Raw genomic sequence first — 57671 nt, forward strand, 5'->3', positions numbered from 1 at the left:
CAGTTTCCCTTGGTAATTAGCGCTTACGACAGAATCGCTTGGTAATTAAGATACGACAAAGTCGCTTGGTGTTAACAGGTGAAATTGAACTTGAGTTCATTCGCACCGACTCAGATGACCAAGAAGTACTTATTGATACTTACACTGTTAACCTTAAAAATGGTGACAAGCGTCTTATCGTAATGAGTGGTGATTTTGATTCACCCATTATTAGCGATTACAGCTATACCCGTGAAACGCTAGAAGATCACTTCAGGTTATTCGCATTGTCTGTAACCATCGATGAAGGTTCTTACGACTTCTATTTAGCCGAGTCTGGCGACCCGTTTGAAGCGGCAAACTTCTTAGGTACGGTAACGGCCTCTGAAATGATTGAGTTTGACTACTGGGATCCAGATGATGACAGCGACTACTTTGATGAAGATGAGTACACCATTTATCTAACAGAGCCAGGAAGTACTGAAGTTCTATTTGAATCACAGACAATAGACTTTGCATACGAAACTGAATACCTACTCACCATGCGTGATGTAAGTGGCGCAATTCAATCAGGTTTGGTTGTAGACACTATTTTGAATTCATCATCAGTGACGGCGTTAACCGATGTTGAAGCAGACTCACAGTACCGTATTTATAACTCGACAAATATTACCACTGCACTTGATGTGACTTTTGGTGGCAACACCGACGAAGAGGATGTTGCATTTTCACTGGATGCCGGGGAATTATCTGAATTCACTGAAATTGGGTATGGCGATTACCGCGTAACAGTAACGGATACCTCTGGTGAAGCCACAACGCTAAGTAATAAGCTTATCACCTTGAACCAAGGTGAAAGTAAAGCAATTCTAATCTACGAAAAAGCGGGCGCACTTGGCGCGGTAACTTTCGTAGAAAGTGGACTGCCTCAAGCGTACGATAAAACAGTGAACTTCATTAACCTTGTTGAAGACTTTGATGATGTGGATTTCTACCTAGTACGTAACGATGAAACTATTGATACTGCAGAATACGACCTACAAAATTTAGAGTTTGGCGAGACTGATAGTGAAGTATTACCGTCTGATTACTACGAAATCATTGCCGTTTACGAAGATGATAACGAAGAACAAATTCTGCTAGACCGTACAGCCTTATTCGGATTTAACGAAGAAGAGAACTATATTGTTACGGTAGAACCCGCAGATACCGCAACTGGCTATGAAATTAACATTTTGTATTAATCACTTATGTGAAAATTATACTAATTGCTAATGCTGGTATGCTTTAAATACCGAGAGTTTCAGTTACCTTTAGAAAAGACTATTACTTCCCTGTAATAGTCTTTTTTTGTTTTAAGGGCTTTTTAAAGGTGGGCGTAAATCCTCATGAGTGTAATTAAAGATCTTCACAAAATTACTACCGATGGCGGGTTATCCTTCAGCGAAAAAGTGGCCCGTTTGCTAGAAATTGGCACTGAGGTATTAGGGCTTGAAACCGGCATTGTAAGCTTTGTGCAAAATGGCACCTACACGGTGGTGCAGGCCATTTCACCGTTGAATGAAATTGTAAGCGGCGCTAAGTTTCCATTATCTGATACGTATTGCGCTGATACCGTGAATGCAAATGGTATCGTGGCCTATAACGACATTGACGTAATGCCAGGCAACAGCCACCCGTGTTATGCGCTCTACACATTAAAAAGCTACTTAGCTACTCCTATACATGTGAATGCGGCGCTATATGGCACACTCAACTTCTCTTCTACTACGTCGAAGAGCGACAGTTTCACAGCCTTAGATTATGACTATTTACTGCTGCTTGCCGACTGGATAGGGGCAGAGGTGGCACGTGAACAAGCGTTGAGTGAAATCATTTCTCAGAAAAATGCCTTAGAAGAACAAAACGCGCTTTTAAACCAGATTACTGAATTGGCGGGTGTTGGCACGTGGGAGCTTGATTTAGAGTCAGGCGGCCTTAAGTGGTCAGCGTCTTTGAAGCGCATGTTACAAATGAACGAAAAGCAAGACATCACCCCATCCCATGCACTTAACTTTATAGCGAATAAAAAAGTACGGAATGTTTACGAATCTAAAATGGAAGAAATTGCCATAAACGGCAATGATTGGGCTTACGAGTTCGAAGTTATTACCGATGGTGGTGAAAAACGGTGGTTGGAGAGTCGTGCACACCCCATTATGAAAAATGGAACCTGCCTTAAAATTATCGGTGCAACTCGAGATATAACTGAGCGATTTAACACCACCCAATCTTTGAAACAAAAAACCGCGATCGCAGAGCAAGCCCTTAAAGCGCGAAGTGAGTTTCTAGCAAACATGAGCCATGAAATACGAACCCCAATTCATGGTGTGCAAGGCATGCTCGAGACCCTTTGCAGTACATCGCTTAATGAAAAGCAAAAAGAGTATACCCATGTAGCTATGCGCAGCGCAGAATCCTTGCTCAATATTGTGAATGATATTTTAGATTTTTCAAAAATTGATTCAGGGCATATGACCTATGATGTTGAGCCTGTAAATTTAAAAGAGCTAATTGAGCAACAAATACCTATGTTTAGGCGTTTAGCCGATAAAAAAGGGATTGAATTTATCACCGAAACGGCGGCGGTTTCAGATACGTTATTTCTCGCTGATTCGTTAAGATTAAGTCAGATACTGATGAACCTTATGAACAACGCGGTGAAGTTCACTGACAAAGGTTCAATTAAAATTAGTACGCGATGTACCAAGTATGGTGCAGGGCGCTTTAGGGTTAAGCTAATTGTTACCGATACGGGTATTGGTATTAGTGATGAGCAGCAAAAAGTCATCTTTTCGCCATTCCTTCAGGCCGAAGAGTCGACACAGCGACGCTTTGGCGGTACAGGTTTAGGCTTAGCCATTGTGAATAATATTGTTGAGCATTATGACGGCAACGTAGAAGTGTCTAGCGCGATAGGGGAAGGGGCTCGATTTATCGTTACCATGACCCTAGATTGTGCAAATGCCGGTGTAATGAAAGAAAAAGCTATCGCAGCAAACAAGGTCACACCGCTTTGCAAAAGAGTGCTGTCAGAATCGCGCGTGTTAGTGGTTGAAGATAACGAAATAAATCAGATAGTCATTAAAGAGCAATTAAAAGAAATTGGTGTGTCGGTAGAGCTCGCCAATAATGGTGCGTTAGGCCTCGCTAAGGTAACAAGTGCTATTGCGCGGAAAAAGCCATACGACCTTATCTTTATGGATTGCCACATGCCAGTGATGGACGGATTAGCTGCCACAAAAGAAATTAGAGCGCTAGGTGAAACCGTTCCTATCATTGCACTTACTGCCAACGCGCTGAGTGGCGAAAAGGAAAAGTGTTTACGAGCGGGAATGAATGACTTCATATCAAAACCTGTAGGCGTTTCGCGGTTAGGGGACTGTATTAACTTCCACTTGTCTTATAAACAGGAGAAGTTTAAAGATCCTGCTTGATAGCCAACTTTTGGCTATCTGCCCCGGCAATGCTGGGGCTTTTTTATGGATGTATTACGGGGGATATAAAATCACAAGACAAAATATAAAATCATGCGTATAATGTGCACCTGCTTCTGGCGCTATTCATGTCATGCGTCATGCGACCCCCTCGCATTTCAGAAACAATGTACTCAATTTCCCCATCGATTAAAAATAATCCAATTTAACGCTATCTCTAGCTCAAAATTTCTGTTATAGTTTCGCGCCCTTTTTATGGGGGTATGTATATAAATTCAACAATGTTTGTTGGGTTTAGCAGCAATAACGACTCGGCAGAGTCTCATAATAGAGCGGAGCACTAACATGATCCAAATGCAAACTAACCTGGACGTTGCAGACAACAGCGGCGCTCGCAGGGTTCAGTGTATTAAGGTTCTTGGTGGCTCGCATCGCCGTTATGCAGGTATCGGTGACATCATCAAAGTTACTGTGAAGGAAGCAATTCCTCGCGGTAAAGTTAAAAAAGGTGACGTACTGAATGCAGTGGTGGTGCGTACTAGAAAAGGCGTTCGTCGTGCAGATGGTTCATCCATTCGTTTTGACGGCAACGCAGCTGTTTTGCTTAACGCAAACAAGCAACCAATTGGTACGCGTATCTTTGGACCGGTAACCCGTGAGTTGAGAAGTGAAAACTTCATGAAAATCATCTCATTGGCCCCAGAGGTACTATAAGGAGTCACGATAATGGCTAATAAAATTCGTCGTGATGATGAAGTAGTCGTATTAGCGGGTAAAGACAAAGGCAAACAAGGCAAAGTCCTTAAAGTGCTTATTGCTGATAACCGTGTAATTATAGAAGGTGTTAATCTTATCAAGAAGCACACTAAGCCAAACCCACAATTGGGTGTAGCTGGTGGAATTGTTGAGAAAGAAGCTTCTATTCACGTTTCTAATGTTGCGATTGTTAACCCGGCAACGGGCAAAGCAGATCGCGTTGGTTTCCGTTTCGAAGATGAGAAGAAAGTTCGTTTCTTCAAATCTAACGGCGAACTTGTTTAATTATATTGGAGAGTACGATGGCGAAACTGCATGATTTCTATAAAGAAACAGTAGTAGCTGAACTTGCTAAGCAGTTCGGGTACAAAAGCGTCATGCAAGTCCCTCGGATTGAAAAAATCACTCTAAACATGGGTTTAGGTGAAGCAATTGCTGACAAGAAGGTGCTTGAAAATGCTCAAGCTGACATGGCGGCTATCGCCGGTCAGAAGCCGATTGTTACAGTTGCTAGAAGATCAGTAGCGGGCTTTAAAATCCGTGAAGGTTATCCGATTGGCTGTAAAGTAACCTTACGCGGCGAGCGTATGTGGGAATTCCTTGAGCGTTTGATTTCAATCGCTATCCCACGTGTTCGCGACTTCCGTGGTTTGAACCCTAAGTCATTCGACGGTCGTGGTAACTACAGCATGGGCGTGCGTGAGCAAATCATTTTCCCTGAAATCGATTTCGATAAAGTGGATAAAGTTCGTGGTATGGATATTACTATCACTACCAGTGCGGACTCAAATGAAGAAGCACGTGCTCTGCTGGACGCGTTCAACTTCCCATTTAAAAAGTAGGGTGTAGGGTTATGGCAAAAGAATCAATGAAGGCCCGTGAAGTAAAGCGCGCTAAGCTAGTAGCTAAGTACGCAGAAAAACGTGCCGCACTTAAAGCGACTATCAGCGATGTTAACGTATCTGAAGAAGAGCGTTGGGACGCTGTTCTTAAGCTACAACAACTGCCACGTGACTCAAGTTCTTCACGTCAGCGTAATCGCTGCCGCGTAACTGGTCGTCCACATGGTTACCTTCGCAAATTCGGTCTTAGCCGTATCAAACTGCGTGAAGCAGCGATGCGCGGCGAAGTCCCTGGCCTTAAAAAAGCCAGCTGGTAAGGAGTAGCTGATAATGAGCATGCAAGATCCTATCGCGGATATGTTTACCCGCATCCGTAACGGCCAAATGGCAGAGAAAGTTTCTGTAGTTATGCCTTCTTCTAAACTTCGCGTAGCAATTTGTGAAGTATTAAAGTCTGAAGGTTATATTACTGACTTCGCTGCATCTGGTGACGTTAAGCCTGTTTTAGAAGTTACGCTTAAGTACTTCGAAGGCAAGCAAGTAATTGACACTATTGAGCGTGTAAGCCGCCCAGGTCTGCGAATCTATAAGAAAAAAGATGAGCTTCCTAAAGTAATGGGTGGATTGGGTGTCGCGATCGTGTCGACTTCTAAAGGTGTGATGACTGACCGTGCAGCGCGTAACGCTGGCATGGGCGGTGAGATCATCGGTTATGTAGCATAACGGAGGAGTTGAAATGTCACGAGTAGCAAAAGCCCCAGTAGACTTGGTTTCAGGTGTAGATATTTCTATCGCTGGCCAAGAAATTACCGCAAAAGGTAGTAAAGGCACTTTGACCCGCGTTTTTAACGACGCTGTAGAAGTTGTACAAGAAGAGAACCAATTGAAAGCACTTCCTCGCGAAGGTTTTTCTGACGCTTGGGCACAGGCTGGTACTGTACGCTCTCTTCTTAACGCAATGGTTCAAGGTGTTTCACAAGGTTTTGAGAAAAAGCTTCAGTTAAATGGTGTTGGTTACCGTGCGCAAGCACAAGGTAGCAAACTAAACCTGACGCTTGGTTTCTCTCACCCAGTAGTATACGAGATGCCTGAAGGCATTACCGTTGAAACGCCTACGCAAACTGAAATCGTCGTGAAAGGCGCCGATAAGCAGGTTGTAGGACAGGTTGCGGCGAACATTCGCGCTTACCGTCCACCAGAGCCTTACAAAGGTAAAGGTGTACGTTACGCTGACGAACATGTACGTCGTAAAGAAGCTAAGAAAAAGTAGGTGGGTGATACGATGGATAAGAAAACAGCTCGCATTCGTCGCGCTACACGCGCACGAGCAAAAATTCGTGAACTGGCCGCGCATCGCTTGGTAATTAACCGTACACCTCGCCACATCTATGCTCAGTTAATCGCTCCTAGCGGTTCTGAAGTATTAGCAGCGGCTTCTACTGTAGATAAAGAACTTGCAAAAGATCTTAAGTCAACAGGTAACGCTGAAGCAGCGGCGATAGTCGGTAAAGCAATTGCAGAACGCGCTAAAGAGAAAGGCATTGAAAAAGTGGCTTTCGATCGTAGTGGTTTTAAATACCACGGTCGCGTTAAGGCATTAGCTGATGCAGCTCGCGAAGCTGGCCTTCAGTTCTAGGAGTTTATAATGGCTAAACAAGAAGTTCAGAACGGTGAACTATTAGAGAAATTGATTGCTGTTAACCGCGTATCTAAAGTGGTTAAAGGTGGTCGTATCTTTAGTTTTACTGCATTGACAGTAGTGGGTGACGGTAATGGTCGCGTAGGTTTCGGTTATGGTAAAGCACGTGAAGTGCCTGCTGCAATCCAGAAAGCTATGGAAAAGGCACGTCGCAACATGGTTGACGTTGACCTTAACGGCCATACGTTACAGCACCCAATTAAAGGTCGTCACTCTGGCTCTAAAGTCTACATGCAACCAGCATCAGAAGGTACCGGTATCATCGCCGGCGGTGCAATGCGTGCAGTACTTGAAGTAGCTGGTGTACAGAACGTACTTTCAAAATGTTACGGTTCTACGAACCCAATCAACGTTGTTCGTGCAACAATCAACGCGCTGACAGAGATGAATTCTCCAGCGAAAGTTGCTGCGAAACGTGGATTGTCTGTATCAGAAATTTTGGGGTAATCAGACATGGCAACGATTAAAGTAAAGCAAACTAAAAGTGCGATTGGCCGTTTGCCAAAGCACAGAGCTACGCTTAAAGGTTTAGGCCTTCGTAAAATCAACCATGTTCGTGAACTGGAAGATACGCCAAGTGTACGCGGCATGATTCACCGTGTTAATTACATGGTCGAAATAGTCGAGGAGTAAGTTATGCGTTTAAATACTATTGCTCCTGCTCCAGGAGCTAAACATTCTGGTAAGCGTACTGGTCGTGGTATCGGTTCAGGTCTAGGTAAAACAGGTGGCGCAGGTCACAAAGGTCAAAAAAGCCGTTCAGGTGGCCGTGTTAAGCCAGGATTTGAAGGTGGTCAGATGCCACTTCAGCGTCGTCTTCCTAAATTCGGTTTCACATCACGTAAGAGCTTCGTTACTGACGAAGTAACTCTTGCAGAAATCGCAAAGGTTGATGGTGATACAGCATCTCTAGAAACTTTAAAAGCAGCTGGTCTTGTGAAAAAAGAGATTCAGTTCGTTAAAGTTATCAAGAGCGGTGAAGTATCACGCGCTGTTACAGTAAGCGGTTTAAAGGTTACTAAAGGCGCTAAAGAAGCGATTGAAGCTGCTGGCGGTAAAGTAGAGGAATAAGCTAGATGGCTAAACCAGGATTGGATTCAGGCGCGAAAAGCGGCTTGAGTGAGCTTAAAGCAAGATTGTTGTTCGTACTCGGTGCGATTGTTGTATTCAGATTAGGTTCTTATGTTCCTATTCCGGGCATCGATCCAGCTGTACTTGCTGACTTGTTCGAGCAACAGAAAGGTACCATTGTAGAAATGTTTAACATGTTCTCCGGTGGTGCGCTTGAGCGTGCATCCGTTCTGGCTTTGGGCATCATGCCATACATTACTGCATCAATTATTATGCAGTTGCTCTCGGTGGTTCATCCACCGATGATAGAGCTTAAAAAAGAAGGCGAAGCAGGTCGTCGTAAAATTAGTCAGTACACACGTTATCTAACGTTGGTATTGGCTATATTCCAATCAATTGGAATATCGACGGGTCTGCCTAACCTAATTAATGGACTGGTATTGAACCCTGGCTTCGGATTCTACTTTACGGCAGTAGTGAGCTTGGTCACAGGAACTATGTTCCTAATGTGGTTAGGTGAGCAAATTACTGAACGAGGTATCGGTAACGGTATTTCTATATTGATATTTGCTGGTATTGTTGCCGGTCTACCAACAGCGATAGGTCAGACGGCAGAACAAGCAAGACAAGGCGACATTAACCTGTTGTTCTTGTTGTTGATGGCTGTGATTGTTATTGCGCTTACATACCTTGTGGTATTTGTAGAGCGCGGACAGCGCAGAATTGTGGTAAACTATGCAAAGCGTCAGCAAGGCCGTCAGGTTTTTGCCGCGCAAAGCACGCATTTACCACTGAAAGTCAACATGGCTGGTGTAATTCCACCCATCTTTGCTTCCAGCATCATTTTGTTTCCGGGTACTATCGCAGGATGGTTCGGACAGAATGAATCTACGGCGTGGTTGCAGGACGTAGCACTTATGCTATCTCCAGGTCAGCCCCTGTATGTGATGTTATACGCAACAGCGATAATCTTCTTCTGCTTCTTCTACACGGCGTTGGTTTTCAACCCGCGTGAAACAGCGGATAACTTGAAGAAGTCTGGTGCGTTTGTACCAGGTATCCGTCCTGGTGAACAAACATCGCGTTATATCGATAAGGTAATGACTCGTCTGACTCTGGCAGGCGCGCTGTACATAACCTTTATTTGTTTGGTGCCTGAATTCATGCTAATTGCCTGGAATGTTCCGTTCTACTTCGGTGGTACGTCGCTTCTAATTATTGTGGTGGTTATCATGGACTTTATGGCACAGGTGCAGACACATTTGATGAGTAGTCAATATGAGTCTGTTCTGAAGAAAGCTAATCTTAAAGGCTACGGCCGTTAAGTTAGCCCCTTAATTTATAAGATAGGGGAGTGATGTAATGAAAGTTCGTGCATCAGTTAAAAAGATTTGCCGTAACTGTAAAGTTATCAAACGCAACGGTGTTGTGCGCGTAATTTGTACAGAGCCGAAGCATAAGCAAAGGCAAGGTTAATCTACGCGGTACTGAATACTCGCAAAGCTAATAAGCAGGGCCTGACTTATACTTATCAGGTTCTGCTGGTTTTGTTTAAAGTGTTCAGAACCTAAATATTTGCAATTTAGTTGACGGGTAAGTATCCTATCGGGCTTTTTAGGTCGTCAACAATAAATTAGAGGAGTGCTGTTAATGGCCCGTATCGCTGGCATTAACATTCCTGAGCACAAGCATGCTGTAATCGCTATCCAAGCGATCTATGGCGTTGGTCCTACACGTGCTAAAAGCATTTGTGTAGGTGCTGGTGTTGCAGAAGATACAAAGATCAAAGAGCTAGACGAAGCGACTATTGATAAGCTTCGTGACGAAGTGGCTAAATTTACCGTTGAAGGTGATTTACGCCGTGAAGTCTCTATGAGCATCAAACGTTTGATGGACCTGGGTTGCTTCCGTGGTATTCGCCACCGTCGTAGCTTGCCTCTACGTGGTCAGCGCACTAAAACAAATGCGCGTACCCGTAAAGGTCCTCGTAAGCCAATTAAGAAGTAAACGGGGAATAAGTTATGGCTAAAGCACCAGCTCGTAGTACGCGTAAGCGCGCTAAACGTCAGGTTGCAGACGGTATGGCTCATATCCATGCGTCTTTCAACAACACAATTGTGACTATTACAGACCGTCAAGGCAATGCATTAGCATGGGCGACATCTGGTGGTTCAGGTTTCCGTGGTTCACGTAAATCTACCCCATTTGCTGCACAGGTTGCTGCAGAGCGTGCAGGTGTTGCTGCACAAGAATACGGTCTTAAAAACCTAGAAGTGTTTGTAAAAGGTCCAGGTCCAGGCCGTGAGTCTGCGATCCGTGCTCTTAACGCTACTGGTTATAAGATCACAAATATTACCGATGTGACACCAATTCCTCACAACGGTTGTCGTCCACCGAAAAAACGTCGCGTTTAATCGACGGACAGTTGGAGAAAGATCATGGCAAGATATTTGGGTCCAAAACTCAAACTTAGCCGTCGCGAAGGAACTGATTTGTTCCTTAAGAGCGGCGTTCGCGCAATCGATTCTAAATGTAAAATCGATACAGCGCCTGGTCAGCATGGAGCCCGTCGTGGCCGTTTGTCTGACTACGGTGTTCAGCTGCGTGAAAAACAAAAAGTTCGTCGTATGTATGGCGTTCTTGAAAAGCAATTCCGTAACTACTATAAAGAAGCTGCACGTCTAAAAGGGAACACAGGTGAAAACTTGTTACAACTTTTAGAAAAGCGTCTTGATAACGTAGTTTATCGTATGGGATTTGCTAGCACACGTGCAGAAGCACGTCAGCTAGTTAGCCACAAGGCGATCATGGTAAATGGTCAAGTTGTGAACATTCCATCATTCAACGTTTCTGCCGAAGACGTGGTTTCTGTTCGTGAAAAAGCTAAGAAGCAAGCTCGTATCGTAGCTGCTTTGGAACTGGCTGACCAACGCGAGAAGCCAACTTGGATTGAAGTAGACAGCACTAAAATGGAAGGTACTTTTAAGCGCCTACCAGAAAGAACTGATTTGTCTGCGGAAATTAACGAACAGTTGATCGTTGAACTTTACTCTAAGTAAAGCTAACTAAAGAGGAAGCATTGTGGGTTCTGTGACTGAATTCCTTAAACCGAGATTAGTTGAGATCGAAAACGTTTCTCCTACTCGTGCCAAAGTAACTTTGGAACCACTAGAGCGCGGCTTTGGCCACACTCTAGGTAACGCCCTACGTCGTATCTTGTTGTCATCCATGCCAGGATGCGCAGTTACTGAAGTAGAAATTGATGGCGTTCTTCACGAGTACAGCACCAAAGAAGGTGTGCAAGAAGACGTAATTGAAATCTTGCTAAATCTTAAAGGTTTAGCGGTTCGCCTTGAAGGTAAAACTGAGGCAACCCTAACTCTAGTGAAATCTGGCGCTGGCCCTGTTGTTGCTGGTGACATTCAGCATGATGGCGACGTAGAAATTGTTAACCCTGACCACTTAGTTTGTACTTTAACTGGCGAAGCTGAAATCAGCATGCGTATTAAAGTAGAAATGGGTCGCGGTTATGTACCAGCTTCTACCCGTCGCTCCTCTGAAGAAGATGATCGTCCAATTGGTCGTTTGTTAGTTGATGCTTCATACAGCCCAGTAGAGCGTATAGCTTATAGTGTAGAGTCTGCCCGTGTTGAACAACGCACAGACCTAGACAAATTGATTATCGATATGGAAACGAACGGTACTTTAGATCCTGAAGAAGCGATCCGCCGTTCTGCGACTATCCTAGCTGAACAGCTTGATGCATTCGTAGATTTACGTGATGTGTCTGAGCCAGAAGCGAAAGAAGAGAAGCCGGAATTTGATCCGATTCTACTTCGCCCAGTTGATGACCTAGAGCTAACTGTACGTTCTGCTAACTGTTTAAAAGCAGAAGCTATCCAGTACATTGGTGACCTGGTTCAGCGTACTGAGGTTGAGCTACTTAAAACGCCAAACCTTGGTAAAAAATCGCTAACTGAAATCAAAGATGTTCTAGCATCTCGTGGACTTTCTCTAGGTATGCGCCTAGAAAACTGGCCGCCTGAGAGCATCGCTGAAAAAGATTAATCAGGTTTTTAATAAACTGATTTGTAGAGAAGGATAAAACTATGCGCCATCGTAAGAGTGGTCGTCAGTTGAATCGCAACAGCAGCCATCGTCAAGCTATGTTCAAGAACATGGCCGGCTCTTTGGTCAAGCACGAAGTGATCAAAACGACGTTACCAAAAGCGAAAGAATTACGTCGCGTTATTGAGCCTCTTATCACTATGGCTAAGCAAGACAGCGTTGCAAACCGCCGTTTAGCTTTCGCCCGCACTGGTGATAAAGAAGTTGTTGGTAAACTATTCAACGAGCTTGGTCCTCGTTACGAAGCTCGCCCAGGCGGATACACTCGCATTCTTAAATGCGGACTCCGTGCTGGCGACAATGCCCCTATGGCATACGTTGAACTAGTAGACCGTCCAGTTGTTGAAGCTGAAGAAGAAGCAGTAGAAGCAACTGAAGAGTAATAAATACTCTTAATTCTGAGTTATCAGAATTATTAAAAAACCCGGCTTAGGCCGGGTTTTTTGTTTTTAGTACATTTCTTTTATTAAATAGAGACGAATAAGAGACGAGTAAGAGTTGAAAATGTTATTATGAAACAGCTCTTTTTAATATAAATAGGGCGAAAGGAAGCGATTAAGACAAAGAGATGAATCTGCAGCATGCTTAAAAATACTTCACTGAAAGAGTTTGGATATAATTTTCTGGGCCCTATTTTATCTGTTTATACCTCAAAATTAGTTGATAAACTGAAACCCATACCAGGTAAAACTAAAGTGTTTCACCTAGCTAGGGAAGGTTATGCATTAAAACAGGCGTTTAATATCGTTGATGAAAACAACACTTCTTCAGACTATCTCTACGTTTCTCGAACCTTTCTGTTTAGGATTACGTTGGATATAGAAAGTAGTTGGTCAATAAGTGTTAAGCATAGTTTCGATGGTTTGCTCGGAGAGTTTTTTAAATCTCGATATGCGTTCACATCAGAGCAAACTGAAGCGATATTATTAGGTTATGATAAAAGCTCAAAGATTAAACTGCCGCGAGACTATACGAAAGTCGTAGAAATCCTCAATGAAAAAAAGAGTGTTATCAGTGACATTGTTTCTACAACTCGTAGCATTTATCAAAACTATTTGTCATCAATAGGTTTCACTGACATAGAAATTACGCCGGTTGTTACCGATGTTGGCTATTCGGGTACGATTCAAAAGCTTCTTGCCATGATAACCAAGCGTGAAATATACGGTGTCTATATGATCACTACTGCTTCCGGTGAAATAGATATCGATGGTTATACAGTTTCCATAGATCATGTATACAAGACAAATGTGAACATGGGGGGAGGGTATATGATGCTAGACCGCTCTATGTTTCTTGAGTCTCTTCTAACGGCCCCAAATGGTCAATTTGTAGATATCCTCTTAGATAAAAATAGTAATAAATATCACTTTTGTTTTGGTAAAAGAACATATACACAAGAGAATTTTACAGATCTTGAGATGTTGCTATCAGGTGCACTAGAGTGCGTTTTTGATTGTCACGTCAATAACATTCAATATTCAATAGAAGAAGTTGAAACTATATTTAACGCCCATGTCACACAACGTAACCTTTTACCTCGTGCCTCATGGCCGTTGTTTGAATTAGATGATGCAATCTCTGGGCAAGGTAATTTGAATCCATTAGATTTCTTTGGGTTATAGAATGCGAAATAAACTAAGAAAAATTGTACGACGTGCTCAACAATCATTTGAAATGACAACTCGTCCAAAGGTTGCAAAGGCTTTTAAAAGAGCCGTCGCTGAGGGGTTATTCGATGTGGAGTGGTATCAAGAACACTATGGTACTTTTCCGCATCCGTTAGCAGCATTTAATGACTATAACGAAAAATCTAAATCTTCTAACATAAATCCGTCTGCACATTTCGATACCGAATTTTACTTACGCAGTAATGTAGATATTTACCTAGGTGGAGTTGAGCCTTTAACACACTATATGTACCACGGTAGATATGAACACAGAGCCTCTTCAGGTGTGATTAATCGGTGGTTACCATCTACCCAGTTGCTTGCTAAAGAAACGGGTAGCTGGAAGCAACAGAAAATAGCTATTGTTTTACACATTTTTTACCCTGACTTTGTTGAGAAGTTTGCAGCTTCTCTTAAGCGTTTCCCAACTGAAGTAGATGTGTTTGTTACAGCCGCTACTGAATCAATAAAAACTAGCTCTTTAAAAACGTTCAATGAGCTTCAAAATGTAAAAAAAGTAAAAGCAGTTTTATGTGAAAACCGTGGACGAAATTTTGGCCCTTTTCTAGTTAACTTCAGTAATGAACTACTAGATTACGATTTAATGTGCCACTTGCATTCGAAAAAATCCTTGTACAGTGGACGAGAACAAACCCAATGGTTCGATTATCAGAATAATTACTTATTGAACGATAAGCATGTTGTGAAATCAGTTTTGCGCTTATTTGACGAACAAAAAGAGCTAGGAATCTATTACCCAACATCGTTTTGGATGATGCCAGCATGGGTAAACCATTGGACATGCAATAAAGGTTATGCTGAAGGCTTTGTTAACAAATGGGGCATAGATATAAGTGATAATTTCTTAAATTACCCAGTTGGGGGAATGTTTTGGGCTAGACCTCAAGCCTTGGCGCCATTGTTGAACGAAAATTATACCTACAGTGATTTTCCAGAAGAGCCTCTTCCCAATGACGGTAGTTGGCTACATGCCCTAGAGCGAACATTAGGCTTGTTAGCTGAAAAGCAAGGCTACCAACAGTTTTTTTACTATCCACCTCAAGGCAAATTTACCACTGATAAATCATATATATCGTCAAGTTACTACAAGTCGCCTGAAGGTTTGCAGTCGGATATACAAAATTTTGAGATCGTTTCGTTTGATATTTTTGACACGGTATTGAGAAGAGAATTTTCTGAACCCGATTACGCGAAATTTAAATTAGGTAAGGAGCTAGTAGTAGCAGGCTACTTTGTGTCTGAGTTGGATTTCATAACACAGAGAAATAACGCTGAGCTAGCGTGCAGAAAACAACGAAACTTCGAAGGTGATGTAAATATCTATGAAGCTTATGAAAAATTATCTGAGATATTAGACTTGGACAAAACGCTGACAGAAGATTGGGCTAATAGAGAATTTCATTTTGATTTATCAATGGCGTTACCAAAAGAAGAAATGGTCAAGATAGTCCAAGAGCTTTATGCAATGGGCAGAGAAATCTGGTTTGTTACCGACATCTACTACACCAAAGAGCAAATTGCCACCATGTTACGAAAGATAGGTATTGCGGTACCGTATAAATTATTCGTAAGTTCTGATTTACGAAAGAGAAAAGATGCAGGCACTATGTGGACCTTCATTAAGGGGTTAGTAGATGAATCTAAGAAAAGTTACATCCACGTTGGTGACAATGTTCGCTCTGATGCACAAATTTGCGGAGACTTTGGTCTGCAAAATGTACACATACTAAACCCCATGGATAAATGGGCAATCGCCGGATTTGAAACGCCCCTTCTTAACAATGAGAAGAGTATTCTCAAGTGGGGAAAACAAATTTCAAACTTTGGACGGTATCCGTTTTTCGGGGAATAGCACAAAAATATCTGGATATAGAATGATTAACGCAAGTTTTCTCAGTAAAGTTGGAAAGAGCAGTGTGCGCTCGGCCGATGATATACGCGTAAAACTAGTAGCTATAGCAAAAGACGAAGGCGCTTATTTTACTCAATGGGTACATCATCACTTATTTTTTGGCTTTGATGATATCGAAATATTTATCAATCGTACAACAGACAACTCTTCTGAAGTATTAGATGATATTTCGCGCTCATATCCAAGTGTGACTTGGGATAGCGCTGACTGGGTAGATATGTGCCCAGAAGAAGCAAAGAAGCAAATCCAGTTTGTTGTTTATAATAAAGTTTGGCATGAAGCTAAAAAAGACAATGAATTTACTCATATTATTTTTCTAGATATTGACGAATATTGGATCCCAAGACACTTTAATATATCGATAAAACAATTTTTGGCAGATTTTTCCGATGATGATGTCATATCGTTCGAGTGGTTGAATGACATGGGGACTTTGCCAAAACTATCACATGTACCCAGAACAATATCTGGGAATTTGTCTCCATTAGTCAAAACGATTTATCCGCTGCATGCACCTGTTAAGGAATTACGCCACCACGTGCCGCTTTTTTCAAAAAAAGTAGCTCATTTATTGGCTAATAAAGTAGATTTTCGACCAAGACCATCTCTTATTCAGGCCGTCTCTCCAGAGCTGCAAAGCTTGAAGGATGCCTTTATCTATCATCGAGCACACCGTTCAGCTGAAGAATATGTATCTCTATTACTGAGAGGCAGGCCTGGAGATGCTTTTCCTTATAAGACGAACAGATATGGTTTGCCTGTAAAAGATGATATGCATAGAGAGATAGAGTTGCCGCTAGATGCATTTTTAAAGTACGAACAAAGTTATGTGAATTTTGAAAGGAAAACTAATTACTTCAATCATAAACTATCAGCAGAATCATTTGTCGAAGAGCGCTACAAGGCTTCTTTAGCTAATTTAGCGAAGCATTCATTGGCGAACTATCCATTAATGATGCAGATGTTTAGGGGAGTAAAGCTACCAGAAGTTACAAAAACCTTTAAAGATGTCCGCAAAAATTTAATTAGTTTCAGGCCAGACGATTTCCGTTTTATCCGAGATTTAGCAATTGATGCTGCTTCTCAAAATATTGATGAAGCTATCGAATTGATGGAACAAGCTAGAGAGTTAAATCCTACTGGCTCCATTATTCTAAAAAAGCTTGATGAGTTTAGAGCATTAAAAGGCCAGTAATATTAAGCTGAATTGAAGGTTGTTAGGTGAGTAATAAACCCAAATTAATTATACATGTCGGGCCTGGAAAGACAGGCTCTTCTGTAATACAGGAGTGGTTGTCCAGCAATAGGAAATTGTTACTTGACGAAGGGTATCTATATCCTAAGCACAAAGTGGACAAAAATGGCATAAGCTCTGGTAATTTTAGAAGTATCTTTTCCGAGGATAAAAATGGTCGTTTTATTTTCGATGTTGATAAAGCCAGCTCACTTATTGAGCACGCTGAAAGGGACGGAGTCGAATATATTCTTCTGTCATCAGAAGCCTTTATAAATTTAGTAAAGCCTTTGGCTGAATATTTTGAAGATGTCCATTTCATTTTTTATCTGCGAAATCCAATTGAATCTAGTGAGTCATTATATAATCAATCTGTTAAACGTCATTTTAATACCTTATTAATCACTACACCTAAAGTCGTAAGTTTCAACAAGTTACTCAAGTTGCATGAATTAACGAAGAGTTTTGCTCATAGATTGAGTTTGCGTTTCTATGGAGATAACTTTTTTTCAGGTGGTAATATCGTTCAAGATTTCTTAGAGACCATTGGCCTTAGAAGAATAACTGTTACCAATGCAAAAGTTATCAACGGTTCATATTCGTTTGAAGCTCTAGAATTTAAACGTTTACTTAATCAGTTTCCCTTAATTGAGTTACATCAAGAACTAGATATTTTTCTGCAACAATATCAGGGGGATATATCATCATTTTCAGTATATTCAGAAGAGCAGTTTGAAGAGTATAAGGGCAAGGCTACAGTAGCACTAGAGAATATGTTCTCGTTATTAGGTTTAGAAAATTCTTCATTTCAGAAGGTAGTTGAGGAACAGACTCAGCGAGAGAGATTCTCTCAAGTATTGTCAGAGCCAGCAGCGTCGAAAATACTGCAATCAATGTATGAATATTCTCCATCACTATTTTCACAAGTACGAAATATTGTTTCTAGTAAATACCTTTCATTTTTAGATTTCAGCCCTTTAAATGATCAAATGTTTGATTATATTGCAAGACCAATCAGCCCTATGAAGCGTAGCCTTTCAACGCTAATGAGAAAATTAGTAAAGCCAGAGGTCTCCTACAGTCTTACTGGTAGTCCGACTCGTGAAAATATAGCTTCATTAATGCAGGCATTGAGAGTTAAGCGACATATGGATGAGGGGAAGTTTTTGAGAGAACTAGCGCTATACTTCGAAGCCGAAGGTGATATTCTTCAAGCGTTCAAATATATGAATAGAGCAAAATTCTTTAGACCCCAAGGTGAGCTGATAAATCGAAAACTCTGCGAATATGCAGATGTCATTAATACAATAAATATTAAGCAATTTGAATAATGTCTTTAAATAATATGAACTTAATCGTTTCACTAACCACTTACGCGAAAAGAGCTAACACTGTTCACAAGACTATTATTTCACTGTTAAATCAAACAGCAGAAATTGATAAAATCGTCTTGTGGCTAGATAAAGACGAATTTACGGATAATACTATTCCGGCTATGTTGGCTGACCTCCGTTCAGAAAGGTTTGAGATAGACTACTGTGAGAATATAAGAAGTTTCAAAAAGCTGGTACCAGCTATCAAAAAGTACCCAAATGCGACTATCGTGACAGTAGATGATGATTTTGAATATCCCCCGACACTCATAGAAAGTCTTTTAACGTACCATTCTTTGTATCCAAATTGTGTTATTGGCGCAAGAGGAAGGGTTATTCGAGTTGAAGATAAAGAAATAAAACCTTATCCCGACTGGCAATTTATACAACTAGAGCATGAATTAAAAAGTAAGCTAGCAATAATACCGATTGGTTATGCAGGCATCTTATATCCCCCTGGTGCCTTACATAAAGATGTAATTAAAGATTCGTTGTTTCAGTCATTGTGCCCAACAGCTGATGATTTATGGTTCAAGGCTATGGCCATGTTGAACGGGACGCCAACAGTAATTATCCCAATTTCTAGAACGGCTTCAATGCACCCTATAGATGGTACGCAAGAGGATGCATTGTATTTATCGCATAATGCGGGTGATGCTAATACGAAGCAAATGAAGGCAATAGTATCGCACTACGCGAAGCTCCAAAAACTTTTTGTGTCGGATTCATTTTCTGCTTGTGTCACTAACGGCTACGAATATGTTAAATTAATTAATTCTATTGCCAATGAACCGAAAGACATGAATTTGGGTTTACTGAGTAAGTTTGTAAACGAGTTAAGGGACGCAGCTATTCTATTAGAAGATAAGAATATTTTCCTTTCTAAAAAACTGATGGAGTTGGCTAAGAAAGGAAGGCCTACTGGTTCGCTTATCAATAAGAAACTTGCCGAATATGAACAGAAGATCAAGAAGTAATATCATGGACTCTCAAGACCGAAAAAATGTTGCGATGATGGGATGCTTTCGTAGCGGGACCAACTTTGCTAAAGCTCTATTAGAGCAAAACTATTATTGTAATGTTAAGAATAACGTTTTTGGTTGGAAACATGGTTTTCTTCCAATCATATCCTCTGACTCTAATGCCAGTTACTCTTTCGATTACGACAAGGCATTTTTTATTACAAAAAACCCCTTTTCGTTTTTATTTTCCTTATTCAAATACCATCAAGAAGTTAAAAGAAACTTAAAAGCACCGTTGATCTTCAAAAACTTTATAAGGTCAAAGATTATAGTGTTTGATCAGGCTAATCCTCGCTCGCCCGAATTGAGGTTTTCCAGTCCCGTAGATTTTTGGAATGCTATGAATTGGAATTACGCTTCTCACAAAGACTTTGTTCATATTCGATATGAAATGTTGATTGAAAAGCCTGAATTTATCATCAATAAAGCGGCTGAAAAAATGTCTTTGGAACGGACTTCCGGCAATTTCTTTGTTCCAGAGAAAAAAGTTAAGCGCATAAATGATGGTGAAGTTTTATCTAAAGCTGATGATTATCAAACTAAAGAAGCCTTTGATAAATCGAGTTACCTATCTCACGACTATATGGCGTCTTTTGATAGTGATGATATTCGGTGTGTTATGAAAGAGCTAGATAGCGATCTTATATCAAGGTTAGGCTATAGCGAACTTATCGCATCCCTCAAGTCATAACCCTTCTTACTACCGTAAAGGCGCTATCTTTAATAGCGCCTTTAAAGCTTTACCCTGTGACTAGAAAAATAAAACCTCTTCTTTTCAGTGCTATAACCAGCAACGGTATACAAACCCTCAACGTTGGAATCAACAAACTAAGGAATATTCACCTTAAATAATTTAAAGTTTCATTTGCTATTGTCTATATTCTGTTCTATAAAAACTGTTCTTAAATCTTGTTAAGGACAATAGGATGAACAGGTACCTCACGTTATTCCTTTTCTGCTTATTTTTTTTATTACCGTCTTACGCCCAAGAAGTCGACGAGCGCTTTAAAGCGAGTCTAGAAAAATCGCAATTACCCGCATCAGAGAAGTTTTTGCTACAGCAGAAGCAAGCATTTGAAATCAAAAGGCTCAAGCTAGAAGAAAGAGCACGCAACGGAAATCCCGAAGCTTATAGAGAACTTGGTGATTTATTAAGCCGCCCGAGTCGGTTTTCGGACAAATCGAGAGCGCTAAAATATTATCAAAAAGCTGAGTCTTTAAACGTTTCCGATATAGATAGAAGAATTAAAAAGTTAACTAAACTTCCTAATTAATACAAAAAATTTCACTTTAAAAGGAATTCGGCAATGAAAAGTCGATTAATCAAAGGAACGTTCGCTCTTACCGCCTTCGGTATTGCAACCTCTTTTTGCGCATCAGCTGCGGAATTAAAGGGACAAGTTCATTACGACTATGAAACTTATCCAGATGCAACGGTAATCTTAATTAAAAACGGTGTACAGGTTGCCTCAGCTCAAACAGATCATGATGGTGTATATAGTATTTCTGGCGTCGATTTAGGCGAATATAGGGTACGTTTAGAGTCTTCTGATTTTTCATTTTCGCAATCTTTCACTGATATTTCTGGCCCTCAAAATATTCATAACGTTTGGTTACTAAGCGAAGTCGAAGTCGACACTTCCACTTACTTCGAAGTTAGTGGAAGTGTCCAAGATCTAAATGGGCGGATATATCCAAATGCTGAAGTTAGGTTCGTAAACAATTCAACATCTAATTCAGTCACCCTGTATACAAATGAAGATGGAACCTACTTGACGTCTCTAGAAGAAGGGACTTATACCGTTAATTATAGCTTCTATGATGATATAGATATTGACGACAATGGCGAAGTTGATCAATACGTAAATTTAAGTGTCAATGGCCAAGAAGTTATTGTAGAGAGTCAAACTGAAGAAGACTTAGTGTTCCCAGCGAAAAGGATACGTCTGAATGCCCTATATAATGGCGAATTAATTGATGCTAGTTCGCGTATAGATCAGAATACTGGGGAGTATGATGAAGTAACTGGGATTTATAAAAACGTTAGCCTATATTCTTATGGTTATAGTGTGAACGACACTGATATTCTTGCCTTAGCAGGAGAAAACATATTTGGCTCCCTTACCCCGCATGATAATAGCGATACAAACGTATTTATTACCAGTATAGAATCATTAGAAACAACCGATGACAGCGCTAGGAACGTTTTTGAGCAAGAGTTATTAGATGAAGGTTTCATCGTTGAAGCTAGCGTCTACGATGTCGATAATATTGCTTTAAACGGTTCATGCCTTTCATTGGCTAACGAGAGTTACTCAATCAATGTTTACGAGTGTGCCAGTGGTGAAACACAACAAGTTACCCTTAAGGTACCAGAAGGTAATTATACCCTTAACTCATACAACTGGTCACCAGAATGGTCCGGTTCTAATAATGTAAGCAACTTTTATTATTTTTCTAACCTGGCAGAATTAGATTTAACGTTGGGTAGTGAGCGTGTGGAGGACTACCTCCTAGATGTCACGTTACCAGTTTATAAACAACGGGGGAGGGTGATAGACGAAGAGGGTAATAGAATTGAAGGGGCGGTAGTTTCCTTCAATGAGTACTTCCAAATCAGTACAGATGAGTTTGATACTTATACTAACGTTAACCACTATGGTGTAACCACCAACCATAATGGTATATTTGAAGTGTACATACCCATCAACCTACCACAATTCTATGTAGAGGCTCCGAATGATTCGGGATTAGCTAATATATACGCCGAGTATTTTTCATCTAAAAAAGGTCAGGTATTTACAATTACGTTACCCAATGAAGACGGTGGGGTAGTAGATCCCGAACCAGTAGATGGCGTTTTGATAACTGGTAAGTTAACTAACTTAGTCGATAATCCGCTCCTTCTAAAAGTGTCGCTTTATGATAAAGATGGAAACTTCATTGACGACACCCTAGTTGATTCTAACGGAAGATATTCGATAGAAGCTCCATACGACGGTCAGTATAGATTGGAAGCCCAATATAATGACTATTGGACTGCTGGCACATCATACAGTAGTAACTACCTAGTTAATCGGTCTGAGAGTTTCTCTGTTATTGGCGATAGTGAATTTAACCTTGTAGTCCCTGTAGTAAGCGCATCTTATAAAGTTGTTGATAGTGACGGTGACCCAATATCAGGATTGGTTATAAAGCTCTCAGGAAATTCAAGTCCAGCTGGGTTACACGATATTGATTATATGTACGCAAGCCATAGCGGAGTATCCAATTCAGAAGGAATAGTCACGCTCACGTCTCCAGTTGGTGATACATCGCTTCAACTTCAAGGAGACGTGCTACCTCTTGATTTATCGTTTTACAGTGAGGAAGCAGTAGTTACTAACACACATACTGATATTGTCTATCTAGCTCAATTTACAGTATCGGATAATGATGAAGATGGTGTACCAGACTTTTATGAGAATAGATTTGGTGATAACGAGGCCGGCAGTGATCTGGACCAGGATGGCTTAACGTTCTTAGAAGAGTTCCAAAACATGTCTTCGCCAAACTCTTCAGATACTGATGGTGACGGAATCCTTGACGGGGATGATGTAAATTCTCAAATGTTTGACGGTTTGGGTGGTTTTAATACCGATGACGACTCTGACTCTGACGGATGGGCGGATATTACTGAAATATTATTTGGGTTAGATGAAACAAGTGCGACAAGTTATCCAGTTTTAATAGACGAAGCAGTATTTGAAAATACAGGCTTAGAGACTTGTCTATCCTACAGCATTTATGAATGGGAAAATTGGGGTGCTGAATACCTTCACGAAGTAAAAAACCTAAATTGTTATGAGGGGGCGATGGACGATTTAGACGGGATCAGTAAGTTTGTAAACTTACAGAGTCTAACGTTGTCTCAAACTAATATAACTGACCTAACACCGGTAGCTAAACTCACTCACTTGACGGCCCTTGATATATGGCCACTGAGGCCAACTAGCTTGGATTTCATAAGTGAATTAACAAAGCTAACAAAGGTTACAATCGACCTCACAGAATACCAAGGTAATCTTACAGAGCTTTCGAAGTTAACTAATCTAACTTCACTATGGCTAGCAAGCGGGGAAACTGTCTCTAACTTAGATTTTATAGAAGACTTAATCCTGTTGGAAACCTTAAGTCTACAAAGCTTCCCACTAATCACTAACGATTTACCTAAGTTAGCTAATTTGACTAAGTTAAGGTCCCTCACATTGGGCTCTACTCCATTAGGCGAATTGGATTGGATAACGGCATTAGTGGAATTAACTGACTTTAGCGTACGTAATCAAAACGATGTTGATTTTACTCCGTTGGCCCAACTGCCAAATTTAACTTGGTTAGATATTGAGAGTTCAAACCTGACTGATATTAGCTTTTTAGCAGGAATGAATCTTTATACTCTCCGCTTGGAGGGAAACAATATATCGGATATAAGCGTGTTAGAGAACATGACCTCATTGGTATATATATATCTAACTGGCAATTCGGCGTTAACGTGTTTAGAAAATACTGCATATTACATTTCGTATGACGAATTAGAGTATTTATGTTCTTTTAATCCGTTAGATACCGATGGCGATGGGTTAGCTGACGCTATCGATGAAGATGATGATAACGACGGAATTTTAGATATTGACGATACAAGCCCTCTTAGTTATGACGCGAACCTGCTTTCGGCTATGGCTATTCCTTACGTTTGGTCTCAAGACGATGGCTTAATCGCTTATGTTCGCGATATGTCAGGAGAGAATGAAATCAGTGTTGACGTTTACAGTCGAGCTAGCAGCGAGTTAATCACAAGTATTGAATGGCAACGAACGTATGCCGAACCTCAGGTATTTGTTTTAGATGATCTAAATACTAACGGTTATGCAGATATTGGCCTATTCGGTATTGTTGAAACAATACTGACAGACGGAAGCGTTGAACGTAAAGCTCAACTTTTTGTTAAAGATGCTTATACGGGGGAAACTATTAGAGCATTCAACTGGCCGGCAAATTGGACGGAAATGTCATTTGTGAAGCTTAATGATGTCAATAGTGATGGTATAGATGATTTTGGTTTGCAAGGCCGTTTCTATATCGAAAATCGCCCTCAACTTATTATTAAGGATGCAGCATCAGGCAGTACGCTAAAGACAGTTAGTTATCCTGATCTACTTAATACACCGGTCTACCATCAATTGTCAGACATGAATGGTGATGGACTGGGTGAAATTGGTTTGTTTGGTAGAATAAAATCTAACAACAAAATTCAGATAAAGATTGCCGATGGCGATGATACAGATGTCCGTTTACCAGCTTATAATTTTGCGGATAAATGGGAGGATGTATCGTGGCACGAGCTATTTGATATTAACTTCGACGGCGAGACTGATTTTGGTATGTTCGGTATCAGTAAGGATGATGGGCGTGTTCAACTGTTCACTAAAGATGGAACTGATCGCGTAGGAACATTAGGAATATTTAGTTGGCCAGAAGATCTAACAAGCCCTGAGTTAACGGTTATTCCTGACATGACGCTCGATGGCGTGCCAGAATTAGCGGTATTCGGTTACCGCTCTTCAGTCGACCGCTACCAATTGATTATCAAGGATGGCTCTGACAGAGGTATAACCCTAGTGAGTCATGGGTGGAGAAATAATCTAAGTGATGTATCGATACACGTAATTAATGACCTTAACTTTGATGGGAAAGTAGAAGTAGCTATTTTAGGTCAGCGAAGTTCAGGGGCGTGGGAACTGAATATTAATGATGGCGCTACCGGTGATACATATCGTGTAGATGTTTTAGGATTAGACTGGGCCGCTAAGCCAAGCCTATTGCCAGCTTCAAACAGCCACTTAAGTATTGCTGATGAGGTAATTATTTATGGAAATACATTGAGCGGCAATGAAGTTAAGTATTACTTAGAGCGCTAATAGGTAATATTGCTTATATATTTAGCCCCATTTCACACTGTGATTGGGGCTTTTTGCTAGGGATAGGAAGCAATAATAAATGGTAAACATAAAAAAAATGAAGGTTGCGGCAGGATTAATGCTAGCAATGGTGACAAGCTTTACTAATGCAAGTTCTCTTAGTGAAGTATTCACTAACAACGAGCGTATAATGATTGATGCGAGTCCAGACTTGCCAGAGTTTGGAAGAACTCCAAATATTATTATTCAGAAAAGTGGAGATAGTTCAGCTTTATTATCTTTAGGCAATGGGTATGACTTAAAGGAAAATACCCTTGCTAGTTTGGCTGTTTCTGATAGTGAAGTTAGCATACTCACCAACGATCCGGGTACGTATTCGATATCATATTTTTATTTCTATGGAGATGAAGATCTAGCTAGGTGGGGCGATGAAGTTGTAGCTTTTTTAGAAGAAGCTTATTCGGTAGCACAGACGGATAACCCAGCAATAATGGAAATTTATTCTGGTACGGAATCTATAACACTTTCAGAGCTCTCAGTAGTTGAAGGGGAGTTTCAAGTAAATGTTGTTGAAAGACGGTTTGAAACGCTGTTAATTCCTCAAACCATGATAGATAACGTGCCGGGTAATTGGAATATTAGCACTGAAAATACAATTTATTCATCAGTGTCTTATTTGGCCCGTTTAGTAAGTGCAGATGTAAGCCTGCTAGCCGATGTAGAAGAGTTTACGAGCGGGCAATGGGCGCTTCCCTTCGTTACTGATTATGAATCCATAAATTATGCTTCAGGGCCCAATATTGTAGCAGATCTTACTGGCAATATTTCTTCTGGATTAGGAATGACAGTCGCTAATCAGATAGAATTTGCGGCTTCTGAAGTTGACGAAAAAATTGTTCTTTCCACAGATGAATATAGGCATGAATATTTACCTTATGGAAGAGATGGTAAAGAATGGGAAGTACTTGTAAATGTTTATGATGGCAACGAACTTCGATATTCGTTTGCAGGGGTGATGATCAAAAAAGATGACAGTACGGAAAATTTTACTAAACACTTAACGACGCAGTTTCCTTTCATTCAGAATGGATTTCTCAATGGCAGAGCAGCCGAAGATGACGCCCTTTTAGATTGTATAGGTGTTTTTGGTTATGTATTCAATAACGACAATAGCCTAGACCGCGGTTTGACGTGTAGGTCTTATTCACCATATATATACACAGGTACTCGCGATTGGGAGTGGCATGTAGATAGTTCTGATACAGTAACTTTACAACTAACCAACACTAGCGGTTACTACAAAAGTAGAGTTCGCTACTGGTACCCTATTGCCACTGATTCAACTGGATTAACGCGTGTACTAGAGCATAGTTACGCGAGCATCGATAATGATGGAGATGGGTTTGCGGATACAGAAGGTAATTTTATAAAATCTAGAATAAATTCAATTGGTGTTCTAGATCTTAGTCGGTACGAAGATGAATATACAAGTGCTGGCTTTCAAGGCGATCACGATGGTGATGGAATCAATGATAGTCAAGACGAAGACGATGATAACGATGGAATGCCTGATTTATTCGAAAACTCATTTAGCCTGAATCACCTTGAAGCATCAGATGCTTCAGATGATATAGATGGTGATGGTTTAACAAATTATGAAGAATACTTATTAGGAACAGATCCCTCTAGTTTGGATAGCGATTCGGATGGCGCTTCTGATGGTGATGATCCATACCCATTGGATGCCAATATTAGTGCATCGAATCAAATTTTAGATGCTAAGAACTTATCTGATATAGATGGTGACGGAATAAATGACTGGTTTGTTGCACATCAGGGAATTGGCGAACTCATTGTAAAAGTATATTCGGGCGCTGATGGAACTCAGATCAGTAATTTGGTTTGGACTCAAAGCTTCACAAATATATCGTTTGAGATTATCGATGATACAAATGGTAATGGCGCACAGGAAATTGCGGTATTCGGTTATATAGAAGAAACCAATGGATTACCTAAATCTAGATTATTTGCGTTAGACGGCTTAACGGGAGATAGAACCATAGTCCACACTTGGCCAGCGAATTGGTCAGCCCCATCATTCTTACTTGTGGATGACGTAAGTGGTGATGGCATTAGAGACATTGCAGTGCAAGGAATTTTTAAAGAGGATAACAGGCCTCAACTTTTTGTTAAAGATAGCATCACAGGTGATAAGTTGGTGGTTCATTCATACCCATCGATACAATCGGATACTGTCTATTTTCAGCACAGCGATTTTACTGGTGACAACTTTGGTGATATCGGACTTTATGGACGTCTTAAATCTAACAATAAAGTACAAATTAAACTATCTGATGGTGTAGATGGTGAAAAGTATACTTCGTACACCTTTCCTGATAATTGGTCTAATACGTCATGGCACAGACTTTCTGATATGAATAATGATGGAAGTGACGATTGGGGTTTATTTGGTACGCGCAGAGATGATGGTCGAAGTCAGGTCTTTACAAAAAGCGGGAAGGACAAAGCGGGAACATTAGGCATTTACAGTTGGCCGGAGACATCTAACTCCTCGTTTCATATTGTTGATGATATGAATAATGATAGTGTAAATGAACTCGCTGTAGCGGGCTACCGAAGTGATATTGACAAATATCAGATGGTAATTAAAGACGGAAAAGATAATAACATCACTCTTTCAAGTATAGGGTGGCCGGATAATTGGACCAATGAGACCGTAGAGTATTTAGGTGACCTAAATGGTGATAACGTTGCTGAAGTTGCTATTTTTGGGCAAAGAGAGGTCAATAATCGTTGGCAGCTAAATATCAAGTCGCTGGATGGCTCGTCATACGATCAATTTGAATTGGGTGCCGAGTGGGATGAGAAACCTGACTACATAGTAATTAATAGTGCTGTTGGTATGAGTGTTTTTGTATACGGCATGTCGGGCGGAACAAGCTTGTCTAAAATGTTCTAATAGTTTGAGATAGGGTAGCGCTAGAAGGTATAGCGCTACCATACCAAATGTCACATCTTCTTTTGGATAAGTATGTCGTCTGCAGGTACAGTTAGTTGCTTAAAGTTGTAGTCTCCACTAACCGAAATATCAGATGGCAAGATGTTCACCGGCTTATTAAATGGGTTTGTGAAAACAATTCCATTTTCATACTCTCGATAACTTATTAAAACACTATTATTTATACTCAGCGCATTCAGTGACAACGCTTTGCCATCTGAACTAGCAAAACAGATTTCCTCCGATGTCATGTCATCCCAGTAGAACCAACTGGTAAACGCTTCACTACTAACTAAACTAAAGCGCGCATCCTCTTTATCAGGCTTAGCTATCAAAGTTGCAGTAGCTTCTTTTCCCCCCTGTTTTGTTGCATCGACACTAACAGTTACTGGTCCACCTTTAGGTGAAACACCAAAGCAATGCTCGCTAGAAACTTTATTATTTCTAAAGTTAAGTGTGGGAAACTCTAGATGCGCTTTTGATGGCTTACCTACTTTGGTCTTTACCGAGATGGAAGCGTCCGCGGCATAGTGCTTTAACTTGCCAATAGGCTTTCCCAAGTCTCGAAGTGACTTAAACTCTGGCCATTTTTGATAATGAATACCTCTAGGACGATGGCCGGGAACAATGACTGTATCAGTCATCATGGCTGCCACTACGGTTAATCTACGGATATTGTCTGGTGGAATTTTTCGCTTTCTATCTTCGGTCCAATATTCCGCTAATCTTACGTAATTTAAAGATGGTTTTTGAGAAAATTTAGACCAAAAAGTATAACGGTTTAGGCCACTTGACCAATGCTCTAACGTCCCATCTTCGTTATTTGGCCACCCTTCACTTTCCATACCGTTTAGTATGTGAACAGCCTTTTGATGAATATAACCACCATCCGCTAAAATAAGCTTGGTATCTTTAACCTTATTGCGTAAAGCGCTAAGAAATTGGTAAACGCCTTCTTTATGCCATAGGTCGTAACTAATTTCATCTTTGTCAGGAAGGCCATCTTGGTTGGCGTCAATGGAGCCAGGGTAGCCACCAATCTTAGGTTGGTGGTATTCAGTTAATACGTCTAAAGTGATACCGTTGAAAAAGCTCATATCTTCCAATAAATATGTGCCTAGCTCATTACCCAAGCGATTGGAAAGTCCATACTCAGAGCTTTTTGTAATTCCTCCATAAAACCAATTATATTCCCATAATCGTTGTTTTACCGTTTTATCAAATGGGCCTTTGGCAGCGTGAAGTGCTATGTAAGCTTGGCCTTTATCAAAGGCTTGTTTTCCTTGCTTTAATAAATCACGTTTTATCGTAATTGTCTGTGTAGCTGGATCGACTTTGATAAGTTTCGCATGTTCATACTTATCCCAATTTAGGGTGCCATCGGTATTTTTATGAACAAGTACCACATCATCATATACACCATCCTGGATGGCACGATTACGTTTAAAAGCTTTGACATCACTTACACTAACCAAACTCGTAGAATCTTTATCGGATATAGAGGTAGTGTTAGTAGTACCGAGAAGATACAAGAAGTCGGAAGCTTTCATATTCTCGGGCGCAAACGTCGGTAGTCTAGAGCGCCCATTGAAATGTAACAACATCAACTGGTCGGGATATTGCTCTCTAAATAAAGATAGAGTAGTTTTAGTATTCTCTTCGAAAGGACGTACTTCTTCATTCAAAGCTTTAAGGACAATACCGCTAACGGAACCCCACCGTTTGATCCAAGCAGCGGATTTCTGTGTTCGTAAACTGCCTTCCGCATACCTGAAATTTACAGTCGTAAGTTCACGCTCATCTTCAAGAACAAACGAAGGTAGCTCCGCTAGCGCACTAAAAGAGAGTGAAAAAAGAATTATCGCCGAGCAGGAAATTTTCATAAAGACTCCATTCTTTAATACAGGCCTAAATAGAGCTTACTTAATAAGCTCTTCAATCAAATTGATACGTTCAGTCGAAAACATTTGTCCACTTATTTTACCTTTTAAGTTTGCAAAAGCGGCCTTCGATTCAGGGATGGATTTAATGATAGATGTTACTATCTGCGTAAAGTCGACATTGGTTAATGTCTGTTCGTAATAGTTTTGTTGCTTCTTATTAGTTATATCTTCAATAAGTGAATCAAAGGATTCGATAGGGTAATCATCATTAAACGCCGTTAGGGCATCAATTGAACTTTGTTTGTGAGCCGCAAATTCGTCAACTGGAATTAAAGAATAACTTCGGGTTCCAGTAGAGATTGATTGCAGGTGCTTATCTATTTGTCGGCCAATGTTGGGCTCAATATCAAATTGATTTAACCACCTTCTTATCTCTAGAGCTTCTAGCGTATAAGAGGGGTTAACGCCTTTGACCGCGTCAATCTCAGCTAAATCGGATAGGGCGGGGTTGAGAGTATGTAAAAAGTCTTTTACCAAGGATTGACCAACGTAAGCCGAAGGAGAGTAAGCTCTTAGCGTAAATCGTTCCACCCCAATATCATTAATTAACGGGCGCAACATATCTAATTGCCACATGGCTGAACGACTGTTTTCACTAAATAATTTTGTTTCACCGTGTCGTTTGACGACTTGGTTATAATCGGATTCTAGTAATTCAAATGGAGGGCGAATATACCCAATAAACTGAGCGTTAGGGAAAAGAGTGGCAAGCTCGGGAAGCTTCCTCATAAACATTTCCGATGAAAGCAGTAGCGTATTACAGTTGTTTTCTCTACATTGCTCTTTTAGTTTAAGTTTATTCGGTCTGGCTTGTTTCAGCTTGTCGTCTTTCGGATTCTTAAAAATTGACATTGCATTACCTGAACTTATGCCATTTTTATCAGTACCATGTTCAGGGTAATATATACGTTTTGTTTTCAAAACATCTCTATTTTCCAGCAACCACTTCTGAATTGCAGATGTGCCAGTTTTAGGTGGCCCAAAGTGGATGAATACCTTCGCCATTTTATTCCTCTGTTTAACTATTAAGGTAAGCCGTTAAGCTACCATAAATTTTCGCTCTTGATGGAGCCTTAATGTCAAATTTATCCATGTTAGTCATCTTGGTAAGACACAAGTAGTCACAACAATAGACTTGGTTGAAAGGTGTGCTATCTTTAAGCATAACTAAGGAAAGTTATTCGAGATACTAAAGGTGAAGTTTTCAATGACTGTCCTAGTTTTCCATAATTAACTAAACGGTATAACAATGAAAACTAATAAAAAGTTCGCAGTATCAGCGCTTGGCCTATTATTTATGACTCACTCAGCCATATCTCAAGAAGTTATCCCTCATATATTTACCCCTTCTACACCAGCGAAGGCCTCTGAAGTAAATGAAAACTTTGATGTGCTGAATCAACGCTTAACCTCACTTGAACAGCATTCTTTAGGGTTAAAACTTAAAGATGGTTATGAAACAATCGAGTTAGATTGTACTGCAAACCCGGCAGCCCTTAATGAAACGTACTTAGCGAATTGGCAGCAAAAACAACTAATCTTTGAGATTGCAGGATCCTGCTACGGTGATATCGCACAGCCGCGTACAGAAGATGATCCTGAGGTCCAAGTCCGCGGTCAAGATGTGATAATCATCGGTAAAGACGAGACAGCTAAGATAATAGACAACGATATCTCCGGTAAAGTTGGTTTATTGGGTGGTTTTGGTGGTGGCTTATATCTTAGTGATTTAACGATAGAAACAGAATCTGATTTTCCCGTCCTTTATTCAAGAAACGGCCAGGGCTCTTTGACTAATATCACGATTAAAAAGATAAACGGTACACCGTATTCAGGCCTTTGGGTCCAAGAAGGCGCTCAGGTGTATGTGTCCGACCTCAGTATTGAAGGGTTCAATACTGGTATCTATGCTACAAATGGTGCTTTAGTAAGAATAGTCGGCGATGTTGCGATCACTGATGTAGAAAATGGAATTTCGTTGCAAAACGCATTCGTGCGAGCACAAGGAGATTTCAATATTAACGCTTCGCAAAGTGCAGTATCCATGGATATCGCATCAGGTTGGATCGGTTGGGATACATCAATAACTGCGGAATCTGGAAGAATTGATATTTCTCGAGGAAGTAGCATGGTGGCGGGCCTAATCGATATCCCTAGCTCTTCAGTTAACCTGTACAGCTCTACTTTTGAAGCATATTCATTAAATGCATCAACCTTTCTATCCGTATCCAGCGATAGCACATTGTCTAACGCCAATGTCTCTGTTTTCATGGATTTGCAGAGTGGTTCTAACATGAATATGAGTAACTCTGTTACTTCAAACATCATGGTTCAACATGCATCCACTCTAGGCGCATGGGGATCGACCATCAACGAGTTAGAGGCTAATAAGGGCGCATTTGTAGAATTTGGCAATGTTACTGTTCAAGGTAATGTTCGTATGTATGAAAATGCTTCATCTTATATTAATGAAACGATATTCGAAGAAGGCTCTTTCCTGAATATAACGGCAAATGCTCAAGTGAACATTTTTGGTAATAGCACTATCTCTGAAGGTCAGATCTCGTGTTTCGGTGGTTACGTCAATATTGAAAATGTAGACGTGAGTGATTTTAACAATGGCTGCCTCGATGCATTGGGTGTCCAAGAAATGATCAACGCTTTTAAGCAAAGTAGAGCGAACTAAGTAGGGGGAGCGGTCATGGAAAAAAGATATTGCTCAGTCATGGTGGCGTTGTGCTTTAGCAGTGCTATTGCAAGTGCGCAAGACTTACTATGGGACGGTGGAAGCTGGGATAGTGCAAATTGGCAGACAGGCGGAAATAACGACTACCTTGATACTGACGGAGACTTGGTTTTAAACATCAGGGATGAAGATGATGACAATGACGGTGTTGCCGATACTAATGATGTATTTCCTCTCGATCCACTAGATTTTCAAGATTCAGATAATGATGGGCTAGGTGACAATGCAGAGTTAGCACTAGGTCTAGATCCATTTAACGCTGATAGTGACGGGGATGGAATTACAGACGGAGAAGACCCATTCCCCTCCATAAATCAGCCCGTTAAAAGAGTACAGTATGCAACAAATATTAATGATGTAGATAATGACGGTGTTGCGGATCTCGCATTAGTTTATATCGATTCTATAGGTAAAATTTCAGCAGTAGTCATGAATGAGGTAACAGGTAGTCAGATTCATGAAATTGGCTATCCTGGGCGATACAACTCAGTAACAGTGCACAAGATTGATGATAAAAATGGTAATAACGCACAAGAGTTGGGCGTATTTGGAATTTACGAGGATGAAAATAGTCCAGCCGGCATGAAAGCACGGTACGTAGTTAAGGATTCACTAACGGGTGACACCTTAAATACTTACACTTGGCCAGGTAATTGGACAGGGATGGCGCTAGTCGAACTTAGCGATCTTACCGGGGATGGAGTACCAGAACTAGGCTTGCAAGGCCATTTTGTTGAAGAAAATCGCCCTCAGCTGGTGGTAAAAGACGGCGCTACTTCAGAATCGCTACAAACTTACAGCTTCCCAGATTTACTCCATGACCCCTTGTATACACAATTGAGTGATATGACTGGCGACGGTATAGACGAAATTGGGCTTTATGGCCGTCTTAAATCAAATAATAAGATACAAATTAAAGTGGTAGATGGTACCGACTCAACCAACCGTTTGCCAGCTTATAACTTTGCAGACCTTTGGGACGATGTTCAATGGTTAAAACTCTTTGACATAGATTATGACTCCCAAGTTGACTTCGGGATGTTTGGCCGTCGCAAAGATGATGGTAGGGTTCAAATTTTTACTAAAAGTGGAATAAGTCGTGTGGGCACGTTAGGTATATTTAGCTGGCCTACTGAAATGACGTCACCACAGGTTTTAGTTATTGAAGATTTAAATTTTGATGGTGTTGAAGAGCTAGCTGTTGGAGGATATCGAAATGATACGGAGCGTTACCAACTAGTCATTAAAAATGGCACCAATAGAAATGAACTTATGTATAACCTTAGCTGGTCTGGAAGCTTATCTGAGGTTGCTTTTTATGAATTGGGAGACATCAATAGTGATGGGGTTCATGACGTTGCAATAGACGGATTAAGAGCATCGGGTGCGTATGAGATTAACATTAAAGATTTGGATGGTAATAGCATTGATGTAAAAGTATTTGGAACAGACTGGCAAACAAAACCAACGATGTTTATATCACCAGATATTACAGGTGACGGCTACACTGACATAGTCATTTATGGTGAAAATCAGCAAGGTGAAAGCAAGTTAGTAGTCCATCCCCTTGTTTATTAAATAATATGATCAAACTTGGTAAATCTTGTATAGCTATTTTTAGCTTGTCTAAGGTTTTAAGTTAGATTACACGCACAAGAAGGGCGGTTTATCCGCCCTTTTCTCGTCTAAATCCCGCTATATTTTTCTTAGTGAAGATGAGTTGCTACAATTTTTCCGGTTGAACCACTGTATAGCGTAACAACCGCTTTCCCATCAATAGACAAACCAGTTAGAAGCAAATCTGAAATCATATCGCCATTAACATTCTTTACCTGTTTCAATTCAGGTGCTTCAAGCCAGTTACTACCGAAGCGGATAGTGCGAAGGCTAGAGGTGGAACTACCATCAACAATAAGTAGTTCGTTATTGCTAGTGGCTCTGTTGGTTCCTTGCAGTGCAAACTCAGGATAGCCGTCATTATTCATATCATCGAATGAATGAAAAACCACATCATCCCATTTGTCAGCCCAGGTGTAGGTCGCTATTAGCGCGTTTCTATCTTGACCATCTTTAACTTGAATTTGATTACGCATGGTATCTGGGCGCCAGCCTGCGACAGCCAGTTCTGCAACATTGTCTGCAGTTAAATCTGGTGTAATAAGTAGTTGTGGATTATCCATTTCAGGCCATGCATAAGAAGCAAGTAAACCTTTAATTTCTCTCGCGTCTTTGACCATTAGCATAATACGACTGTCTTCGTTGCTTTTACCGAACAGCCCCCAATCCGCTAGCCCATCACTGTTCATGTCGAAAAGTTTGTTCCAGCTGATATTGTTCCATCGGTCAGGATAGTTGTAAGCGGTAAACTTATTATCTGCGTCACGACCACTAATTAACTTTATCTGTATTTTGTTATTATGTTTTATACGACCAAAAATAGAGATTTCATCTACACCATCGCCATCAAAATCACCATGTTGAAAATATTGAGGTGAATTATAAATGTCTGGGAAGCTATAGGTTGCGTAGTCATCTCTAGTGTCGCCATTTAGAACCTTTAACTGTGGCCGAGAATCCTCTTTAAATTTACCTTCTAGTGCCACTTCCGGAATGCCATCTCCATTGAGGTCGGAGAGCACTTTAGCCGAACTGTATTTCCAGTTTGCTTGCCAATTAAAGGCTTTAATAGCATTACCGGTTACAGCATTCTTTACGAATAATTGAGCTTTACCAGCGTGTTCTTCATTTTGACGTATACCAAACAGAGCAATATCAATAGTGCCGTCTCCATCCATATCCGGCAGTATGTGCAGTCGAATAGTAGATTGAACGTAGGAATTAGCGGGCCAAATCACGGTATTTAATTCGTTGCCGTTAAGCGTATCGACAATTTTCAAGAATGGCGCATTATTTTCAATTGAAAATATGCCAACTTCATCTCTGCCGTCATTGTTAATATCGAATAGTTTATAAACAGAAACGATAATATCAGTATCAATGGTATCAGGCGCTAAGGGAGTATTATCTAGTTTATCATTTATCCCATCGCCATCAGAGTCTGCTACAAGTGGGTTTGTACCAAACTGAAACTCGTCAAAATTGGTTAAGCCGTCGTTATCCGAATCAATGGCTGCATCGTTAATAAGCGGGTTTAAACCTGCTGAAATTTCGTAGGTATCGGGCATGCCGTCGTTATCGTCGTCAAGGTCGCACGCATCACCTAAAGTGTCATCATCAGTATTGATCTGCTGTTCATTTGCAATAGAGGGGCAGTTGTCGAAAGCATCATCTATGCCGTCGTTATCTTGATCAGTTTCTGGCGATGAATCTCTGTAGCCTGAGAACATAATATTATCGACGTAAAGGCCATCCCCTGGCATTGCGCTGTGTAAGCGAAGCACGAGTTTGGCCGCCCCAAAAGTAATAGTAGGAATAGTGATAATAGAGCAGGTGTTTGCACTTACATTATATGAATATTCAACCACTTCTTGCTGAGTTAACATGGCTAGAAGCGATGCTTGCTTATTGACTGAGGCATTGCAGACTTCAACAGAGATTTCAGATACTTGTTTTGGAATATAAAACGGGTTTATTACTACTGGCTTCGCACTATTTTCAAGATAAAGCTGTGTATCTCCACTAGCACTGACAACCCGCGTTGCTTTTGTTTCTCCAGTATCAACTAATTCAAACCCTGGCTTATGCTCTGTATTTTCAGTTAGCCCATATGTAGTTCTATTTAAGTTGCCATTAACTATCCCATGCCCCAAATTAAACCAATCAAAGGTGTTGGTAGATTGTCCCTCGGCCGAAAACTGATTATCAAACAAGTAATTATCAGAATTTCGTAAATTTTTAAGGCCACCGATATCTGAAAGGTTATAGCCATGCTCTCTTCTTTCGATTGCGTTAAAGTGGTACCAAGTAGACTCTACGGTATCGGAAAATAAATCTATGGTGCCATAGTACATTTCATGTACATCTGAATGCCCCATTTCATAAAGCTTTTTTGATGAGCTTCCGGAAATGTGCCGCCCCGTAAGCAGGAGATCAGAAGTTTGCCAGTAGTTATCTAGCCATGTTATTCCCTGCCAGTTAACCACACCATTGTCATTAAGTTCGGGGTTTACATCAAAATCTGAATATATCCTATCGATAAGCCCCCAATCGTGTGGGTCCAAGGTTGTCATTTGAGTTACAGGCATATCGGCACTTAACAATCGTTGCGCTAGTTCGCTGTTAACAACGGTTCCACGGCTGTGACCAATTAAATGAATAAAGTCAAAACTATCGATACTTACGTTTAATTGCAATTGCGCTATAGCGCCCATTAGTGACTGACTAGATGCCTCAGAGTATCCTGCGGATAAATTGTTCGATAGCTCTGCCCAGTTATGGACAACAATATGATGCTTTGCGCCTTCTAGTAATTCACCGGTTTCTGTAAGTGAACCCGAACTAGGGTTAAAGGTCCAAATTTGTGTATTGCCCACAAGATTCATTGACCTATTTTGAATAGCTTCAGCCATATCGCTAGGCCAATCTTCCAAAGTACCCGAGAAGGTATAGCCGTGGCTTATTACCGTTAAATAAGAGGTCGTGGAACCTAGTAAATTTACATCTACTGATGATTCAAACACATTATTTGAAGCCAGTTCATTTTCTACGTTAGGTGCAGATATACTCACTTTTAGGCGATGATTCCCTTTAGTAACAAAGCAATAGTTAGGGCAATGGCTAGCACTATAAGCTTCTTCAGGAACAGTAAGAGTTAAGGTTTCTTTTGCTGTAAGTGAAGAAACATTCCAAGTATATATTTCTACATTCTCAGTTGTATCAGTTAGCGTAACGCTAAAGGCACTGTGAATGGGTACTGTACTGTTATTTTTGATGCCAACTTTAACATTGGTGTTTTCCCCGACTATCGGCAACGGAGTAAACTGTAATATGGCCCCTTGCTCTATGGCAGTAAAATCAATATCTGGAACGTCAGATTTCAGCACCGTTAGTAAGTTAGAATCCCCCGTTCCCGATGAGCTCGAAATACCTGAAATATGGGCTTCGAAATAATACTCTGGGTTGCCATACCCATCATCGGTATACACGGCATCCCACGTCGCTTGAGCATATAAACTACCGCTAGAAGCATCGGCTTTTATCGTAGTCACTATAGATTGAATAGGGTCGTCAGCTATTATGTCATCTTCATAAATTCGAAACGTAATAGTAGTGCCTTCGTCAAACCCAATAACTTCGGCAAACATACCGACACTATCACCGGCAAGCCTCTGCAAAGGTGCTTCCCAATATACATTGGTTATTTCTTGCTTGGCTGTAACTACTACTTCAACTAAGTCGGTGTTGTTGTTTTCAACAGACTCGTCAATTTTAAGGTTATAGTCGGCATACACTCCAAGGTAGTAGGTGCCAGCTTTTGCGGAATTAGGGATAGAAACATAAGTAGTTTCTGAATTAGTACTGCCAGCACCAATAGAAAACTGACTGTCTTCATCTAAACAGCTATCGCCTTGCGTAATAACCGAATCGCTAGACCAGTAAACACAACGCTGAGGGCCGCTACCCGTAGATACCTGACCTTGATTTTTAATGGTGTAATACACAGTTGCTGCATCGCCCGCTTCAAGGGTTAGGTTGCTTAGCGATAATGAAGAAACCACTAAATCTGGCTTTTTCTTCTTTACAGTGAAATGCCATGAATGTACTTCTTTTATCGTTCCATCTTCTATATAAGCGTGAAGCTCGTACTCTCCATCTGCAGTAATCGAGTAGTCGCAATCTGGAGTCCAATCGCCCCAAAAAGAAGTTTCACCCTTATTATTTTTAGACTCACATCCGGCAATAGCATTGCCGTTTTTATCTTCGAAATAATAGTGAGTACCATAGTCTGTATCTTCAACGCTAAAGTTGTGTTCCCCGTGATCAACATCGTAAGTTAGCGTAACGGCGCAAGAGGTCCATCCGTTTTCCTGAGGCCCACAATGCGTACCATTAATTGGAAGAGAGAAGTCTTGTGAAAACGCATGCAAAGGGAACAGAAGCACTAATAGCAATAAATAGCGCCTCATTTGCCAACTCCCTTTGCATCAAAAATGCCTATGTACATTTCCCACTGAGAATTTATATCGGTGCTGCCGTTACCGCCTTGCGTATTTGATTTCTCTTTCGCAATGGCCTCCCTTATTACATTTATTGAAACAGCATCACCGGAATTTACAGAAATTAACTGGTTGGCATTAGAGATAGCTTTTGCTATGCCGGTAGATATAGCCGAGCCTTTATCTTGAACTTCATCTGTAACTAAGGGAGCAAAATAGAGCTCTTTAGGTGAAACCATAACTACATTGTACTCGGCCTTATTAGCAGAGGAGGAAGTAGATTTTAAATACAGCTTTTCTTTATACACATGATGAGGAATACCAAAAAAACGGTCGAGCACCGGCTTTGTGCCGAGTGATGCAGAAACAATAATAGTGACTAAATCATCACGAAACCTTAAATTCCTTTCCAGCGCTTTTAGTTCTGCAACTGCTTCTTCCTGTATCTGTGCTTCAGTTTGAGTTTGAGCACTTTGATGTAGGGCTACTTCAACTTTTTGTTGTTTAAAACTATCAATTTGTTCGGTTGTTATTAAAAGTGTTTTTTTTGTTCCACCTAAGGCGTAGGCGAAGACATAAGCTACGGGGGCGCCATCCAAATCATAATAAACGTCTTTCACCATAAGCGTTTTGGTGTTGTGGTAATTCCACGCGGTTGTATCTGCTACGAATCTGGCAAGGCTACTTATGCTACTTTGCGAGTGCTCTTCCTTTAACGCATCTTCCACTTGGGCGTATGCGTTAATATTCACCAAACCATTAATAGCGATATAAAAAAGAACGGAAGAAAGAAACTGTAAAATATTAGCGCTTTTAACGGTGCTGAATAGATGGAGGAGAATATTTTTCATATAAATGTACAGCGCTTTTTTGTCTATAAGATGGATTCGATCCATTGTTAGCAATGACGTTGCGCAAACATGAGAACATTCGTTGGATGACACGTCTAAACGCTAAAGGCGAATAGGAAAGGTAACAGCTCGTCCATGAATATACTGATGAAAGTGCGAAGAACAATCCTTGTCTTACAGGTGTTTTTTATTATTGAGAATTTAGATAGATTATTAATTGAAATAAATTTGGGGTCAATTGTTCGGGGGGAGTTTATAGGAGTAGAAATACATACTTAAGGTTCTGGATTTATATTTATTCTCTTAGGCTTCATACTTCCTTAAGAAAGATTTGGATAAAAATGGATAAGCTAGAGTGTGTTGATTTTTGACGAAACAATTATAACCGAACCATTGACTGGTCGCTTTTTATATCATAGAGGTCAGCTTACTTTAGATTAGTTAAAGATTATGGCTTATTGCTTTTACCGTAAGGTCTATTCTTTGTTATATTGGCTAAAAGTATTTTAAAATCGTGATTGTTTAAAAAGGAAACACGTATGCTCGGACAAGCTAGTATAGATGTCGCAAGTCGAGGGGTGGTAAGCGGGTGGTTAGTAGCAGAAAGTGGGACTGATACGTTCCTTTGCGTTAATGGCGAAGAAAAGGCAAAAATTGATACCTTCCATCGAAGACAAGATGTGGTCGATGCTGGGATAACAGATACTGACTGTGGTTTTAGTATTGATGTAAGGAGCATATTGCTTGAGTACCAAGGCGAAGTAGTTCTTTCAATAAAAAATCAAGGCGATGTTTTAGTTGAACAGCCTTTGGTTCTATCCTCCATCAAAAATTTGATTGCTAACCCAACGTTTTCTATATCGTCTTTAAATCAAATAAAGCATTGGAAACTCGATTGTTACCATAGAATTGGCGCAACGTTCAATAGCTTTATTTCGCCTAAAAGTTTGGAATTTTCAGATGGTTATTATACGCGGCTTTCATTTTCTGATGCTCATAATACTCGTTCTCTGGTTGAAATCTCGCCCGAAGTTGCATTCTTAGATGTTTTAAATCCGCTACAGCTTGCATTGGTTGCGAAAGCCTCTCAAGAAACAAACCTTCACATAAGAATTGTCTCGAAAGATTCCCGTTCGATTATTTACGATGATGTTTTTACCCTTACTAGTGAGTGGCGTCATCACATTTCAAGTATTCCTTCAGAGTTCATTAACGATTTACGCGAGGGTTCAGCCGAACTAAAAATATGTACAAAACATTACGGTAGGCGGTTTATTGATTTTGCATTCGCACACTTAGCTGAGGATGCCGTCAATATTCAGTTGCCAGAACGCGCTGATGCTACTGATGATAATTATAATGAAGAAGTTGAATCTGGTAAAAACTTAATTGCCAATGGCGACTTATCGTCTTGGGGAAAAGGAATTCGATTCGAAAAACTAAACAGAGTACAAGAGCTTGCAGATAACTGGTTTCTGGAGTTCAGCAAAACAAACAAAGAAAAAATTGCTGTAGCGGCTGTTTCAGATAGCTCGCAATGCGATCCGCTCCAAGAAACTCTTTCTAGCGCTTTTGGGTTGCGAGTAAGGGCTAACCAAAACTTAGACGGCTACGCTCGTATTCTTTTACCCTTCGATAGAATTGCGTTAAACACTGTACAGCACGTTCTTTCAATTGATGTTGAACCAACAAACTTATCAAAGAGGTTGGTGCTTCCAAGAGTTTATTTAATTGCAAGAGATGCAGTAAATGAAACTGCGGTTGCTGACTTTGTGAGAAAGCAAACGGTTACCGATAGAACAACTTTGCAGTTCGAATTGTCGGCAAGTCAGGTTGAAAAAATTCAAACAAAAGCGCGGTCGCTACCTGTTTTTAATATCGTTGTTGATATACCGAGCGGCGCAGATTTCACACTCTATAGCGTGCTCTTGCAAGAGCAATCCTCCTCTCCTGTTGTTGAGTCTAAAAATGATGAGGCTGTTTCAGCGCTAAATATTCCCTTCGCGTTTGAAGATGACTGCATTAATCAGCAACTGAATGTGCTTAAAGGGCTAGAAGAATGGGCGACGGGTAAACCATTTGAGCAAGCTGCCTCCAATGTAGCATCAAGCGCTAAAAATGATTTTAAAGGTACGACATCGCTGGCAGAGTTTGACGAAAAGGTATTCTCATTGGTACCGCACAAGCTGGCTAGACCTACAAGACACTTCCCACTTGTTGATATAATTGTCCCCGTTTATAACGCATGCGATGATGTGCTGCTTTGTTTGTCAGCGCTTATCGAAAAAACAGACCTTTTACATCGCGTAATTGTAGTGAATGACGGTGATGATGAAAGAACTGCAACCATGCTTGCTGCATTCAATAACGCTTTTAATCACCTAGAAGTAGTAACAAACCCACAAAACATGGGTTACACAAAATCTGTCAATATTGGTGTTAAGCACTCAAATGCCGATTGGGTTGTTGTACTTAACAGCGATACAATAGTAAGCGAAGGCTGGCTTGGTAAGCTAATGAACTGTGCTCTGAGCGATGATAGCGTAGGTATGGTGGGCGCATTAAGTAATGCTGCAAGCTGGCAATCGGTCCCTCTCATACATGATAAAAATGGCGATTGGAATTTGAATCCGCTGCCTACAGGTACGTCAGTAGATGAAATGGCTAACTTGGTGGCGGAGTATTCAACGCGCGCTTACCCAGATGTTGGCGTAATAAACGGGTTTTGCCAGCTTATTAATATGAACTTATTAGATAAAATTGGTTTGTTAGACGAACAAGCATTCCCTGTTGGTTACGGTGAAGAAAATGATATGTGCGCTCGAGCGGTAAAAGCTGGTTTTAAATTACTTATTGCCGACGACACCTACGTATTCCATGCTAAGTCAAAAAGCTTTGGCCACGAAAAAAGAAAAGTACTTGCGAAACAAGGCAGTGCAGCATTGAAGAAAAAGCACCCTGATGTTGATTGGGGGGCAGTAACTAAAAAGATTTTTGAGCACCCAGCACTGGTAGAGTTAAGAGAAGATTTGGCTAAAGCACTGAGTAAGTAGTAAAGGATTAATGACGATGAAAGTATTATATGTATTACCCGTAAAGGGCGGCGGCGGCGGTGCTCACTCAGTAGCGCAAGAAGTTAATGAACTGGTGAAAATGGGAATAAGTGCACAAATTGCCGTGAACCAGAAAAATTTTGCTAGCTTTGTTACCTGCTACAGCGACATGCCAAATGTCAGCCGTAATGTTGTTGAATTTACTGACGAGAAGTCTCTGGCTGCGCTTTTAAGTAATGTTGACAGCGTGGTTTGTACCATTTTTACCTCTGTAAAGTTGGTGAAAGACGCATTAGCTATTACAAAATCTAAACCTAAGGTAAGTTATTACGCGCAAGATTATGAACCATTGTTCGTTCAACCGGCAGACCCTATGTGGCAAGAGGCCTTCGACAGCTACACGCTAATTCCAAATATGACCGTTTTTGCCAAAACAGACTGGATTAGAAACGTTATTACAGCAAACCACGGTATTGAAGTAAGCAAAGTAAGCCCGAGTATAGACCACGATGTTTATTATCCCGGTTTGAACAAATCACAAACGCAAGTGTGGATTTCGGCGATGATAAGGCCAAGCACGCCAAGAAGAGCGCCACAACGTACTATGCGCGTATTGAAGAATATTGCTGAAGAGTTTGGTAACAAGGTGAACATTAATGTGTTTGGTTGTAGCGATGAAGATATTTTTGCTGAGAACCTTCCGAGTGACTTTGACTTCACAAACCATGGTGTACTATCTCGTAACCAAGTTTCTGCACTACTAAGAAAAAGTCATTTGTTTATAGACCTTTCTGACTATCAGGCTTTCGGAAGAACAGGCCTAGAGGCGATGGCCTGTGGATGTGTTTCGCTCGTGCCTTCAACCGGTGGAACGGATGAATATATCAAGCATAATGAAAACGGTTTTGCTATTGATCCTAGGGACGAAAAATCGGTTGTCCAAACTGTTGATGGATTTGTTCGACGAGACTCCTCAAGTCTTGAAGCAATGGTGAGTGATTGTATTGAGTCCAGTCTATCATTCTCAGTAAGAAAGGCGGCGCTTTCTGTCCTAGGCGTAATTTCGGAGTAGCGCAGTCATGCAAGAAGTAAACGGTTTGAATGTTGAAGTCAAAGGCGAAAGTAACACTATCGAGTTTGACGAAGAAACTAAATTCCTTCGCTCACGAATAATGGTAAACGGTGAAAACAACACTATCATTCTCGGAAGTGCGCTGAGCTACACCAACTTTGTTATAAATATTAAAGGCAATAGTAAAAAAATAGTAATTGCAAATTCTGGAAAAAATATCAACGGATTAAAAATAGTTTCCATTCGTGGCGAAGGGCAAATCGTCTCAATAGGAGACAACTTTAGTTGCGGTGGTATGGAAATCCAAATGAATGATGAAAATGAGACCTTGACCATCGGAGATAATTGCCTTTTCTCCTGGGGAATTAAAGCTCGGACTTCAGATGGTCATTCGATAGTAGACTTAAGTACTAACCGCGCCGTAAATTTACCAAAAGATATCTCGATTGCTGATAGAGTTTGGGTTGGAGAGGACGTTTCTTTTTTGAAAGGAAGTATGATTTCCTCAGACTCTGTTGTTGGTAGTCGTTCTGTAGTGACAAAGGCGTTCGAATCACCTAACGTCGTCATCGCAGGTTTCCCCGCAATTGTTGTCAAAGAAAACATAAAGTGGGATCGTCGTCGACCCAGTGAGTATAATGATGGCCAAAGTGAGTAGAAAAGTAATTTTACATATCGGCTCTGGCAAAACGGGTTCGACCTCAATTCAGGCTAGTTTATCTAAGCACTCAGTGTTTGGCTCAATCCGTTTTATGAAGTTTGGAGTATTCCAACAAGGAGAAGATAGTGTTACAACCACATAAGGTGAGCACTTAGCCAGACTTTCGCTCTATTACAATCTAGAACAAGAAGATGTAGATAAAGTAATTGAAGGGACTCTTATTTTTTTTAATGAAAAAACCTGACTTCTAGGGAACTTGTATGCACGCATCATCGATGGAAAATATGGCTCGTTGTTTTCGGCGCTATGTTGGACCTAAACAACTCTCACAAGAGAATAGCCTTAAAGTACTAGATATTGGTGGTGCGAACGTAAATGGTTCATATCGAGATATCATTGAGGGGTATAACCTAAGCTACCTTGCTGCCGATATTGCTGATGGTGAAGGGGTAGACGTACATATGGTCGACCCCTACAAAATCCCTCTAGATGATGACAGCATTGACATTGTTATTTCTGGTCAAGCCTTTGAGCATGTAGAGTTTTTTTGGTTGTTGTTTGAAGACATAGTACGTGTGGTGAGAGACAATGGGTTCATTTTTTTAATCGCGCCATCAAGCGGCGTAATTCATCGGCATCCTGTGGACTGCTATCGCTTTTATCCTGATTCTTATTATGCATTAGCAAAGTACACCAACATTCATACGCTTGAGGTTTTACATGATGAAAGGGGCCCGTGGTGCGACCTTGTGGGCGTGTTTTCAAAAAAAGAGCATCGCGTACTTCCAATTGACGAGCGTGTATTTGGCAACTCTAATAGTCAGGTAGGAGCCGGGCTCGTCGAAGTAGAGTATCCTACATCGGGCCCAGATGCAGAGGTAAGTGGCACAATGCCTTATTTGGAATTTGTCGCTAAGGTGCATGAGTTGTTAGAGCCAGACTCCTATTTTGAAATTGGTGTTAGAGAGGGCCACAGTGCCGCGCTTGCGAACTGCAAGTCAATTGGAGTTGACCCAGCACCGGCAATAACGCAAGATTTGTCTAGTACGTTCAGGCTTTTTCCCCTGTTAAGTGACGAGTTTTTTGAAGAGCTTCCTGAGGGTTTTGAACCGCCTGATTTAGCGTTTATCGATGGAATGCATCTTTTCGAGTACGTACTGAGAGATTTTATTAATGTAGAAAAAAATGCCCGTCATCACTCTGTCATAATTATTGACGATATTTTCCCGTGTACAGAGGCACAAGCCTCGCGAGAACGCATAACAAAAGCGTGGATGGGGGATGTTTGGAAAATCAAAGAATGCTTATCCATCTACAGGCCCGATTTAATCTGCATAGCGGTCGATACCTACCCATCTGGCTTATTGGTCGTATTCGGTGCAGATAGCGCCAATACCGTATTAACAGATAAGTACAATGAAATAGTAAAACGTTTTGCAAGAATGGCAGTGCCACCTTTTGATATTCTCAGTAGAAAAGGTGCATTTAATCCCAAAGATCCTTTTGTTCATCAGTCTATTCAAATGGCGAAAGTAACCAGGCAACAAAATAAACCTGTCTCGTATTTAACGACTAAGATTAAACAAGCTTTTCTTAAATATAACGCTTTGGCAAAACAATTAGACGGAATTTGAAAATAAAAAATTGATTTAGGTATGCAATTGAAAATAGAAATAGATTTTGCCTTTGCAGTAGGTTCTAAACTGCTACTAGGAGGGTGGGCAGTTGTAGACAGTAATATGTCCACGCACCCACTTCAGTTCGACGGTGAACCCGCCTCACAGCTTTTGCTCTATAAAAGAGAAGACGTAAGTCAGGTTATGCAGTGTTCTAGTGAGCACTGTTCCGGTTTTTTGGTTGTGCTTTCTGATGCAACGAACAAAAGCAGTGTAGACCTATCATGGGGGGATGATTACTGTAGTATAGAAATAACACCTTCTTTATACACAACTTTGCTTGCTGAAATTTCCCCGCTACCGCAAAACCTCATAACAGATGCCACAGCACTGCTTGAGAGGAACGGCTTTTACTGGGGGCAAAAGGCATTAAAATTCGACGAAAATACGCCCAATAATCTTTCTCTATTTCATAAAGACAGTAAAATCCAAGTGGATTATACCTATACCTTAGATGCAAATACCATTTTGTTAATAGGATGGGTACTTGATGAGGCGCGTTTATTTAAGCGTATAAATCTGCGCATTAATAATATTATTACCAACTGTATTTTAAAAGATGCGTTTTTTCACCCAAGATACGATGTTGCAGAGACGCTGAAATTACCGCTTAGCCAAGGTGAGAAAATTGGTTTTGCTTTTACCGTGTCGTTGCCTGAGCAGGTAAACCCCGATGTTGAGCTTATGTACAGTGTTGATGGGGTGTTTTTTCAAGGTCAAGCGCTAAAGGCCGAGCAATTTAACCGCGAAGAAACGTGGTTAACTGAAATACTACTGACTAACGTAGATATTACCAATACCGCTAAATTTCCAAAGCTTGCCAAGCATGTTAACTCGGCAATAGAGAAGTGCTGGCGTGGTAGGCTTGAAGCCCCTAATTCAGCCTTGGTTAAACAGTTTGGTGCTTCGGTTGCTACCCCTCGCTTGTCTCTTATTATTCCTATTTACGGCCGCTATGACTTTGTGCAAATTCAAATGTCGCAATTTAGCTTAGACCCTGATTTCGACAATATTGAAATAGTATATGTACTAGATGACCCAAGAATAAAGCACGCATTTATGGTTACCTGCCAAGGGGTATTCGAAACCTTTGGCGTACCGTTTAAAATTGTACTTAGCGAGCGTAATTTAGGTTATGCCGGGGCGAATAATTTAGGCGTTGCCCACGCTTCTGCCGAGTACATTGTGCTGCTTAATTCAGATGTAATCCCAAAGCAAATAGGTCAGTTTTCAGCATTGCTGAGTCAGTTTGTCGAAAATGATAATATGGGCATACTCAGTGGTACTTTGCTGTATGAAGACAATACCATTCAGCATCAAGGAATGGAGTACATGCAAGACCCTTCACATCCTGGTATGTGGATGAACTACCACCCACAAAAAGGGTTTCCACTATCGCTTACTGATGAGTTCGATATACGTGATGCCCATGCGGTAACTGGTGCGCTTATGCTCATGACTAAGCAGCAATACATAGACGTTGGCGGTTTTGATATTGGTTACATACTTGGTGATTTTGAAGATTCAGATTTGTGCATGAAAGTACGAAACCAAAACAAGCGTATTGCAGTGTCAGGTGTGGTGCAAATGTATCATCTAGAACGCCTATCGCAGTCATTGGTATCGGGCAACACGTGGAAACATACTCTGTCTATGTTGAATGGCCTAAGGCACACCAATAAATGGAACGATAGAATAGTAGAAGTGATGGCTGAAAATGGATAATAAAAAAATACTCATCATTGCCCACGGTCACCCAGATGTACACAAAGGTGGTGCAGAGCTGGCAGCTTATCAGCTATTTCAAGAGTATGAAGCGCAGGGCCTAAATGTTATGTTTTTGGCTAGAAGCGAAGAGCCGCCTCATGGCGGTGCGGCTTTTTCAATTCGTAATAAGCCCAACGAATTACTCTTTCATACTCGTCAAGACGACGACTTTATGTTTTCGAATATTCGTACAAGATATATTTGGTCAGAATTACGTGATTTACTAGCTCGTTTTAAACCAGATGTAGTGCATTTTCATCATTTCTTTTTGATGGGTATTGAAACCCTGTTAGAGGTAAGAAAAACACTGCCCGATGCAAAAATTGTTTTTACGTTACACGAATATTTAGCCATATGTCATCGTAACGGTTTAATGGTAAAAAATAAAACAAACGCCCTTTGCAGTAAGGCATCCCCTCGAGATTGCCACGGATGCTTTCCAGAAAAGTCACCCGCCGACTTTTTTATGCGTGAAATGTATATTAAACGTGCTTTTTCTGTTGTTGATACATTTATATCCCCTTCACATTTTCTTAAGCAGCGCTACAAAGCGTGGGGGCTAGAAGAAAGTTCTATTCATGTTATCGAAAATGGTATCGCCAAAATAGATGAAAAAGGTGTGAAAGCAAAACAACATGAAGAGCTTATTCACTTAGCCTATTTTGGGCAAATTAATAGTTATAAAGGCTTAGATGTTTTACTTGATAGCCTGCTCTTATTAGACAGAAAAGATCGCAAAAGATTCGTATTAGATATTCACGGTGCTAACCTAGAGCATCAGCCGAAACGCTTTCAAAATGAAATTTTTGAAAATTTGGAAAAGTTGAAGGGCACGGTGTTTTTGCACGGAGCATATCAAAATGCTGACTTACCTAGTTTGCTCGATAGCGCACATTGGGCGGTAGTTCCTTCAATTTGGTGGGAAAATTCTCCCATTGTCATTCAAGAGGCTTTTCGTTCCGGTGTACCGGTTATTGCCAGTAATATAGGTGGTATGGCTGAAAAAGTAGTCCACGAAGTTAATGGGTTACATTTTTCGGTGGGTAAAGTTATGTCGCTTAAAAATTCCTTGTTAAGGCTTATTCATGAGCCAGATTTATATCACAAATGTTGCGAGGGAATTACAGCACCATTAACTATCGCAGACTCAGCCAAGCAAAATCTTGCATTATATTAGGAGCCATAAAATGAAGTGGTCGTATTTTATTGAGGCAGACAACACAGCTTCAATTATCCCCTTCGAAGGGCCCGCTGTAGGTTTAACAACCTCGTCACTTTCGTTACAGCTATCCATAGAGCTAGGCGATATAAATAATGTTGAAGTATCTATTGCTTCGCACTCTGCCTTGTTACATGGCGAGCAAAATCTATCGAACATCGAATTCGACAAATCAATCAATAAGATTACCTTAGGGTTAGAAGACCTTCCATCTAAAGTAGTAGTGTTAAAAGTTTTGGTTCACACTACATCATCGGTTGCGGTTTTTCATGTTGCGTTACTTCCCTCTTTTAATCTCCCTCAAGCAGTGTTTGTACTAGGTTCACCTAGAAGCGGAACTACCGTAGTGGGTAATATGTTACAACGGGGAATGGGCATTAAAAGTCATGGCGAATCCCATATGGCAGAGTTGCTAGCAACACTAGTAACCACAGCTACCGACTACGTAAAAAAATCTCCGGCATCGGGAAATAAAGGTACGCTTACTTGGGAAGTAGAGTCCATTTATGTGAAAGCGTTGCAAGTACAGCAATTTAGAGAGCTGTATAGCAGCTATTATCCGGGTAAAGTTTTTATCGATAAAACTCCTGGCATACCCATGCTGAATTCGTTACCAATTTTAATGTTAGCGTATCCGAATGCTAAAGTTATTTATTGCCAAAGGCGTGGTATTGAAAATATCGAATCGAGACTTCGAAAGTTTCCTCAAGTTCCTTTCGAGGGGCACTGCAGACAATGGCGCCAAGCAATGCTTTTATGGCGTAGAAATAAACAAGTGCTTTCCAGCCAATACTTTAAAGCGCAAAACTGGTTCATGGATGTAGAGCAGTTCCGTCTAGCAAAAAATCCTTCAGAAGTGATCAAATCATTAGCACAATTTTTAAATTTAGATAATTCGGCATATGAACGTATGTTGCATTATCAAGCTACCGAAACGCCTCAAAAAACAGGTAGTAGTGATTTTAGTGCTTCGTCTTTAGAATCTGTTAAGTGGAGCGAAGAGCAAAAAGCGGTGTTCAAAGATATCTGTAACGATGAAATGCAAAGGTCAGGATATTCCTTAGATAATACCTATTTTGTGTAATTCATTTTAGGCTGCCACGTGAATGCATTGGGTAGCTTAGTGACTGGAAAGGCTTGATCAAATATTAAACAGATGTAAAGTGGTAAATAAGCACATTTAGTAATCTCTCTACAGGGAGTTTGAGAAGACTATGAGCGTCCACCGAAAAAGAGGAGTGGTTGCTTCTCGTAAACGTTTAGAAAAAGCTATGGTAGAAGCTGGTTTTAAAACGCAGATTGCGCTTGCTAAAGCTATCGCTAAACAAGAAGAATCGACCACTGTTCCAAAAGATCTCGTAAGTAAAGTTTTTAGAGGTGTTCCTGTTTCACCCTATAATCTACAACGTGTAGCTTCCGTATTAGGTGTAGAAGCCTATACGTTGTATCAAACATCTCAAGAGTCAGATAATAAAAAAGAAAATGCAGGCGACTCTTCTTCTGGTGATCCGATAGAAGAAAGTAAATTGGTAACTGGCGTTCTCGAAAAAGCGCATTTGGATACCGAATATTCTACTCGCGAAACCGAATCCGATAACGGCTACAGCCAAACGGTTTCCTCTAGTGAATTTCACAGCACAGAATATTTACCTCAGAAAAATTTTTTCTGGATTTTCATAGTAAGCAGTTTCGGGTTAGGGCTGTTTTTCTCGGTTACATACTTATTACCTGAATTCATCAAGTCAAACGAGCCACTAAACTTACTAGACGACCCCTCATTCGAACATTACTCCGCTATATTAACCGTTAATGATTCTATGCTTTCTTTTGCTGACGCTACAGCTAAGGCTATTGATAGCGATTTAGTTGCGCTAACTATTTTAGGTGAAAAAGCCTCTACAACCGCACCTCTTCAACTTCTACAGCGCTATCGAGCCGATGCAGTTCTAGAAATAGTTACGCAAAGTGAGGGGCGATTTTGGAGCATCGCTTTAGTTGCTTGGACCAATAAAGGGAGCACCACACTTTGGAATACAAGCTTATCTAGCGGGCAATTCAATTTATATATGACCGATATTGCGAACGAAGTGGCAAAGGTTGTTTCATTATTTTTTAAGCAAGAGGCTATAACAATTAACCCCAAGTTTGGCTTCAACGTTTCTAATGAAGCATTAGCCTTCTATTTAGAGGGAAGGGCAAAGTTAGATACGACTTATCAAGATGAGCAGGCTATACATGCACAAAGCAGATTTAGTGCTGCAATAAGGCGCGATAAAAATTTTGCTCAAGCGTATGCCGGCTTATGTGAAGCTCTCATTTTGGAAAGCTGGGCTGGAAACGAAAAAATTGTGCTAGAGGATGCCAGTAAAGCATGTGCACACGCACTGGAGTTAGCACCTTCATCTCCTTATGTGCTTGCAGCTAACCTGGCGCTATTTAGGAGTACTGCCTCATTAAAAAGCGCTTTATCTATGATGAAAAAAGCACTACAAAACGCAAAGTACAATTCGGCGCAAATGCTATATGAAATCGCTTTTTTAAAATTCGAATATTCGAAAGAAAGCAGTGAAAAAGCGCTATTGTTAAATGAAATCGAATTATTGAGTAGTAAAATTATTTCGACTTACCCTGCATTCTGGCGAATTCACCATCTCCTAAGTTTAGTTGATTTTCACAATGGAGATATTAGCTCAGCAATGAATCACATAGATGCGGCCACCCATATTAATAAAAACGTGCTGCTGTTAACAAACCTAGGTACGCTGCTATTTTGTCAGGGTGATATACCCGAAGCGAAAAGTAGATATCAAGAGGCAATACAATTTTTCCCATCATCGCCTCTTGGACATGAAATGTTGGGTAGAGTTTATTTTTTTGAAAATGAGCTTCATGCAGCAGAGAAGTCTATCAAGTGGTCGATATCGTTATCAGATGAAAATAACATTCACCAGACGTGGGGAAACTTAGCGGACGTGTATCGTCACATGGAACAGCTTGCTACAGCCAAAACCTATTACCAAAAAGCTTTGGATATTATTCATCAAGATGAGCTTTTAGGGCTTAGGTCGATAGAAATGGATATATATAGACTGTATTACGAAATAAGCATGCTCACAAGTACAGAACGCCTAAGTAAAATTGAATCTCACAACAAAAATTTAGAAGAATTGTATGCCGCTACTCAGTCTCACTTATCTCCCGCAACAGCGATCAGAATCGCGGTAATTGGTTTCTTACTTCGTAACGATGCCGTGGCTAAATCTAGCCTAAATACTGCGGTGTCGAGTTGCCCAGTATTTTGGAAATCGCCTGATATAGTCAAGCTTTCAAATGAACTAAAAATTACTATGCAGTAATTTATAACTTCTACGTACACCAGTTTTCAGCACAAAGGCAAATAAACTTCTGTTAAGTAAATTTATTTAAACAAAGTGAATATAATTCAGCATGCTATCTACGGCTATATTCTCTTAAGTGGCGTTAAATGACTACCTTAGTGTTGAAAAAAAAACCTACTTAATAGATTTTAGTTTTAGTAGGGAAACTATTGTGTCTGTCGCTTTTTTCGCGTTGATTACCGACTACCTGTTCTATTCGATAATATGAAAATAAGTTGTTCAAAAGCCTCCCATCCAAATAAAAACAGACGTATTTTTTAGACGGAGTTCATTATGCGTATTTCAGGATGTTTGTGGATAGAGCAGTCTCGAATCCAAGCAAGCGGTTATGTAATGTTATTACTGAGGAGTATAGCGTTTCTAACTGCACTAATTATTTCTATGTCAGTATCTGCAATTGAAGTGAAAAGCAGCTTGGAGAATTACCAAAAAGACAGCAACGGTAGGTTGGTTTACAAGGTCTTAATTTCTAATACCGATAATGTAACTCGAACAAATGTACGTTTAGACTTGAGTATTCCTTCTGGCTGGCGATTTTCCAGAGCGGAAGCGTCCATTCAAGCCTCAGGGTGTAATACATGCTCTTCTGGTAGCTCAACTTACTGGATATTTGACTCATTAGCTGCCGGAAAAAGTGTTGAATTAGTTATCCCTTTTTATTCAAGTAATTTAGCAGATCAAACAGGGAATTCTCTAAGTTTCATTGCTTCAGTTACTCATTCAGGAACTGCCAACGCAATAATAGATGAGATATCAACGCTAGCTGTGGCTGCACAAACTATACATATGTCGGTTTCCGCTAGTAAAAAAGTAGTTAAGGCAAATGATGTTGTTGACTACGAAATAACGTTTGGAAATGTAGGAACTTCAGGGTTTGTAGGACAATATATTTCAGCTGACATTCCTAGTGGTGCGACTTTCGTTTCCGCATCGGGTAACGGCGTGTTGTCTAATGGTAAAGTCGTTTGGGACAGTTCTAGTGTGCTAAACATAGGCGAAAGTGAAAGAAGATACTTTTCTGTTCAGTTACCTGCAGGTTCTGCGGGGTCAATTTATACCACTGAAGTATCTTGGGCACAGACGAGTTCGAGCGCAGTGCAACAAACTACGTCAGAAAATGTAGTTATAGGTGATGATAGTGGAGTAGAGCTTTCCGTTGCCGTATCCGGTGGGTTGCAAACCGATGCTACCAGCACTGACTATCGATATGTAATATCTAATAATGGTACAACAACACAATCAGCTATGACACTCTCGGTATTAATGGGCACCGGCAGCTATTTAGCATCCTATGAATCTATGCCTACATTTTACGGCAATAAGTATAATAGCAATTGGTTTTATTTTACGGTGGATGCGTTAGCACCCGGCGAATCAGAGGTTATCTACGTTCCGGTTAGGCCATATAATGAAACAGATGGTAAGCCTTTCATTTCTCAAGCTATTCTAACAATTGATGAGTTAGATTCTTGGCAAGCAATTAAACCTACAGTTAGATACGATACAACCGACTCCTTGGCACTAACAATATCTTCAAGTAAGCAATCAGTTGCTGCAGATGAAGAGTTTAGATATGACGTTTCCTTAGGAAATTTACGAACAACGGCATTTCAAAATATAGATATAATTGCAGAGTTGCCAGAGAATGTAACAGTAGTATCTGCTGAAGGCGACGCCACCATTGTTGGTAATACCGTCACTTGGACTTACAGTACCCTAAACTCTGGTGTAAATAACAAGAGAAGCATCAATGTAGTTAGTGATGAGGGGCTTGAAAACGGAACGCAATTAAAAGCAAATATTACTGCGCAACTAGGCAATGAGATATTAAGTGATGGAAGCGAGATAGTATTCATCAACGATGATCAATCCCTTGGTTTAGACATTGCGTTAAGTACAGACGTTAATAGCGACAATCAAGCCACATGGGTTCGATACATAATTTCTAACAATAGCGAACTAGCTAAAACAGATGTCACTTTATATTTAAAACTGGCAAAAAATTCGATTGTAACGAGTTACGACGACTTACCAAGTAACTACGGAAACCGATACTATGGAAATTGGTTTAGTTACAGTTTAGGGCAGATTAATGCTGGAGAGACGAAAGCCGTTACCTTACCTATCCAAAGAAGTAACGCTATCGATGGTCAAATCTGGGAAACCACAGCTTTTCTTTCTGATGCCACGTCATTCTTCGTGCAGGGAACAAAACCTACCATCATAAATAAAATCGAAGATACGCTTATCGCCACATTGGTTGCGAGTAAAGAGGTTGTAGGCGCTGGTGATGTCTTTGAGTATGAAGTTTCTGTAGGTAATCCATCGTCTACAGCTACACAAAATGTAACAGTAGAACTAGATGTACCTCAAAACTTCACTGTTTCAGATATAAGTGATGGTGGAGTTTATGAAGGGAATACCATTTCTTGGAGTCTTAATACTGTAAATTCAGGAACAAGCACAAAGCGCTCCGTGAAAATGCATGTTCCAATTGGACTAGTAGATGGCACTACTCGAAAAGCGCACTTAACAACTAAGGTGGGCGGTGAGGCTGTCGCTCACAGTACGGTAATAAACTCAATTAATAATAATAGAGATCTTGAATTATACGTTAGTGTGACTGGTGATGTGAGCACACCTAATCAGCAGTCTTTTTACCGTTATAACGTCACGAACAATGGGCTACTGTCTAGAACAGACGTGAAACTATTTATTAGTATGGCGGGGTGGTCCTACCTGGGCTCTTACGAAAGCCTTCCTTCATTTTACGGCAATAAATATATGGCCGACTGGTTTAGCTATGATTTAGGCCAAATAGATCCTGGGCAATCAAAAACAGTAATTATTCCCTTTTTAACAACGGGACAAGTTACAGATGGCATGATTTTAGATTCACAGGCTGTATTGACCGACGGCAGTAGCAGCTACATTCAAGCAATGAGACCTACGGTTACTTATGACAGTAGTGCTAGCTTATTAACCTCAATATCCGCCGATAAGCAAACTGTTTCGGTTGGTGAAAAGGTTGAGTATGAAGCTACTTTCGCTAATTTAGCTTCTTCTGCAACACAAAATGTTGAATTAATTGTAGATATCCCGGATGAACTCTCGGTTACAGACATTAGCGATAATGGGTATTTCTCATCAGGTAAAGTTTACTGGGATATAGGAACCGTTAACTCACTTAATAATGGAAAGCGCTTTTTCACTGCAATTACAGATGACGAATTATCGGAAGGCGATGTCGTTCTTGTTAAAGCTACATTGAATACAGGAGGGGCAAGCATTTCACGCGCAAGTGAAGCGGTAGTTCTACAGAATAACATCGGTTTACAGCTTGCGGTAGCCACTTCAGGTACAAGTTGGGAAGAAGGCAATGAAGACGATGCACATTATCGATACATTATTTCAAATAATGGCGAAACGTCTAAGACCAACGTTCAAGTTGTTTTGTCTCCTGGTTATGGCAGCCGCGTAAGACCAAACAATGGTGCTCCAGCCATATCTTCATCCTATTATTATGTTAGAGACTGGTTAACCTATTCCTTTGATGAACTTCAACCGGGTGAATCTCGCACTATTTACTTACCTATTTACGCATCGAATGCGGTAGAGGGGAGTCCTTGGATTTCACATGTAATGGTTTCAGACCAAAGTGCTAGTTATACATTAAGTGCTAACCCAACCATTTTACGTGGAAGCGAATATGACGGCCTTAAGCCCCTAGTCAACATTGAAAGTGACGGAGCAATAAAAGATCCAGGAGACAATGTCACATTTTCGGTGGCCATCGGCAACCCGTCTGAGGATGTGGTAGAAAACGGAATGGTAATTACTCAAATACCAGAAAATATGGCATTTGTCAGCGCTTCAGGGTTGTACGAAGTTATTGATGATAAAGTGTACTGGCCTCTGGGTGATATACCAATAGGCACATGGAGGAAAGAGTCACTTACGCTAGCAATTTCAGCAAGTGCAACTAATGGAGAGCTCTTACATGTGGAAAGTAAATTGCTTAATTCATCCAACTTGGGTGCTATCAGCATAGCGTCAGATGTTGTTATTGTGCAGGAAAGTGCAGGGGTTGCTCTGTCAATTAATAATAGTTACACCGTTCCCATGGTGGAAGACAGTAAATATATATTGAACCTCGATGTAGTGAATGGCAGTGAAGTGCAAGTTGCAGATGTAAGCTTAAGTGTTAAGGCTGCAAGAAAAACCTACATGCCAGCTAGTGAGCACCCTACCGGTAGTTGTTCAAATGGAAGTTATTGTTACGAATATGATTGGATGAACTTTAGTTTAGGTAATATGGATGATGGAGAAAGCATATCATTCAACGCAAATACTTACCTTCGTTCAAGCAGTCAGGCCCCTGAAAGTGGCCAGTTGCTTTCTTCTATTGTAAGAGTGACGCATAGCTCTACACCCAGTTCAGATATTGTTATGACCTCTACGTTGGGCGCCGGTGGTAATTTCGATGTGGACTCGGAGCACGATAGTGATGGTGACGGAATACCAGATTACTGGGAACTTCAGTATTCAGGTTTTGCTAATTGGTTGGATGCAACTGATGCAGACGACGATTTAGATGGTGACGGCTATACGAATCTTGAAGAATATTTGAATGGCCTTGCGCCAGATAATAGTGACCCTAAGGACACTGATACTGACAATCTATTCGATAGTGTGGAAATAGCATTAGGTCTAGATCCTAATAGTAATGATACTGATGGCGACGGTATCATAGATAGATTAGATAACCGGCCAACGGTATTTAACTCTGCGCAAGATGGCTTATTGAAAGTGTTGGATAACATTGGAGATGTAAATAGCGATGGAATTGATGATGTTGCTATGGTGTACGTGGAATCTAGTGAACTAGCTTCTGAAGTTGCCATTCATGCAGGTATTGTCACTATCGATATTGTTAATATTGAAGACCTTTCATTAATCAAGCGTATAAAGTGGCCTACAGCGTACCAAGATATTCAGTTGTATGTACTG

Annotated in this window: 43 protein-coding genes (1 of these 43 running past the window's edge); 39 read left to right on the forward strand and 4 right to left on the reverse strand. The window is 40.6% G+C overall.

What is annotated here, in order from left to right; genetic code table 11:
* Positions 1-38 precede the first annotated feature (38 nt).
* The 28 genes from J5X92_RS18655 (at position 39) to J5X92_RS18790 (ending at position 28120) form a co-directional block, all read left to right on the forward strand.
* On the forward strand, positions 39-1223 hold the full coding sequence (locus J5X92_RS18655; RefSeq protein ID WP_244361081.1) for a DUF4397 domain-containing protein: 1185 nt from the start codon (positions 39-41) through the stop codon (positions 1221-1223).
* 144 nt (positions 1224-1367) lie between these two features.
* On the forward strand, positions 1368-3455 hold the full coding sequence (locus J5X92_RS18660; RefSeq protein WP_208806285.1) for a PAS domain-containing hybrid sensor histidine kinase/response regulator: 2088 nt from the start codon (positions 1368-1370) through the stop codon (positions 3453-3455).
* A gap of 345 nt (positions 3456-3800) precedes the next feature.
* A complete protein-coding gene (gene rplN, locus J5X92_RS18665; protein WP_013786228.1) occupies positions 3801-4169 on the forward strand; it encodes a 50S ribosomal protein L14 in 369 nt (122 codons plus the stop codon).
* A gap of 12 nt (positions 4170-4181) precedes the next feature.
* The gene (gene rplX / locus J5X92_RS18670; protein WP_013786227.1) at positions 4182-4496 is read left to right on the forward strand and encodes a 50S ribosomal protein L24; all 315 of its coding nucleotides are present in this window, start codon (positions 4182-4184) and stop codon (positions 4494-4496) included.
* Between the two features lie 17 nt (positions 4497-4513).
* The gene (gene rplE, locus J5X92_RS18675) at positions 4514-5053 is read left to right on the forward strand and encodes a 50S ribosomal protein L5 (protein ID WP_013786226.1); all 540 of its coding nucleotides are present in this window, start codon (positions 4514-4516) and stop codon (positions 5051-5053) included.
* Positions 5054-5064: 11 nt separating this feature from the next.
* Positions 5065-5370: a 30S ribosomal protein S14 gene (rpsN, locus tag J5X92_RS18680; RefSeq protein WP_013786225.1), complete on the forward strand. Its 306-nt coding sequence runs from the start codon at positions 5065-5067 to the stop codon at positions 5368-5370.
* A gap of 13 nt (positions 5371-5383) precedes the next feature.
* Complete coding sequence (gene rpsH / locus J5X92_RS18685) at positions 5384-5776, forward strand: 30S ribosomal protein S8 (protein ID WP_013786224.1); 393 nt, start codon at positions 5384-5386, stop codon at positions 5774-5776.
* Between the two features lie 13 nt (positions 5777-5789).
* On the forward strand, positions 5790-6323 hold the full coding sequence (gene rplF, locus J5X92_RS18690) for a 50S ribosomal protein L6 (RefSeq protein WP_208806286.1): 534 nt from the start codon (positions 5790-5792) through the stop codon (positions 6321-6323).
* A 12-nt stretch (positions 6324-6335) separates the two neighbouring features.
* Positions 6336-6689: a 50S ribosomal protein L18 gene (gene rplR / locus J5X92_RS18695; RefSeq protein ID WP_041453128.1), complete on the forward strand. Its 354-nt coding sequence runs from the start codon at positions 6336-6338 to the stop codon at positions 6687-6689.
* 9 nt (positions 6690-6698) lie between these two features.
* Positions 6699-7199, forward strand: a complete 501-nt coding sequence (gene rpsE / locus J5X92_RS18700) for a 30S ribosomal protein S5 (RefSeq protein WP_013786221.1) — start codon at positions 6699-6701, stop codon at positions 7197-7199.
* A gap of 6 nt (positions 7200-7205) precedes the next feature.
* Positions 7206-7385, forward strand: a complete 180-nt coding sequence (gene rpmD, locus J5X92_RS18705; RefSeq protein ID WP_013786220.1) for a 50S ribosomal protein L30 — start codon at positions 7206-7208, stop codon at positions 7383-7385.
* Between the two features lie 3 nt (positions 7386-7388).
* Positions 7389-7823, forward strand: coding sequence for a 50S ribosomal protein L15 (gene rplO / locus J5X92_RS18710; protein ID WP_013786219.1), 435 nt, complete (start codon positions 7389-7391; stop codon positions 7821-7823).
* Positions 7824-7828: 5 nt separating this feature from the next.
* Positions 7829-9148, forward strand: a complete 1320-nt coding sequence (gene secY, locus J5X92_RS18715) for a preprotein translocase subunit SecY (RefSeq protein WP_013786218.1) — start codon at positions 7829-7831, stop codon at positions 9146-9148.
* Positions 9149-9185: 37 nt separating this feature from the next.
* On the forward strand, positions 9186-9299 hold the full coding sequence (gene rpmJ, locus J5X92_RS18720) for a 50S ribosomal protein L36 (RefSeq protein ID WP_013786217.1): 114 nt from the start codon (positions 9186-9188) through the stop codon (positions 9297-9299).
* A gap of 174 nt (positions 9300-9473) precedes the next feature.
* Positions 9474-9830, forward strand: a complete 357-nt coding sequence (gene rpsM / locus J5X92_RS18725) for a 30S ribosomal protein S13 (RefSeq protein WP_013786216.1) — start codon at positions 9474-9476, stop codon at positions 9828-9830.
* Between the two features lie 14 nt (positions 9831-9844).
* The gene (rpsK, locus tag J5X92_RS18730; protein ID WP_013786215.1) at positions 9845-10237 is read left to right on the forward strand and encodes a 30S ribosomal protein S11; all 393 of its coding nucleotides are present in this window, start codon (positions 9845-9847) and stop codon (positions 10235-10237) included.
* Between the two features lie 24 nt (positions 10238-10261).
* Positions 10262-10882, forward strand: coding sequence for a 30S ribosomal protein S4 (gene rpsD, locus J5X92_RS18735; protein WP_013786214.1), 621 nt, complete (start codon positions 10262-10264; stop codon positions 10880-10882).
* Positions 10883-10901: 19 nt separating this feature from the next.
* Positions 10902-11891, forward strand: coding sequence for a DNA-directed RNA polymerase subunit alpha (gene rpoA, locus J5X92_RS18740; RefSeq protein ID WP_041452624.1), 990 nt, complete (start codon positions 10902-10904; stop codon positions 11889-11891).
* 41 nt (positions 11892-11932) lie between these two features.
* Entirely contained in the window at positions 11933-12334 is a 402-nt protein-coding gene (gene rplQ / locus J5X92_RS18745; protein ID WP_013786212.1) for a 50S ribosomal protein L17, read from the forward strand.
* Positions 12335-12532: 198 nt separating this feature from the next.
* A complete protein-coding gene (locus tag J5X92_RS18750; RefSeq protein ID WP_208806287.1) occupies positions 12533-13576 on the forward strand; it encodes an HAD family hydrolase in 1044 nt (347 codons plus the stop codon).
* 1 nt (position 13577) lies between these two features.
* Positions 13578-15494 carry a rhamnan synthesis F family protein gene (locus J5X92_RS18755; RefSeq protein ID WP_208806288.1) on the forward strand — a complete coding sequence of 639 codons (1917 nt, stop codon included), beginning with the start codon at positions 13578-13580 and terminating at the stop codon, positions 15492-15494.
* Positions 15495-15516: 22 nt separating this feature from the next.
* A complete protein-coding gene (locus J5X92_RS18760; protein ID WP_208806289.1) occupies positions 15517-16749 on the forward strand; it encodes a glycosyltransferase family 92 protein in 1233 nt (410 codons plus the stop codon).
* Between the two features lie 26 nt (positions 16750-16775).
* Complete coding sequence (locus J5X92_RS18765; protein ID WP_126871764.1) at positions 16776-18119, forward strand: hypothetical protein; 1344 nt, start codon at positions 16776-16778, stop codon at positions 18117-18119.
* Positions 18119-19138 carry a glycosyltransferase gene (locus J5X92_RS18770; RefSeq protein WP_126871765.1) on the forward strand — a complete coding sequence of 340 codons (1020 nt, stop codon included), beginning with the start codon at positions 18119-18121 and terminating at the stop codon, positions 19136-19138. The genes J5X92_RS18765 and J5X92_RS18770 overlap by 1 nt, the downstream gene beginning before the upstream one ends.
* A gap of 4 nt (positions 19139-19142) precedes the next feature.
* Positions 19143-19874 carry a hypothetical protein gene (locus J5X92_RS18775; protein WP_126871766.1) on the forward strand — a complete coding sequence of 244 codons (732 nt, stop codon included), beginning with the start codon at positions 19143-19145 and terminating at the stop codon, positions 19872-19874.
* A gap of 235 nt (positions 19875-20109) precedes the next feature.
* The gene (locus J5X92_RS18780) at positions 20110-20457 is read left to right on the forward strand and encodes a hypothetical protein (RefSeq protein WP_126871767.1); all 348 of its coding nucleotides are present in this window, start codon (positions 20110-20112) and stop codon (positions 20455-20457) included.
* 33 nt (positions 20458-20490) lie between these two features.
* Positions 20491-25140, forward strand: coding sequence for a hypothetical protein (locus J5X92_RS18785; protein ID WP_208806290.1), 4650 nt, complete (start codon positions 20491-20493; stop codon positions 25138-25140).
* 79 nt (positions 25141-25219) lie between these two features.
* On the forward strand, positions 25220-28120 hold the full coding sequence (locus J5X92_RS18790) for a hypothetical protein (protein ID WP_208806291.1): 2901 nt from the start codon (positions 25220-25222) through the stop codon (positions 28118-28120).
* A gap of 50 nt (positions 28121-28170) precedes the next feature.
* Here the strand turns inward: J5X92_RS18790 and J5X92_RS18795 are convergent, their stop codons facing one another.
* Together J5X92_RS18795 and J5X92_RS18800 are read right to left on the reverse strand one after the other, a co-directional pair.
* A complete protein-coding gene (locus tag J5X92_RS18795) occupies positions 28171-30042 on the reverse strand; it encodes a hypothetical protein (protein ID WP_208806292.1) in 1872 nt (623 codons plus the stop codon).
* A 36-nt stretch (positions 30043-30078) separates the two neighbouring features.
* On the reverse strand, positions 30079-31107 hold the full coding sequence (locus J5X92_RS18800; protein WP_126871771.1) for a hypothetical protein: 1029 nt from the start codon (positions 31105-31107) through the stop codon (positions 30079-30081).
* A gap of 244 nt (positions 31108-31351) precedes the next feature.
* Here J5X92_RS18800 and J5X92_RS18805 point away from each other — a divergent pair, with 244 nt between their 5' ends.
* Positions 31352-32788 carry a hypothetical protein gene (locus J5X92_RS18805; protein WP_126871772.1) on the forward strand — a complete coding sequence of 479 codons (1437 nt, stop codon included), beginning with the start codon at positions 31352-31354 and terminating at the stop codon, positions 32786-32788.
* Positions 32789-32803: 15 nt separating this feature from the next.
* Positions 32804-34426, forward strand: a complete 1623-nt coding sequence (locus J5X92_RS18810; RefSeq protein WP_208806293.1) for a hypothetical protein — start codon at positions 32804-32806, stop codon at positions 34424-34426.
* Positions 34427-34554: 128 nt separating this feature from the next.
* Here J5X92_RS18810 and J5X92_RS18815 read toward each other — a convergent pair whose 3' ends face one another.
* On the reverse strand, positions 34555-38934 hold the full coding sequence (locus tag J5X92_RS18815) for a CARDB domain-containing protein (RefSeq protein ID WP_208806294.1): 4380 nt from the start codon (positions 38932-38934) through the stop codon (positions 34555-34557).
* Positions 38931-39815, reverse strand: a complete 885-nt coding sequence (locus J5X92_RS18820) for a hypothetical protein (RefSeq protein ID WP_208806295.1) — start codon at positions 39813-39815, stop codon at positions 38931-38933. The genes J5X92_RS18815 and J5X92_RS18820 overlap by 4 nt, the downstream gene beginning before the upstream one ends.
* A gap of 539 nt (positions 39816-40354) precedes the next feature.
* On the opposite strand from J5X92_RS18820, the gene J5X92_RS18825 reads away from it, so the two are divergent.
* The 9 genes from J5X92_RS18825 to J5X92_RS18865 all read left to right on the forward strand — a co-directional run.
* Entirely contained in the window at positions 40355-42868 is a 2514-nt protein-coding gene (locus tag J5X92_RS18825) for a glycosyltransferase family 2 protein (protein ID WP_208806296.1), read from the forward strand.
* 16 nt (positions 42869-42884) lie between these two features.
* Positions 42885-43940, forward strand: a complete 1056-nt coding sequence (locus J5X92_RS18830; protein ID WP_208806297.1) for a glycosyltransferase — start codon at positions 42885-42887, stop codon at positions 43938-43940.
* Positions 43941-43947: 7 nt separating this feature from the next.
* Positions 43948-44598: a hypothetical protein gene (locus J5X92_RS18835; RefSeq protein ID WP_208806298.1), complete on the forward strand. Its 651-nt coding sequence runs from the start codon at positions 43948-43950 to the stop codon at positions 44596-44598.
* Positions 44599-44861: 263 nt separating this feature from the next.
* A complete protein-coding gene (locus J5X92_RS18840) occupies positions 44862-46235 on the forward strand; it encodes a class I SAM-dependent methyltransferase (RefSeq protein ID WP_208806299.1) in 1374 nt (457 codons plus the stop codon).
* Positions 46236-46256: 21 nt separating this feature from the next.
* Positions 46257-48002, forward strand: a complete 1746-nt coding sequence (locus J5X92_RS18845; protein WP_208806300.1) for a glycosyltransferase — start codon at positions 46257-46259, stop codon at positions 48000-48002.
* Positions 47995-49221, forward strand: a complete 1227-nt coding sequence (locus J5X92_RS18850) for a glycosyltransferase family 4 protein (RefSeq protein WP_208806301.1) — start codon at positions 47995-47997, stop codon at positions 49219-49221. Before J5X92_RS18845 ends, J5X92_RS18850 begins: the two co-directional genes overlap by 8 nt.
* Positions 49222-49231: 10 nt before the next feature.
* Positions 49232-50347 (forward strand): sulfotransferase, encoded by a 1116-nt coding sequence (locus tag J5X92_RS18855; protein ID WP_208806302.1) that lies wholly within the window; start codon positions 49232-49234, stop codon positions 50345-50347.
* A 130-nt stretch (positions 50348-50477) separates the two neighbouring features.
* Positions 50478-52619 (forward strand): hypothetical protein, encoded by a 2142-nt coding sequence (locus J5X92_RS18860; RefSeq protein WP_208806303.1) that lies wholly within the window; start codon positions 50478-50480, stop codon positions 52617-52619.
* A 315-nt stretch (positions 52620-52934) separates the two neighbouring features.
* A protein-coding gene (locus J5X92_RS18865) for a DUF11 domain-containing protein (protein WP_208806304.1) crosses the window boundary here: on the forward strand, positions 52935-57671 show its 5' portion. Its footprint extends 1071 nt past the window's final position; 4737 of the gene's 5808 nt are visible here — the first part of the coding sequence; the start codon lies at positions 52935-52937; its stop codon lies off the right edge, out of view.

The organism is Alteromonas sp. K632G, from assembly GCF_017653625.1.
GTDB classification, from domain to species: Bacteria; Pseudomonadota; Gammaproteobacteria; order Enterobacterales; family Alteromonadaceae; genus Alteromonas; species Alteromonas naphthalenivorans.

What these genes read in the sequence shown, in the direction of transcription:
- J5X92_RS18660 (WP_208806285.1), top strand. Translation starts at nt 1,368, where the DNA reads ATGAGTGTAATTAAAGATCTTCACAAAATTACTACCGATGGCGGGTTA.
- rplN (WP_013786228.1), top strand. Translation starts at nt 3,801, where the DNA reads ATGATCCAAATGCAAACTAACCTGGACGTTGCAGACAACAGCGGCGCT.
- rplX (WP_013786227.1), top strand. Translation starts at nt 4,182, where the DNA reads ATGGCTAATAAAATTCGTCGTGATGATGAAGTAGTCGTATTAGCGGGT.
- rplE (WP_013786226.1), top strand. Translation starts at nt 4,514, where the DNA reads ATGGCGAAACTGCATGATTTCTATAAAGAAACAGTAGTAGCTGAACTT.
- rpsN (WP_013786225.1), top strand. Translation starts at nt 5,065, where the DNA reads ATGGCAAAAGAATCAATGAAGGCCCGTGAAGTAAAGCGCGCTAAGCTA.
- rpsH (WP_013786224.1), top strand. Translation starts at nt 5,384, where the DNA reads ATGAGCATGCAAGATCCTATCGCGGATATGTTTACCCGCATCCGTAAC.
- rplF (WP_208806286.1), top strand. Translation starts at nt 5,790, where the DNA reads ATGTCACGAGTAGCAAAAGCCCCAGTAGACTTGGTTTCAGGTGTAGAT.
- rplR (WP_041453128.1), top strand. Translation starts at nt 6,336, where the DNA reads ATGGATAAGAAAACAGCTCGCATTCGTCGCGCTACACGCGCACGAGCA.
- rpsE (WP_013786221.1), top strand. Translation starts at nt 6,699, where the DNA reads ATGGCTAAACAAGAAGTTCAGAACGGTGAACTATTAGAGAAATTGATT.
- rpmD (WP_013786220.1), top strand. Translation starts at nt 7,206, where the DNA reads ATGGCAACGATTAAAGTAAAGCAAACTAAAAGTGCGATTGGCCGTTTG.
- rplO (WP_013786219.1), top strand. Translation starts at nt 7,389, where the DNA reads ATGCGTTTAAATACTATTGCTCCTGCTCCAGGAGCTAAACATTCTGGT.
- secY (WP_013786218.1), top strand. Translation starts at nt 7,829, where the DNA reads ATGGCTAAACCAGGATTGGATTCAGGCGCGAAAAGCGGCTTGAGTGAG.
- rpmJ (WP_013786217.1), top strand. Translation starts at nt 9,186, where the DNA reads ATGAAAGTTCGTGCATCAGTTAAAAAGATTTGCCGTAACTGTAAAGTT.
- rpsM (WP_013786216.1), top strand. Translation starts at nt 9,474, where the DNA reads ATGGCCCGTATCGCTGGCATTAACATTCCTGAGCACAAGCATGCTGTA.
- rpsK (WP_013786215.1), top strand. Translation starts at nt 9,845, where the DNA reads ATGGCTAAAGCACCAGCTCGTAGTACGCGTAAGCGCGCTAAACGTCAG.
- rpsD (WP_013786214.1), top strand. Translation starts at nt 10,262, where the DNA reads ATGGCAAGATATTTGGGTCCAAAACTCAAACTTAGCCGTCGCGAAGGA.
- rplQ (WP_013786212.1), top strand. Translation starts at nt 11,933, where the DNA reads ATGCGCCATCGTAAGAGTGGTCGTCAGTTGAATCGCAACAGCAGCCAT.
- J5X92_RS18750 (WP_208806287.1), top strand. Translation starts at nt 12,533, where the DNA reads ATGCTTAAAAATACTTCACTGAAAGAGTTTGGATATAATTTTCTGGGC.
- J5X92_RS18755 (WP_208806288.1), top strand. Translation starts at nt 13,578, where the DNA reads ATGCGAAATAAACTAAGAAAAATTGTACGACGTGCTCAACAATCATTT.
- J5X92_RS18760 (WP_208806289.1), top strand. Translation starts at nt 15,517, where the DNA reads ATGATTAACGCAAGTTTTCTCAGTAAAGTTGGAAAGAGCAGTGTGCGC.
- J5X92_RS18770 (WP_126871765.1), top strand. Translation starts at nt 18,119, where the DNA reads ATGTCTTTAAATAATATGAACTTAATCGTTTCACTAACCACTTACGCG.
- J5X92_RS18775 (WP_126871766.1), top strand. Translation starts at nt 19,143, where the DNA reads ATGGACTCTCAAGACCGAAAAAATGTTGCGATGATGGGATGCTTTCGT.
- J5X92_RS18780 (WP_126871767.1), top strand. Translation starts at nt 20,110, where the DNA reads ATGAACAGGTACCTCACGTTATTCCTTTTCTGCTTATTTTTTTTATTA.
- J5X92_RS18785 (WP_208806290.1), top strand. Translation starts at nt 20,491, where the DNA reads ATGAAAAGTCGATTAATCAAAGGAACGTTCGCTCTTACCGCCTTCGGT.
- J5X92_RS18790 (WP_208806291.1), top strand. Translation starts at nt 25,220, where the DNA reads ATGGTAAACATAAAAAAAATGAAGGTTGCGGCAGGATTAATGCTAGCA.
- J5X92_RS18795 (WP_208806292.1), bottom strand. Translation starts at nt 30,042, where the DNA reads ATGAAAATTTCCTGCTCGGCGATAATTCTTTTTTCACTCTCTTTTAGT.
- J5X92_RS18800 (WP_126871771.1), bottom strand. Translation starts at nt 31,107, where the DNA reads ATGGCGAAGGTATTCATCCACTTTGGGCCACCTAAAACTGGCACATCT.
- J5X92_RS18805 (WP_126871772.1), top strand. Translation starts at nt 31,352, where the DNA reads ATGAAAACTAATAAAAAGTTCGCAGTATCAGCGCTTGGCCTATTATTT.
- J5X92_RS18810 (WP_208806293.1), top strand. Translation starts at nt 32,804, where the DNA reads ATGGAAAAAAGATATTGCTCAGTCATGGTGGCGTTGTGCTTTAGCAGT.
- J5X92_RS18815 (WP_208806294.1), bottom strand. Translation starts at nt 38,934, where the DNA reads ATGAGGCGCTATTTATTGCTATTAGTGCTTCTGTTCCCTTTGCATGCG.
- J5X92_RS18820 (WP_208806295.1), bottom strand. Translation starts at nt 39,815, where the DNA reads ATGAAAAATATTCTCCTCCATCTATTCAGCACCGTTAAAAGCGCTAAT.
- J5X92_RS18825 (WP_208806296.1), top strand. Translation starts at nt 40,355, where the DNA reads ATGCTCGGACAAGCTAGTATAGATGTCGCAAGTCGAGGGGTGGTAAGC.
- J5X92_RS18830 (WP_208806297.1), top strand. Translation starts at nt 42,885, where the DNA reads ATGAAAGTATTATATGTATTACCCGTAAAGGGCGGCGGCGGCGGTGCT.
- J5X92_RS18835 (WP_208806298.1), top strand. Translation starts at nt 43,948, where the DNA reads ATGCAAGAAGTAAACGGTTTGAATGTTGAAGTCAAAGGCGAAAGTAAC.
- J5X92_RS18840 (WP_208806299.1), top strand. Translation starts at nt 44,862, where the DNA reads ATGCACGCATCATCGATGGAAAATATGGCTCGTTGTTTTCGGCGCTAT.
- J5X92_RS18845 (WP_208806300.1), top strand. Translation starts at nt 46,257, where the DNA reads ATGCAATTGAAAATAGAAATAGATTTTGCCTTTGCAGTAGGTTCTAAA.
- J5X92_RS18850 (WP_208806301.1), top strand. Translation starts at nt 47,995, where the DNA reads ATGGATAATAAAAAAATACTCATCATTGCCCACGGTCACCCAGATGTA.
- J5X92_RS18855 (WP_208806302.1), top strand. Translation starts at nt 49,232, where the DNA reads ATGAAGTGGTCGTATTTTATTGAGGCAGACAACACAGCTTCAATTATC.
- J5X92_RS18860 (WP_208806303.1), top strand. Translation starts at nt 50,478, where the DNA reads ATGAGCGTCCACCGAAAAAGAGGAGTGGTTGCTTCTCGTAAACGTTTA.